Source organism: Bacteroides propionicifaciens DSM 19291 = JCM 14649, assembly GCF_000375405.1.
Classification (GTDB): Bacteria; Bacteroidota; Bacteroidia; order Bacteroidales; family Bacteroidaceae; genus Bacteroides_E; species Bacteroides_E propionicifaciens.
On record NZ_AQWS01000004.1, the window covers coordinates 1 to 57,671 of the forward strand.

General features: G+C 38.1%; 54 protein-coding genes and 1 tRNA gene (1 of these 55 running past the window's edge). 20 read left to right on the forward strand and 35 right to left on the reverse strand.

The features are described from left to right. Positions 1-168: 168 nt before the first annotated feature. From B091_RS0101765 to B091_RS0101800, 8 genes are all read right to left on the reverse strand, one after another. Positions 169-627, reverse strand: coding sequence for an ExbD/TolR family protein (locus tag B091_RS0101765; RefSeq protein WP_018108289.1), 459 nt, complete (start codon positions 625-627; stop codon positions 169-171). Next, on the reverse strand, positions 627-1,220 hold the full coding sequence (locus tag B091_RS0101770; protein WP_018108290.1) for an ExbD/TolR family protein: 594 nt from the start codon (positions 1,218-1,220) through the stop codon (positions 627-629). The genes B091_RS0101765 and B091_RS0101770 overlap by 1 nt, the downstream gene beginning before the upstream one ends. Positions 1,221-1,265: 45 nt before the next feature. Next, positions 1,266-1,733, reverse strand: a complete 468-nt coding sequence (locus B091_RS0101775) for a hypothetical protein (RefSeq protein ID WP_018108291.1) — start codon at positions 1,731-1,733, stop codon at positions 1,266-1,268. A gap of 6 nt (positions 1,734-1,739) precedes the next feature. Further along, entirely contained in the window at positions 1,740-2,531 is a 792-nt protein-coding gene (locus B091_RS0101780; RefSeq protein WP_018108292.1) for a MotA/TolQ/ExbB proton channel family protein, read from the reverse strand. 71 nt (positions 2,532-2,602) lie between these two features. Then, positions 2,603-2,689, reverse strand: a tRNA-Ser gene (locus tag B091_RS0101785). A 144-nt stretch (positions 2,690-2,833) separates the two neighbouring features. After that, complete coding sequence (locus B091_RS0101790; RefSeq protein WP_018108293.1) at positions 2,834-3,610, reverse strand: TatD family hydrolase; 777 nt, start codon at positions 3,608-3,610, stop codon at positions 2,834-2,836. Between the two features lie 5 nt (positions 3,611-3,615). Then, positions 3,616-4,590 carry a polyprenyl synthetase family protein gene (locus B091_RS0101795; protein ID WP_018108294.1) on the reverse strand — a complete coding sequence of 325 codons (975 nt, stop codon included), beginning with the start codon at positions 4,588-4,590 and terminating at the stop codon, positions 3,616-3,618. 61 nt (positions 4,591-4,651) lie between these two features. Further along, positions 4,652-5,344, reverse strand: a complete 693-nt coding sequence (locus B091_RS0101800; RefSeq protein ID WP_018108295.1) for an energy transducer TonB — start codon at positions 5,342-5,344, stop codon at positions 4,652-4,654. 258 nt (positions 5,345-5,602) lie between these two features. On the opposite strand from B091_RS0101800, the gene cmk reads away from it, so the two are divergent. From cmk to pfkA, 3 genes are all read left to right on the forward strand, one after another. Next, positions 5,603-6,301 (forward strand): (d)CMP kinase, encoded by a 699-nt coding sequence (gene cmk / locus B091_RS0101805; RefSeq protein ID WP_018108296.1) that lies wholly within the window; start codon positions 5,603-5,605, stop codon positions 6,299-6,301. Between the two features lie 12 nt (positions 6,302-6,313). Beyond that, positions 6,314-7,180: a 4-hydroxy-3-methylbut-2-enyl diphosphate reductase gene (locus B091_RS0101810; protein WP_018108297.1), complete on the forward strand. Its 867-nt coding sequence runs from the start codon at positions 6,314-6,316 to the stop codon at positions 7,178-7,180. A gap of 104 nt (positions 7,181-7,284) precedes the next feature. Beyond that, the gene (gene pfkA / locus B091_RS0101815; RefSeq protein ID WP_018108298.1) at positions 7,285-8,265 is read left to right on the forward strand and encodes a 6-phosphofructokinase; all 981 of its coding nucleotides are present in this window, start codon (positions 7,285-7,287) and stop codon (positions 8,263-8,265) included. A gap of 88 nt (positions 8,266-8,353) precedes the next feature. Here the strand turns inward: pfkA and B091_RS0101820 are convergent, their stop codons facing one another. The 4 genes from B091_RS0101820 to B091_RS0101835 form a co-directional block, all read right to left on the reverse strand. Beyond that, positions 8,354-9,697, reverse strand: coding sequence for a citrate/2-methylcitrate synthase (locus B091_RS0101820; RefSeq protein WP_018108299.1), 1,344 nt, complete (start codon positions 9,695-9,697; stop codon positions 8,354-8,356). Beyond that, positions 9,694-10,899 (reverse strand): NADP-dependent isocitrate dehydrogenase, encoded by a 1,206-nt coding sequence (gene icd, locus B091_RS0101825; protein ID WP_018108300.1) that lies wholly within the window; start codon positions 10,897-10,899, stop codon positions 9,694-9,696. The genes B091_RS0101820 and icd overlap by 4 nt, the downstream gene beginning before the upstream one ends. Beyond that, positions 10,899-13,145, reverse strand: a complete 2,247-nt coding sequence (locus B091_RS0101830; RefSeq protein ID WP_018108301.1) for an aconitate hydratase — start codon at positions 13,143-13,145, stop codon at positions 10,899-10,901. The genes icd and B091_RS0101830 overlap by 1 nt, the downstream gene beginning before the upstream one ends. Positions 13,146-13,322: 177 nt before the next feature. Then, positions 13,323-14,069 carry an acyl-[acyl-carrier-protein] thioesterase gene (locus tag B091_RS0101835; RefSeq protein ID WP_018108302.1) on the reverse strand — a complete coding sequence of 249 codons (747 nt, stop codon included), beginning with the start codon at positions 14,067-14,069 and terminating at the stop codon, positions 13,323-13,325. Between the two features lie 223 nt (positions 14,070-14,292). Between B091_RS0101835 and B091_RS0101840 the strand changes: the two genes are divergently transcribed. Further along, a complete protein-coding gene (locus tag B091_RS0101840; protein WP_018108303.1) occupies positions 14,293-14,910 on the forward strand; it encodes an FKBP-type peptidyl-prolyl cis-trans isomerase in 618 nt (205 codons plus the stop codon). A gap of 91 nt (positions 14,911-15,001) precedes the next feature. Here B091_RS0101840 and B091_RS0101845 read toward each other — a convergent pair whose 3' ends face one another. Then, on the reverse strand, positions 15,002-16,288 hold the full coding sequence (locus B091_RS0101845; protein ID WP_018108304.1) for an L-cysteine desulfidase family protein: 1,287 nt from the start codon (positions 16,286-16,288) through the stop codon (positions 15,002-15,004). A 217-nt stretch (positions 16,289-16,505) separates the two neighbouring features. On the opposite strand from B091_RS0101845, the gene B091_RS0101850 reads away from it, so the two are divergent. Both B091_RS0101850 and B091_RS0101855 read left to right on the forward strand, forming a co-directional pair. After that, positions 16,506-17,645 carry a PCMD domain-containing protein gene (locus tag B091_RS0101850; protein ID WP_018108305.1) on the forward strand — a complete coding sequence of 380 codons (1,140 nt, stop codon included), beginning with the start codon at positions 16,506-16,508 and terminating at the stop codon, positions 17,643-17,645. Between the two features lie 5 nt (positions 17,646-17,650). After that, entirely contained in the window at positions 17,651-18,433 is a 783-nt protein-coding gene (locus tag B091_RS0101855; RefSeq protein WP_018108306.1) for a porin family protein, read from the forward strand. Positions 18,434-18,600: 167 nt separating this feature from the next. Here the strand turns inward: B091_RS0101855 and B091_RS0101860 are convergent, their stop codons facing one another. The 3 genes from B091_RS0101860 to B091_RS0101870 all read right to left on the reverse strand — a co-directional run bounded on the left by B091_RS0101860 (position 18,601) and on the right by B091_RS0101870 (position 21,165). Further along, positions 18,601-18,888, reverse strand: a complete 288-nt coding sequence (locus tag B091_RS0101860) for a hypothetical protein (RefSeq protein ID WP_018108307.1) — start codon at positions 18,886-18,888, stop codon at positions 18,601-18,603. Positions 18,889-19,034: 146 nt separating this feature from the next. Further along, complete coding sequence (locus B091_RS0101865; RefSeq protein ID WP_018108308.1) at positions 19,035-19,361, reverse strand: calycin-like domain-containing protein; 327 nt, start codon at positions 19,359-19,361, stop codon at positions 19,035-19,037. Positions 19,362-19,632: 271 nt separating this feature from the next. Further along, positions 19,633-21,165, reverse strand: a complete 1,533-nt coding sequence (locus B091_RS0101870; RefSeq protein ID WP_018108309.1) for a PCMD domain-containing protein — start codon at positions 21,163-21,165, stop codon at positions 19,633-19,635. A 213-nt stretch (positions 21,166-21,378) separates the two neighbouring features. On the opposite strand from B091_RS0101870, the gene aroC reads away from it, so the two are divergent. Beyond that, on the forward strand, positions 21,379-22,455 hold the full coding sequence (gene aroC, locus B091_RS0101875) for a chorismate synthase (protein ID WP_018108310.1): 1,077 nt from the start codon (positions 21,379-21,381) through the stop codon (positions 22,453-22,455). Beyond that, on the forward strand, positions 22,452-23,816 hold the full coding sequence (locus B091_RS0101880; protein ID WP_018108311.1) for a dipeptidase: 1,365 nt from the start codon (positions 22,452-22,454) through the stop codon (positions 23,814-23,816). Before aroC ends, B091_RS0101880 begins: the two co-directional genes overlap by 4 nt. 83 nt (positions 23,817-23,899) lie before the next feature. On the opposite strand, the gene B091_RS0101885 is transcribed toward B091_RS0101880, so the two are convergent. From B091_RS0101885 to mtaB, 4 genes are read right to left on the reverse strand one after another with little or no spacing between them, the layout of a single operon-like run. Next, the gene (locus tag B091_RS0101885; RefSeq protein ID WP_018108312.1) at positions 23,900-24,439 is read right to left on the reverse strand and encodes a methylglyoxal synthase; all 540 of its coding nucleotides are present in this window, start codon (positions 24,437-24,439) and stop codon (positions 23,900-23,902) included. Positions 24,440-24,445: 6 nt separating this feature from the next. Beyond that, entirely contained in the window at positions 24,446-25,471 is a 1,026-nt protein-coding gene (locus tag B091_RS0101890; RefSeq protein ID WP_018108313.1) for a glycosyltransferase family 2 protein, read from the reverse strand. Further along, a complete protein-coding gene (locus tag B091_RS0101895) occupies positions 25,464-26,357 on the reverse strand; it encodes a lysophospholipid acyltransferase family protein (RefSeq protein ID WP_018108314.1) in 894 nt (297 codons plus the stop codon). Before B091_RS0101895 ends, B091_RS0101890 begins: the two co-directional genes overlap by 8 nt. A gap of 6 nt (positions 26,358-26,363) precedes the next feature. Next, on the reverse strand, positions 26,364-27,677 hold the full coding sequence (gene mtaB, locus B091_RS0101900) for a tRNA (N(6)-L-threonylcarbamoyladenosine(37)-C(2))-methylthiotransferase MtaB (protein ID WP_018108315.1): 1,314 nt from the start codon (positions 27,675-27,677) through the stop codon (positions 26,364-26,366). 138 nt (positions 27,678-27,815) lie between these two features. Here mtaB and B091_RS0101905 point away from each other — a divergent pair, with 138 nt between their 5' ends. Continuing rightward, positions 27,816-29,480 carry a long-chain fatty acid--CoA ligase gene (locus B091_RS0101905; protein WP_018108316.1) on the forward strand — a complete coding sequence of 555 codons (1,665 nt, stop codon included), beginning with the start codon at positions 27,816-27,818 and terminating at the stop codon, positions 29,478-29,480. A gap of 163 nt (positions 29,481-29,643) precedes the next feature. Here the strand turns inward: B091_RS0101905 and rplI are convergent, their stop codons facing one another. From rplI to rpsF, 3 genes are read right to left on the reverse strand one after another with little or no spacing between them, the layout of a single operon-like run. Next, positions 29,644-30,090: a 50S ribosomal protein L9 gene (gene rplI, locus B091_RS0101910; RefSeq protein WP_018108317.1), complete on the reverse strand. Its 447-nt coding sequence runs from the start codon at positions 30,088-30,090 to the stop codon at positions 29,644-29,646. Between the two features lie 15 nt (positions 30,091-30,105). Next, positions 30,106-30,378, reverse strand: a complete 273-nt coding sequence (rpsR, locus tag B091_RS0101915) for a 30S ribosomal protein S18 (RefSeq protein WP_018108318.1) — start codon at positions 30,376-30,378, stop codon at positions 30,106-30,108. Positions 30,379-30,380: 2 nt separating this feature from the next. After that, positions 30,381-30,728 carry a 30S ribosomal protein S6 gene (rpsF, locus tag B091_RS0101920; RefSeq protein ID WP_018108319.1) on the reverse strand — a complete coding sequence of 116 codons (348 nt, stop codon included), beginning with the start codon at positions 30,726-30,728 and terminating at the stop codon, positions 30,381-30,383. A 166-nt stretch (positions 30,729-30,894) separates the two neighbouring features. Here rpsF and B091_RS0101925 point away from each other — a divergent pair, with 166 nt between their 5' ends. Both B091_RS0101925 and B091_RS12730 read left to right on the forward strand, forming a co-directional pair. Next, complete coding sequence (locus B091_RS0101925; protein ID WP_018108320.1) at positions 30,895-31,353, forward strand: MarR family winged helix-turn-helix transcriptional regulator; 459 nt, start codon at positions 30,895-30,897, stop codon at positions 31,351-31,353. A 143-nt stretch (positions 31,354-31,496) separates the two neighbouring features. Beyond that, positions 31,497-31,673 carry a hypothetical protein gene (locus B091_RS12730; protein WP_018108321.1) on the forward strand — a complete coding sequence of 59 codons (177 nt, stop codon included), beginning with the start codon at positions 31,497-31,499 and terminating at the stop codon, positions 31,671-31,673. A 183-nt stretch (positions 31,674-31,856) separates the two neighbouring features. On the opposite strand, the gene rprY is transcribed toward B091_RS12730, so the two are convergent. The 3 genes from rprY to B091_RS0101945 form a co-directional block, all read right to left on the reverse strand. Further along, positions 31,857-32,558 carry a response regulator transcription factor RprY gene (gene rprY / locus B091_RS0101935; protein WP_018108322.1) on the reverse strand — a complete coding sequence of 234 codons (702 nt, stop codon included), beginning with the start codon at positions 32,556-32,558 and terminating at the stop codon, positions 31,857-31,859. Between the two features lie 5 nt (positions 32,559-32,563). After that, positions 32,564-34,111, reverse strand: a complete 1,548-nt coding sequence (locus tag B091_RS0101940) for a sensor histidine kinase (protein ID WP_018108323.1) — start codon at positions 34,109-34,111, stop codon at positions 32,564-32,566. 265 nt (positions 34,112-34,376) lie between these two features. Next, complete coding sequence (locus B091_RS0101945) at positions 34,377-36,533, reverse strand: elongation factor G (protein ID WP_018108324.1); 2,157 nt, start codon at positions 36,531-36,533, stop codon at positions 34,377-34,379. Between the two features lie 274 nt (positions 36,534-36,807). On the opposite strand from B091_RS0101945, the gene hemW reads away from it, so the two are divergent. The 3 genes from hemW to B091_RS0101960 all read left to right on the forward strand — a co-directional run bounded on the left by hemW (position 36,808) and on the right by B091_RS0101960 (position 38,969). Beyond that, the gene (gene hemW, locus B091_RS0101950) at positions 36,808-37,938 is read left to right on the forward strand and encodes a radical SAM family heme chaperone HemW (protein WP_018108325.1); all 1,131 of its coding nucleotides are present in this window, start codon (positions 36,808-36,810) and stop codon (positions 37,936-37,938) included. A 128-nt stretch (positions 37,939-38,066) separates the two neighbouring features. Further along, complete coding sequence (locus tag B091_RS0101955; RefSeq protein WP_018108326.1) at positions 38,067-38,363, forward strand: LysO family transporter; 297 nt, start codon at positions 38,067-38,069, stop codon at positions 38,361-38,363. 3 nt (positions 38,364-38,366) lie between these two features. Beyond that, positions 38,367-38,969 (forward strand): LysO family transporter, encoded by a 603-nt coding sequence (locus tag B091_RS0101960; RefSeq protein WP_025069390.1) that lies wholly within the window; start codon positions 38,367-38,369, stop codon positions 38,967-38,969. A 104-nt stretch (positions 38,970-39,073) separates the two neighbouring features. On the opposite strand, the gene B091_RS0101965 is transcribed toward B091_RS0101960, so the two are convergent. Then, positions 39,074-40,129: a DUF2027 domain-containing protein gene (locus tag B091_RS0101965; RefSeq protein WP_018108328.1), complete on the reverse strand. Its 1,056-nt coding sequence runs from the start codon at positions 40,127-40,129 to the stop codon at positions 39,074-39,076. Positions 40,130-40,221: 92 nt separating this feature from the next. On the opposite strand from B091_RS0101965, the gene B091_RS0101970 reads away from it, so the two are divergent. After that, complete coding sequence (locus B091_RS0101970; RefSeq protein WP_018108329.1) at positions 40,222-41,442, forward strand: S-adenosylmethionine:tRNA ribosyltransferase-isomerase; 1,221 nt, start codon at positions 40,222-40,224, stop codon at positions 41,440-41,442. 104 nt (positions 41,443-41,546) lie between these two features. Here B091_RS0101970 and glmM read toward each other — a convergent pair whose 3' ends face one another. From glmM to B091_RS0102010, 8 genes are read right to left on the reverse strand one after another with little or no spacing between them, the layout of a single operon-like run. After that, entirely contained in the window at positions 41,547-42,935 is a 1,389-nt protein-coding gene (gene glmM / locus B091_RS0101975; RefSeq protein WP_018108330.1) for a phosphoglucosamine mutase, read from the reverse strand. A 13-nt stretch (positions 42,936-42,948) separates the two neighbouring features. Further along, positions 42,949-43,563: a BamK family beta-barrel-assembly machinery protein gene (gene bamK, locus B091_RS0101980; protein WP_018108331.1), complete on the reverse strand. Its 615-nt coding sequence runs from the start codon at positions 43,561-43,563 to the stop codon at positions 42,949-42,951. A gap of 11 nt (positions 43,564-43,574) precedes the next feature. Next, positions 43,575-44,606, reverse strand: a complete 1,032-nt coding sequence (locus B091_RS0101985) for a DHH family phosphoesterase (RefSeq protein WP_018108332.1) — start codon at positions 44,604-44,606, stop codon at positions 43,575-43,577. A 55-nt stretch (positions 44,607-44,661) separates the two neighbouring features. Then, the gene (locus B091_RS0101990; RefSeq protein ID WP_018108333.1) at positions 44,662-46,734 is read right to left on the reverse strand and encodes a ComEC/Rec2 family competence protein; all 2,073 of its coding nucleotides are present in this window, start codon (positions 46,732-46,734) and stop codon (positions 44,662-44,664) included. 13 nt (positions 46,735-46,747) lie between these two features. After that, a complete protein-coding gene (gene rpe / locus B091_RS0101995; RefSeq protein WP_018108334.1) occupies positions 46,748-47,401 on the reverse strand; it encodes a ribulose-phosphate 3-epimerase in 654 nt (217 codons plus the stop codon). A gap of 52 nt (positions 47,402-47,453) precedes the next feature. Beyond that, positions 47,454-48,428: a methionyl-tRNA formyltransferase gene (fmt, locus tag B091_RS0102000; RefSeq protein WP_018108335.1), complete on the reverse strand. Its 975-nt coding sequence runs from the start codon at positions 48,426-48,428 to the stop codon at positions 47,454-47,456. 3 nt (positions 48,429-48,431) lie between these two features. Further along, on the reverse strand, positions 48,432-50,222 hold the full coding sequence (locus B091_RS0102005; RefSeq protein WP_025069386.1) for a chloride channel protein: 1,791 nt from the start codon (positions 50,220-50,222) through the stop codon (positions 48,432-48,434). 45 nt (positions 50,223-50,267) lie between these two features. Beyond that, positions 50,268-50,831: an L-threonylcarbamoyladenylate synthase gene (locus B091_RS0102010; protein WP_018108337.1), complete on the reverse strand. Its 564-nt coding sequence runs from the start codon at positions 50,829-50,831 to the stop codon at positions 50,268-50,270. Between the two features lie 221 nt (positions 50,832-51,052). Between B091_RS0102010 and B091_RS0102015 the strand changes: the two genes are divergently transcribed. From B091_RS0102015 to B091_RS0102035, 5 genes are all read left to right on the forward strand, one after another. Beyond that, complete coding sequence (locus tag B091_RS0102015; RefSeq protein ID WP_018108338.1) at positions 51,053-51,484, forward strand: acyl-CoA thioesterase; 432 nt, start codon at positions 51,053-51,055, stop codon at positions 51,482-51,484. Between the two features lie 286 nt (positions 51,485-51,770). After that, on the forward strand, positions 51,771-53,492 hold the full coding sequence (gene recJ, locus B091_RS0102020; protein ID WP_018108339.1) for a single-stranded-DNA-specific exonuclease RecJ: 1,722 nt from the start codon (positions 51,771-51,773) through the stop codon (positions 53,490-53,492). A 1-nt stretch (position 53,493) separates the two neighbouring features. Then, positions 53,494-55,419: a RecQ family ATP-dependent DNA helicase gene (locus B091_RS0102025; RefSeq protein WP_018108340.1), complete on the forward strand. Its 1,926-nt coding sequence runs from the start codon at positions 53,494-53,496 to the stop codon at positions 55,417-55,419. A gap of 279 nt (positions 55,420-55,698) precedes the next feature. Next, a complete protein-coding gene (locus B091_RS0102030) occupies positions 55,699-56,538 on the forward strand; it encodes a prephenate dehydratase (protein WP_018108341.1) in 840 nt (279 codons plus the stop codon). Continuing rightward, a protein-coding gene (locus B091_RS0102035) for a pyridoxal phosphate-dependent aminotransferase (RefSeq protein ID WP_018108342.1) crosses the window boundary here: on the forward strand, positions 56,513-57,671 show its 5' portion. 38 nt of this gene lie beyond the right edge of the window; 1,159 of the gene's 1,197 nt are visible here — the first part of the coding sequence; its start codon is at positions 56,513-56,515; its stop codon lies off the right edge, out of view. The genes B091_RS0102030 and B091_RS0102035 overlap by 26 nt, the downstream gene beginning before the upstream one ends.

A 57,671-nucleotide genomic window follows, 5' to 3' on the forward strand; every position in this document is an offset into this window, starting at 1 on the left:
TATCATTAACCATATGTTAAATCCCCAACTTTATGAACTGAGCCCAAATAGGCCGATCAACACTTGTCACAACCCGAACCTATAAAGCAGTAATTAAAATAAAGAATAAGGGTCAGAACTCATCAAAGTTCTGACCCTTATTTATGTATAAACTAAGCTAGCTGTAGTTTAATCTTTCTTACGAGCAGAGTAAGTAATCTTCAAAGCTGAAGCTTGTCTTAACTCTTTCTTAACGTCTGATACAATACCCATCTTAGTATCACCGTCAATCTTTAAAGACACCCTCATCAAAGGTTTATCTTCTTCACTCATTGTTGCACGTTCAGCAGTAACAAATTCACGAATATCTCCTTCGTTTACAGCAAAATCATCATTGATTTGCACACGACTCGCAGTACCCATCTTTAGGTCTGTCGGAGGTCCGATATAAATAAATGTCACTAGTGATTTCTTTTCTAACTTCTCCAACTCTGTACCAGTAGGAACTTGAAATTTAACTTTCAAAGTTACCTCACGCATTGTAGTTACAATCATGAAGAAGAATAATAAAGTAAAAATCAAGTCAGGTAAAGAAGAAGTATTAAGAGTGGGCATGCCTCTCTTACCCGTTTTATTAAATTTCCCCATTATTTTTTCCCTCCATATGTTTTAGGTACAGCTTCGGATATCTTCTGTGGATAAATTTCACGAACTGCTGCTTGCTGATCATCAGTTAAAGCGGCATAGTTCTTTTGCCATTTTTCCTTAGAAATCTCATCACGAAGTTCGTTATAAGCCGCAACTAATTCGTTTTGAACTTCAAAATAAACCTTATAAGATGTATCACCGTCATTCTGAACAGAAATTACGTGGTTTTTAGTAACCAAATAGTCTCCAAAAAATGGAACACGCTCAGATACTTTCTCTGGTTTAGATGCTTCATTGTACGGATTAGCAACAAATTCCTTTGCTCTTTCTCTCAATTTATTAAGTGGAATAACTTCATCATCGTACATGATTTCGTTATTTCTATTAATCATAATCTTAAGAATATTTCTCTCCTTGATCTTAATATCTTCGTCTATCTTTTCATTTTCATCAGGCATAGGAGGCAGCTGTCTAGCAAGCCCCATGTCTGTATCCATAGACGTTGTAACCAAGAAGAAAATCAGCAATAGGAACGCGATATCGGCAGTTGAACTTGAGTTAATCTCAGGTACTTTTCTATTTCCTTTTGCCATAGTTATAATATTTAATTTTTCAGGTTACTTCTTAAGTAGCAATACTTAAGAAAATCTTTTTTTAATGCTACTACCAAAAATTGATGCGATAGTAACAAATAATAAGAAATAAATTGAATAGATAAACATATCTGTTAGTTTCAACCAGAAAGGCACGTTGTCAGTACCTTCATAACCTGGCAATACTAGCGGAGTATCACTACCCAAAACCCAAGAAACAACTAATACAATAACTAGGAAGACTACACCAGCTAAAGACTTAATAGCTTTAACAGGGTTTTCTTTTAGTGAAGCCACAAATTGTGCTAGGAATGCAATCACTGTAGCAGCTACAGTTAAACCTAATAACGCATACATGAGGAATATCAAAGCCTCAGTATTTGCAGGGTTTGAAAGCTCAGGAACAATGGGACTATCCATTTCACCACCAAAGTAGTATAGACCTAAAACAATCAAAATAATAGCAAACAATGCGTATAGGATATAGTATGATATTCTATATGATAATTTCATTGTTGATTAGTTTTTGTATTTCAAGTTATATTTGATGATCATATCAAGTAGAGAGATAGAAGAATCTTCCATTTCACTTGTGATAGACTCAATTTTAGCAAGGATATAGTTGTAAAATAATTGTAGAATAAGAGCTACAACAAGACCGAAAATTGTAGTAATCAAAGCAACTTTCATACCACCAGCAACAACTGTTGGAGAAATATCACCTACTTGTTGAATTTTATCAAACGCCATAACCATACCAAGTACTGTTCCTAAGAAACCAAGTGATGGAGCCATAGCGATAAATAGAGTAATCCAAGAACAACCTTTTTCCAAGAAACCAGCTTGAACACCACCATATGATACTACAGATTTCTCAACTACATCAATTCCTTGGTCAATTCTCATAAGACCTTGGTAGTAAATTGACGCAACTGGACCTCTAGTGTCTCTTGCGATATTTTTAGCTTCTTCAACATCACCTTTTTCAAGAGCTGCTTCGATTGAAGCCATGAATTTTTTTGTGTTGATTTCTGCTAAACTTAGATAAATAATTCTCTCAATACAGAATGCAAGACCAATAACTAAAGCAATAGCTACTAAACTCATAAAGAAGGCATCACCCTCAATAAACTTAGTTTTCATTTCTTTGTGAAGGCTACCGTTTACTTCGTAAGTAGTATCTAGCATCGCTTCAGCTTGTTCTACTGCTGCTTCAGTTGCTTTTACTCCAGCATCTTGTGCATTTACTAGCTGAATTGAGCCAAAAGCCATAGCTCCGATAACAGCAACAATTGCAAATAACTTTTTCATTGTGTGTCTAATTTTTAAGATTAATTAATTTAATATTTACTTTTTGTTGATTTAATTTAGTTTCCTAATCGCGGAGAGAGCGGGATTCGAACCCGCGATACATTTACACGTATACAAGCTTTCCAGGCGTGCCTCATCAACCACTCGAGCACCTCTCCTTTTAATACACTAATAACCAAAACTGACTAAAAGATATTTAGTTACAAATGTATTCTTTTTTTTTATCATCTCCCTATTATTAGATGATTAATGTAACAGTTCACTTATAAATTAATAAACTTTAAAAGCTTATTATAGCAAATTTAAATCCCAAAACACCTTATGGTATTATTTAGCGTAATTTCAGCCATATTTTCTACACTTTTCGCATAGATTACGGCTATTTTGCTTAGAGTATGATACAAAAAAGCACTCTCATTGCGTTTACCCCTGTAAGGAACTGGGGTTAAATATGGGCAATCTGTTTCAATTAACAAGCGTTCAAGAGGGATTTTTTTTATGAATTGAGCCATTCCAGAGTTCTTAAATGTTATAATTCCATTTAACCCTATATACCAATTATCCAACGGCAAAAACAGATCAAGTTCATGCTCACTCCCCGAGAAACTATGAATAACCCCCGTAAGATTTTGATATTCTGGCTTCTTCAGTAATGAAGCTAAATCGGAATAAGCATCTCGACAGTGTAAAACTACGGGAAGATTATAGAATAAGGCCCATCTAAGCTGCTCTTTAAGAGCACTGATTTGTTGAGTCTGAAAAGTTTTATCCCAATAATAATCAAGCCCAACTTCACCAATAGCTACATATAAATCGGGATCAGACTCAAGTAAGTCCTTCATTACATCAAGTTGATCTTGATAATCAGCCTTTACAGAGGTAGGATGTAAGCCCATCATTACAGAGAAAAAATCAGTATCTAACTGATAAGTATCCATCATACGATCGATAGACTCTACATCTATATTAGGCAGCAGTATTTTTGACACACCAACCTCTTTGGCACGACTAATAACGTCTAATCTATCAAGATCAAACTCCTGGGCATAAAGATGGGCATGAGAATCAATAAATTGCATTAAGCTTAAATATTACGGTTCATAAGTTCAGCGGCAATCTTAAATAAGGGTTCTTTTAGTTTCGAATCAACTGAAACATTGGACAATGCTTCAATAGCCACATTATAGTATTCATCCATTTTCTCTTTACAGATCTTATCTATACCCAACTCATTATATATTGCTGTTACAGCTTTAATTTTGTCTTGACGCTCAAAAAACGCTGTATGAATCCACTCATTAAGGAGCCTTTTATTTTCACCAGTAGCTTTCTCACAAGCCTTAATCAGCATATATGTTTTTTTGTTGGTTGCAATATCATCACCCGTATTCTTTCCGAAAACCTTAGGATCTCCATAAACATCAAGATAATCATCTTGCAGCTGAAAAGCTAGACCTACATTAAGCCCAAACTTATAGAGAAGATCAGCATCTTTACTTGATGCTCCAGCTACTACAGCACCAATTCTCATGCTACTAGCCAATAAAACAGCTGTTTTTAAGCGAATCATATCAAGATACTCTTCTGCTTTAACATTATCACGCGTTTCAAACTGAATATCATACTCTTGCCCTTCACAAATTTCGAGCGTTGCCTTGTTAAATTCATTAAGCACTTTAGATAGATGCTCGGCAGGAACTTTAGCGAGTAAATGATAAGATAATATGAGCATCGTATCCCCCGAAAGAATGGCTGTATTCTCATTCCAAACATTGTGCACTGTCGGCTTATTACGACGCAAATCGGACTTATCCATTAAGTCGTCGTGAAGCAACGTAAAGTTATGATATACTTCAATAGCTGCAGCAGCAGGTAAAACCTCACTGTAACTATCTTTATAAAGTTCATAAGTCATCAACATAAGTAAAGGACGAATACGTTTCCCTCCCATAGAGAGAACATAATGTATCGGTTCATACAAGTTTTTAGGCTCTTTTTTACTCTTTAGCGTTGCAATTTGCCCATTTATCAGAGCTTTTAATTCGGGTACAGTCTTCATTTCTACAAAAACTTAATAAAAAAAGGCTGCAAAGGCAGCCTTTTTAATGTATAATCAATGATTATTTTAATCTAAATGTTACAGGAACAGTGTATTTTACACGTACGGTTTTACCACCTTGCTTACCTGGTTTCCACTTCGGCATAGACATAATCACACGAACTGCTTCTTTGTCCAGCGATGGGTCAACTCCACGTACAACCTTAGGATCAACAATCGAACCGTCTCGGTTTACTACGAATTCAACAACTACACGTCCTTGAATACCGTTTTCTTGAGCAATGGTTGGATATTTGATGTTTTTACCTAAGAATTTCATCAATTCAGCAATACCACCCGGAGGTTCTGGCATATCTTCAACAACCATGAAGATTTCGTCCTCTTGAGGACCTTTTTCTATAATTGTAGGAGCTACATACGTTTTAATTTCAACTTTTTGTCCTAAATCCTCATCACTTTGGATTTTAACATCTGCTACTTCCTCATCATCTTCAACCACATTCAAAATTTCAGGAACCTGGGTAGGAACCTCAGCTGGTGGTGGTGGTGGAGGGAGTTCAAGCTGCTCGGTAATCGGCATAATTTCTTCCTCAAACGCAATGTCTCTTACTGCTTGGCTTGTGTCAATTTTAACATCACGACGAGACCACTCAAAGGCCACGAACAAGAATGCTAAAACCATAACAAATCCAAGAAGTTGCCAAGTGAGTTTTCTTGGCTCTAAGTTCGCTTTGGGCGATTTTTTTACTTCCATGATCTATATATGATTAATAAAATGTAATCTGCTTCTACTTAATGGCAAATATAGAACTATTTAAACAAGATTTCTACTATAAAAAGTAGATTCTTGCTCACTACTTATTCTTTTTTACTTTTTTTAAGCTTTTAAAAGCATGCAATTTAGAACGTATACAATATAGCTATGCTGAAATAATGACTTATCTTTGGTCTTTTAAAAGTAAACAACTGAGCTTTAAAACAGATTATCCAAACAAGAAAAAAGAATTTATATATGAATAAGATAATTATTGCAATAGACGGGTTCTCTTCATGTGGAAAGAGTACTATGGCTAAAGACTTAGCCAAAGAGATAGGATATATATATATAGATAGCGGTGCAATGTATCGTGCAGTTACCCTTTTTGCCTTAAATATTAATGCATTCAACCCTGATAATACAATCAATACCCACTTATTAAAAGCCAACTTAGATAAGCTTAACGTCACTTTCAAACTCAATCCAGAAACAAACCTACCCGAAACCTATTTAAATGGAATCAATGTAGAAAAGGAGATTCGCAGCATGGAGGTATCCAAACGTGTCAGCCCAATAGCAACACTTGATTTTATTCGAGATGAAATGGTCGCTCAACAAAAAGCGATGGGCAAAAACAAAGGTATTGTCATGGATGGACGCGATATCTGTACAACAGTATTTCCTGAAGCTGAATTAAAGATTTTTGTCACAGCTTCAGCCGAAGTCAGAGCAAAAAGAAGATATGATGAAATGATAGCTAAAACTGGTAATGCTGATTATCAAGAGATTCTAAAAAACATCGAAGAACGTGATTACATCGACCAGACAAGAAAATTGAGCCCACTTAAACAAGCAGCCGATGCTATTGTTTTAGACAATAGCAATATGACCATTGCTGAACAAAAGAAATGGCTACTAGACAAATATAAGAGAGCTGTTTCATCATCAAATTAAAACTTTAATTTAATGGCTAATATAGAAATAGACAAAGGGTCAGGATTTTGCTTTGGTGTAGTGACTGCTATAAACAAAGCTGAGCAAGTACTGGCCGAAGGAAACAAATTGTATTGTTTGGGAGATATCGTGCATAATAGCAAAGAAGTTGAACGACTAAAGAGAATGGGACTAATCACCATTAATCACGAAGAGTTTGCTCAACTGAGAGATGCGACAGTCCTCCTTAGAGCGCATGGAGAACCACCCACAACCTATGAAATAGCAAAAAAAAATCGAATTACAATTATTGATGCAACCTGCCCCGTTGTTCTTCGACTACAGAAAAAGATAAAGAAGGAGCACGATCTTACCAATACGGAGAAAAAACAGATTGTGATTTATGGTAAAAATGGACATGCAGAAGTCTTAGGTCTTGTAGGGCAAACTGCAGGTAAGGCCATTGTTGTTGAAAATCTTGATGAGGTTAAGCAACTTGACTTTAATCACAGTATTCGTCTCTATTCTCAGACAACAAAATCACTCGATGAATTTCAAAAGATAGTGAGCTATATCGAAGAACATTTAGCTCCTACAGCTACCTTTAAATACTCAGATACAATCTGCCGACAAGTATCCAATAGAATCCCTAATATCAAGATTTTCGCTGCCTCACACGATTTGATATTCTTTGTTAGTGGCAAAAAAAGCTCTAACGGAAAGATCCTTTTTAATGAGTGCAAAACCATGAATCCAAACACTCATTTTATAGATGGAACAGGAGAAATAGATATATCTCTTTTAGATCAAGCCAAATCAATAGGAATTTGTGGAGCAACCTCAACACCTACTTGGCTCATGGAGGAGGTTCTACTTTTTATCAAACAAAAAACAAACTAATCTTTGTCAGGTGCTAATAACATTAGGGATTTCATTCTTAATAAATTAAGAATGAAATCCCTTTTTTGTATCTTTGCACCAACTACTTTAAAAGTATAATTGTAATGAAAACTATTCAGTGTGTAGGAATATTAACTTCGGGTGGTGATGCACCTGGGATGAATGCAGCTATTCGTGCTTTAACTCGTGCGGCTGTATATAAAGGTTTAAAAGTTAAAGGCATTTATAGAGGATATAAAGGGTTGGTAACTGGAGAAATCAAAGAATTTAAAAGTGAAGACGTTAGTAATGTCATCCAACTTGGAGGTACTATCCTAAAGACTGCAAGATGTGCTGAATTCAAGACTGAAGAAGGACGTAAATGTGCCTACGATAACTTACAAAAAGAAGGTATTGATGCCTTAATAGTTATTGGTGGAGATGGTTCACTCAGTGGAGCACGTATCTTCGCTCAAGAATATAACGTACCCTGTATCGGTCTACCTGGTACAATTGACAATGACCTCTTTGGTACTGATACCACAATTGGCTACGACACCGCACTCAATACAATACTTGATGCAGTCGATAAAATTAGAGATACAGCCTCATCGCACGAACGACTATTTTTTGTAGAAGTTATGGGTAGAGATGCAGGTTTCTTAGCTTTAAACGGGGCCATTGCTGCTGGAGCTGAAGCTGCAATTATTCCCGAATTTAGTACAAAAGATGATCAATTAGAATCTCTTATCAGTAGAGGATTTAGAAAGTCTAAAACAAGTAGTATTGTACTTGTTGCAGAAAGCGAACTTACTGGTGGTGCAATGCATCTTGCTGAAAGGGTGAAAAACGAATACCCACAATACGACGTACGTGTGACTATTCTAGGACACTTACAACGTGGTGGAAGCCCTACGGCTAACGACCGTATTCTAGCTAGCCGCCTAGGAGTTGCAGCTATCGATGCCTTGATAGAAGGATACCACAACGTTATGATTGGAATCGAAAACGATGAAATCGTATATGTACCTTTTAGAAAAGCCATTAAGAACGACAAGCCAATTAAAGAAGAATTAGTACAAGTTCTTGCTGAGTTGTCTATCTAAGACAGTTCGACTAAAAGCTATAAAACAAAGCCCCTTTGTCGATATCGACAAAGGGGCTTTGTTTTATAATTAACTTAAAGATACAAGCTTAACGTTTATCCAACGGAACATAACTGACTTCATCAAAAATAGAACGATATGCCGGGCGAATAATTCGTTTGCCTTGGAAGTTCAACTCTTCGTTTCGGTGCGCACACCACCCCACAATACGAGCCATCGCAAATAGCGAAGTATAAATTTCGACAGGCAGTCCAATCATCTCGTAAATAAAGCCCGAATAGAAATCCACATTACTCGATACGGTTTTCCCATTATTTTTCACTCGTTCGAACGTAAGTATTCCACGATCTTCTAAAAGTTCTAAGAATGCAAATTCTTTTTCTTTTCCTTTCTCTCTCGCCAAATCTCTAGCAACATCTTTCAGAATTACGGCACGAGGATCTGAGATAGTATAGACTGCATGACCAATGCCATAGATTAAGCCACTTTTATCGTAAGCTTCCTTCTTTAGCATCTTCTCGAAATAATCGTCTATCTCTTGAGTATCTGTCCAGTCTTTGATGGTTTTCTGAAGGTGATGGAACATATCAACTACCTGAATATTTGATCCACCATGAAGCGGCCCCTTAAGAGATCCTATTCCTGCAGCAATAGAAGAGTAGGTGTCAGTACCCGTCGAAGAGGTTACACGAACCGAGAATGTGGAGTTATTACCTCCTCCGTGCTCTGCATGAACAATCAGTAATAAGTCCAACATTTTGGCATCTAGGCGAGTATAATCGCGTTTTAGCATATACAGAAAGTTCTCTGCAAAGCTTAACTTTTTGCGAGGGTGGCGAATATGTAAAGAACGACCAAAAGTAGCATGCCTAAACATATTAAACGCGTATGCAATTATCGTAGGAATTTTAGCTAATAAATCAATACTCTGACGCATCAAATTATCACGAGAAGTATCATCGGGGTTGGGATCAAACGTATACAATTCCAATACACTACGTGCTAATATATTCATTACATTAGACCCTTCGAGCTCAATGATATTCATTAGTGTGGTGTGCTCCAACGTTGCATTCCGATGAATCAGGCGTTTGAAACTTTGTAATTCCTCCTTGTCGGGCAAATCACCCGAAAGTAGCAAATAAGCAATTTCCTCAAAACCAAAACGATTTTCTTTTATAGCAGCATTAGCCAAGTCTTCGACATTGTAGCCACGGTAGTAGAGTTTACCAGGGACAGGTTTCAACCCGCCACCTTCAACTCTCTGGTAACCCACAACGTTTCCGATATTCGTAAGTCCAACCAGTACTCCCGTGCCGTCTTCGTTACGCAAGCCTCTTTTTACATCAAACTTGCTAAACAAGTCGTTGTCAATTTTGGAGGCTTCTTTCATCTTCTCCGACAGCTTATAAATTAAATATTCCTCTTTCATAATTCATCTCTATTTTCATTTATAATCTGAACAAGTTCTTGTCCAAACTCCAAGGTACCCAAGGATTGTCCATCGGGCATAAATCTAGCCAAATCAGCGGTCGCCCTACCACTGCTAAAGCAGGTTTCTAAGGCTTGAGTGATTAATTCAGCAGCTTCCGTCCAACCCATATACTCAAGTTGCATCACGGCCGATAAAATAATTGAGCTGGGGTTCACAATATTCTGTCCTGCAATATTAGGAGCAGTACCGTGTGTAGCCTCAAATATGGCATGTCCGCTATCGTAATTGATATTTGCTCCAGGAGCAATGCCTATCCCACCAACCATAGCTGCAAGTTGGTCTGAGATGTAATCACCGTTCAGATTTAAGGTGGCTATTACATCGTAATCTTGAGGTCTCAATAAGGTATTTTGCAAGAAAGCATCTGCGATATTATCGTTAATTACAAGCTTACCTGATGCTATTGCGTCAGCAAACTCACACTGGGCAAGCTCATAACCCCATTTTTTAAATCCCCCTTCGGTATATTTCATAATATTACCCTTATGAACTAGAGTTACTCGCTTGAGGTCGTGCTCTAAAGCATACTTACAAGCTGCTCTAACCAATCGTTCGGTCCCTTCACGAGAGACAGGCTTAACGCCAAACGATGAGGTTTCAGGAAACCTTACCTTGGTTACTCCCAGTTCATTGTGAATAAAATCATAGAACTTTTTTGCTTCGGCAGTACCAGCTTCCCACTCAATACCAGCATAAATATCTTCGGTGTTTTCTCTGAATATATGCATATCCACCAAATCAGGACGTTTTAAGGGAGACTCAACCCCCTTAAACCAACGCACGGGTCGAAGACAAACATAAAGATCTAAGGTCTGTCGCAACATTACATTGAGCGAGCGAATCCCCCCACCAACAGGTGTGGTTAGTGGTCCCTTAATCCCTACTAAATACTCATCAAAAGCATGTAGCGTCTCTTCAGGCAACCAAGAGCCTGTGGCGTTATAAGCCTTCTCGCCAGCCATAACCTCTTTCCACTCAATCTTTTTGGCTCCAGCATATGCTTTGTGAATTGCAGCATCCACTACGGCTTGCATAACAGGAGTAACTTCTACCCCTACACCATCTCCCATGATATAGGGTATAGTAACCTGATCGGGAACTAAAAGCTTACCTGGACTATCTATTTTAATCTTACTCATTATTTCTTCGTATTTAAAGCCGAACCTGCACGGAACCACTCAATTTGTTGCTCATTATAAGTGTGACGAACCTCAAATTCATCTTTTGTACCATCAATATGGTGCGCCACAACCTTTAGGTTATGGTTTGGACTAAATGTTTTTAGACCAATTATTGAGATTTTATCTTTTTCTTGAATCTTATCGTAATCTGACGGATTAGCAAAAGTGATGGCTAGCATCCCCTGCTTTTTAAGGTTTGTTTCGTGAATCCGAGCAAAGCTTTTCACAAGTATCGCTTTAACCTCCAAGAAACGAGGCTCCATAGCTGCATGTTCACGACTTGACCCTTCACCATAATTTTCTTCAGCCACCACAATAGATGAGATTTTATGCTCTTTATACTGCTTTGCAGTAGCTGATACACCCTCATAGGATTTTGTCAACTGATTCCATACCGAGTTGGCTTTGTCGTTAAAAGCATTGATTGCACCAATCAACAAGTTATCAGATATATTCTCCAAATGTCCTCGATAACGCAACCATGGACCAGCCATTGAGATATGATCAGTAGTACATTTACCCTTAGCTTTGATAAGTAGGGTTAAATCGTCATAATCTTTACCATCCCATGCAGGAAAAGGCTCAAGAAGCTGCAAACGTGTCGAAGTAGGACTAACAGAAATTTCTTTTTTAATATCCGTAGGTGCCGTAAAACCTGCTGAACCGTCTTCAAACCCTTTTGGCGGAAGCTCAAAACCAGCAGGCTCTTGAAGTTTAAGGCTTTGTCCATCAGCACTTTTTAGCTTATCAGTTAAAGGGTTGAAGGTTAAATCGCCCGCAATAGTCATTGCTGCAACAACCTCAGGAGAAGCTACAAAGGAGTGAGTATTTGGATTGCCATCAGCACGCTTGGCAAAGTTTCGATTAAAAGATGTGATAATAGAATTTTTTCGATTTGGGTCGTCAGAGTGACGTTTCCACTGTCCAATACAAGGACCGCAAGCATTAGCCATCACTGTTGCTCCTACTCCATCGAAAACGTCGAGCAGACCGTCACGCGCAATGGTAGCTCTAATCTTTTCTGAACCAGGATTAATCAAAAGCTCTGATCCTATACTTATATTATGTGCTAATGCCTGCTTAATAACAGAAGCAGCGCGGGTTATATCTTCGTATGATGAGTTTGTACACGAACCAATTAAGCCAACTTCAAGCTTTTGAGGATAGCCATTCTCTTTGACCTTTTTGGCAAATTCAGAAATTGGAGTAGCCAAATCAGGTGTAAAAGGACCATTTATATGCGGTTCAACTCGTGACAAGTCGATTTCAATCACACGGTCATAATAGTGTTCAGGTGCTAACAGCACTTCTGGGTCTGCTTGCAAATCGGCCCTTACAACATCAGCCAGCTTCGCTATTTCTGTTCGCCCTGTAGCTTCGAGGTAAGTTTTCATCCGTTCATCATAAGGGAATAGCGAAGTAGTTGCACCAACTTCTGCACCCATATTGCAAATGGTGCCCTTACCTGTACAAGAAATCGTTTGGGTTCCCTCACCAAAATACTCTATAATAGCATTAGTTCCACCTTTTACGGTCAAAATCCCAGCGAGTTTTAAAATCACATCTTTTGGTGAAGCCCATCCACTGAGCTTACCTGTTAGCTTCACACCAATAAGTTTGGGCATTTTAAGCTCCCACTCCGCACCAGTCATAACATCCACTGCATCAGCTCCACCAACACCAATCGCAACCATACCCAAACCACCAGCATTGGGGGTGTGTGAGTCTGTCCCAATCATCATTCCTCCAGGGAAGGCGTAGTTTTCGAGCACAATTTGATGAATTATCCCTGAACCTGGTGCCCAAAAACCAATACCATATCGAGAAGAGACATCCCTAAGAAAATCATAAACCTCACCATTAGTGGTTTGAGCTGTTGATAAGTCTTCTTTTGCCCCTTGATAAGCTTGAATAAGATGATCGCAATGAACAGTAGAAGGCACTTGCACCTTATCCATACCAGCATTCATAAATTGCAATAAAGCCATTTGTGCTGTAGCGTCTTGCATAGCCACACGGTCGGGTCGGAAATTGACATAGTCTCCTCCCCGCTCAAACGACTTCACATGCTGGCTATCGTAAAGATGTCCATATAATATTTTCTCCGACAAAGTCAACGGACGTTTCAAAAGCAGCTTGATTTCAGCAATCTTTTTTGGATATTCTTTGTAGAAATCTTGTATCATCTCGATATCATGTACCATATGCTCAAGGATTTTAAAGTTATAAATTAATAAGGATGTCTCTCTATGAAAAACACTTATGCGAGGTAGAAAGTTGAAAAGATAATAATTAATGTTGAAATAAAGCAACAAAAAAGCAGATAAGCTTTATTTTGCTTACCTGCTCATATACAAATGGATAACTATTAATTATATATACTAAGAATTGAATACCATCTTAGATCTACAAACTATTTGGTCACCGTTTCTTTTAATTTCTATAGCGTATTCAGATGGAGTTAATTCATCAACATAAAAACTCAATTCATCGTTATAATAACTTTCGGCTACATAGGCCATTTCAAAGCGTCTAATCCCTTTCTTGTATTTCTCTAGAGGAAACAGGTCGAGAATATGCTCAATATAGCGTATACTGTTAACGTGTCCGTTAATGTCAATATCAGTATATTTGGCAAGCATCTTAGCTACTGGCTCTTGAGAAGTCACTTTGATTCTTGAAGGCTTCTCTATTGGACAATCTTTTTCTACAATATATTCACTTATATCACCACCATGGAGTTCGATAAGATTGGCTGGTTTACGGGTTGACAGGTTTATCATAGCCCAAACCGATCGAGCATAACCAATAGGTCGGTTGTCTTTATCTAAAATAGCATAGTTACGATCTGTAAATAAGCGATAAACATTTTCCACCCAAGTTTCAATGGTGAATTCCTCATATTGGTTGGGCAAGTCTTCGAGTTCTATGGCCAAACGCGACAATACCCAAGTATAATTGTCTTCGTTGAGTTTAGCAATACCAAATCCACGATCGGACGAGTGAAAACCTGCACAGTTAAGCAGGTGATTCCCTAGTATTCCTAACGTTAATTTACCCTCAAAGTCTACATGGAAAGGCTCAGCTACATAGGAGTAGCGCCCAATTTGGTTATCTTGATCCGTCATATCTATTCTTTTTTTGCAAAACTAAGGTACTTCAATTTGAATACCTAACACTTCAGATTGATAAATATAATTTATTTAATTTACTTATTCTGGTCAATGTAGTATATATGTAAGTTAAATCTTCTTTCAATAGGACAGCTATCCTGAAAAAATTAATATCTTTGCTCAATTAAATTACACGCAAATTAAAGCGTATAGTATTCATACTAAAGATTTTTATACAATGGCAATTTCTGATAATAAGTATATTACTGTAGCCTATAAATTATATAGCCTAGAAGACGGTGATAAAGAGTTAATTGAAGAAGCAACAGCAGAACGTCCTTTTCAGTTTATTTCTGATTTAGGAACAACTCTTCCAGCCTTCGAAAGAGGTGTAAAAGAGCTTGCTCAAGGTGAGAAATTCAACCTTACTCTAACTAAAGACGAAGCTTATGGTGACTACAACGACGAATACGTGTTGGAACTACCAAAAGAGATGTTTGAAGTAGATGGCCATTTTGATAATGAGCATATTTTTGAAGGTAATGTTGTTCCTCTTATGGATGAAGACGGACGTACTCTAAACGGTACTGTTGTTGAAATCAAAGACGATATGGTTATCATGGACATGAATCACCCACTAGCTGGTAGTGATATCGTGTTTGACGGCTATGTTGTTGAAAACAGACCTGCTACAAATGAAGAAATTCAAGGCATGGTTAACATGATTACTGGCGAAGGTGAAGGATGCGGATGTGGCTCAGGTGGTGGCTGCGGATCGGACGACGAAGGCAGTTGTGGCTGTGGATCAAATGATTCAGGTTGCGACGGTGGTTGTGGTAGCGGTTGCGGTTGCTAATAAACTACACGGTTCATACTTCAGAATGAAGACAAAAAACAGCAGTTATAGACATCTATAACTGCTGTTTTCGTATTTATATAGCAGGACACTACTTTGTTTTGTGTGTCATAATATCAAGTACAACTTTATCCGTTTCGAGCATACCCGAAGATCCAATTCTTGTTAGATTACGGATGGTCTGGTTTACATCGGCATCAATTATCCCCTCTGCGGAAGTTGCCGACTTGCCTTCCATAGCCATCATAGCAGAAAGTATTGCTGTAGATACACCCGTAGCAACTTTCATCGAGCAGCTAGGCTTAGCCCCATCACAAAGCATTCCTGTTATGTTGGCAATCATATTTTGGGTTGCATAGCTGATTTCTTTGTAACCACCACCCATCAAATAGGTAATACCACAACTTGCCCCAGTTGCCGCCACAACACAACCACAAAGTGCAGACAGCCTGCCTAAACTCTGTTTTATATATATAGCGGTCAAATGACTCAAGATAAGAGCTCGAGCAAGTTCTTCTTTACTCTTGTTTTGCTCTTGGGCATAAATAACAATAGGCAGTGTGGCAGATATTCCTTGATTACCACTTCCCGAATTACTCATCACCGTAACCATTGCGCCCGACATTCGAGCATCACAAGCCGCTGAGGTATAGGATAGAGCTTTAGTATAAATACTATCACCCAGTAAATTATGCTGACTACCCATCAAAAGCATCTTGCCGATAGAGTGCCCATAGTTTTGACTGAAAGCTTCTTGAGCAGCTTGTTTGTTGAGTGTTGCTGCCTCCAAGATAAATTCAAGTTCAGCAAAAGGGGCCGTTGTTGCAAACTCATAAATCCTTTCTAGGGTAAGTTCAACCTCTTGCCCAAAATCACCTTGCAAGCAAGTCTTTTCTTGATTAAGAAGTTCAACTCCATTTTTAGCTAAATAGATAAAATGCGTATGTTGTCCTGAAATTATAGCCTCAACCACATCGGTTTCATTTTTTGCATGAACCTCAATATAAAGTTTGTCACAAGCCTCTGCTTTAAGTTGAATGCGAATCTGGGTCTCTACTAAATATTGATGTGCAGCTTCAACGGCAGAGGAAGTAGTTTGTTTTAAAACTTCCAGACCCAAAGAAGATTCACCTATGGTTGCCCCTAAAGCCACAGCCATGGGTAAACCTATCTCTTGTGTTCCAGGTATTCCTACTCCCATAGCATTTTTTAGCATATTGGCACTTAAGTAAACATCAATATGGGTTGGCAAGCTTCCGAGTTCCTCTGTAGCCTTGGCCACGCAAAGAGCCACTGCAATGGGTTCTGTGCAACCAATAGCAGGGACAACTTCTCTTTTAATGAGTTCAACAATCTTAATTCTATCTTCTTGTTTCATAAAGTTTCATTAGGTATGAGCAAATATAACAAATTAAAATGCAATATTACTGTAGTTTAGCAAGTATACAAAAAGCCAAACAACGGTAATAAATAGTCTATAATTAAGAAAATATGCCTCCTTAAGCATTTAAGGATTAGTTTTTTAATCCATTTTTGTGTAATAATAAAAATGAGCGTTACCTTTGAAGCTTAAATATATTAATAAGAGCTTATTTATGAAAATTTTTCGAACACTCTTAAGCCTGTTTTCACTAGTGATATTATCTAGTTGTATACAGAGCGAAGATCCTAATGCAGAAGCAGATATTCTGTCGTGTACTGTAGAGGAACCAGATATTACGAGTACAACTCCATTTATAAATGATAGTGAGCAAGGAAAGTACAGTGTAACGATCTTAGTATACGAAGACACTGATGTCACTCAAATTACACCACTTTTTACACTAACTCCTGGGGCTACAATAGAGCCAGCTAGTGGAGTGACACAAAACTTTACTGAACCAATTATTTATACAGTAACCTCTGAAGACAAAAAATGGAAGAAGAGATATAGTGTAGCTGTTATCGACGCTGAACTTCCACTTAAATATTCTTTTGAGCATCTTCTTAAAGGTGAAAAAGAAAAGTTCGACACATTCATAGAGCTAGACAGAGGATACCAAATCATGCAATGGGCAAGTGGTAACGGTGGCTATTCAATTACTGGAGCGGGTAAAAAGCCCTCTGATTACCCTACAGTGCAAAGCACAGGAGGAGTTACGGGTATGTGCGCAAAACTAGAGACTAGAAGTACTGGATTCTTTGGTGCTAGCGTAGGTATGCCTATCGCTGCAGGAAATCTTTTTATTGGGCAGTTTAATGTTATTGATGCCGTCAACAATGCTTTGGCAGCAACTCGATTTGGATTACCATTCACAAAACATCCTGTAGCAATTAAAGGCTACTATAAGTATGCTCCAGGAAAAACCTATAAAGAGAATGGCAAAACAAAGCCTAACGTTACTGATGAAGCGGATATCTATGCTGTATTCTACGAATCAGATGAAGAAACTCCTACGCTAAATGGAAGTAACTCGTTAACAGATCCTAAGATTATAGCTCTAGCTAGGCCCGAAAAAATTGACCCAGTAAGCGAGTGGACAGAGTTTTACTACGACTTTAAGTTTAAAGAGGGCAAGACTATTGATCCCGATAAACTAGCACGTGGAGTCTACAAAATTGCCTTAGTCTTCAGTTCAAGTAAGAACGGTGCTTGGTTTAATGGAGCAGTTGGTAGTACACTCTATATCGATGAAGTTGAATTAATCGTACAAGAGAACCAAAAAAAAGAAGATAGTATTAACACCCTCAAATAGAAAAAATGAAATTAACAAAGAATATACTTGTGTTAGTAATGCTGATTAGCTCAGTATCGGTTCTAGCACAATCGGACAGAAACAGAGGGATTATTTGGTCATCACTAAGAGGACTAGAATATGAAGTTAAAGCTGGTATCAATATCGGTGGTGCTTCACCAATTCCTTTACCTTCTGAAATTAGAAAAATAGACTCGTACCGTCCCGACTTAGCACTCTCGTTAGGAGCAGAAGTATCTAAATGGTTTGGAGTTAAAGAACAATACGGATTTATCTTCGGTCTAACCATTGAATCAAAGTCAATGCGAACAGATGCTCAGGTTAAAAACTACGGCATGAAGATTATTGGTAACGGTGGTGAAGAAGTTTCAGGACAATGGACTGGTAATGTAGTTACCAAGTTCAGAACCTCAAACCTAACACTTCCCCTACTCTTTGGTTACAAGGTATCAAACCGTGTTAATCTAAAAGTGGGACCTTACTTCTCTTATGTACTAGAGCGAGATTTCTCTGGCCATGTTTACGATGGCTATCTTCGTGAGGGAGATCCTACTGGGCCTAAGGTTGTCTACGAAGGCGAGAATAAAGCGACCTACGACTTTTCTAAAGACCTACGTAAGTTTCAATGGGGTCTAAGATTAGGAACAGAATGGAGAGCATTCAAGCACCTCAATGTGTTTGCTGACTTGAACTGGGGACTGAATGATATCTTTAAGAAAGACTTCGACACAGTAACCTTTAGCATGTATCCCATTTATCTTAATGTAGGGTTTGGCTATGCGTTCTAATTCTCTCTAGAGATACATAGATAGTTAGTCCAAGACTACCTATTCAAATATACAAAAGGAGTAAGTCGTTTATGAGTTCCACCCTACTCGGGTGCTCATAACGACTTACTCCTTTTATTATAGAATATCCCTGGTCTATATACCTAGACCCAAACAAGGCTTAAGGCTTAAACCTTCAACTGTAAATTGATTTCAAATGATTCTAGTTTATCAATCAGGATATTTAACTGATCTAATATACTGTAGATTTCAGGTTCAATAATCAGAGTTTGATCGGGATATTGATTTAAGAGTGCATATATCTCTCTAAACTTAGGTGCCAAAAAATCCAAATCAAACGACAAGCGAAGTTTATCAGCTTCAATCTGATAGTTAACGATTAAGTCTTTAGCAAAGACCTCTGCAAGTACCTCCTGGACATCTTTTCTATCGACCCTAGCCTCTTTAATAAGCACACCAGTGTCAAGATTTAAAGCCAGTTGACTCGAGGATAAGAGAGAGTAGGTTGCGTATTTACGATACCTCTCAAATAGACTATCATCATTATAGAGAACAGTGACAATTCCATCTTTTCGGAAAGCTATTGATTTAAAAATTGTCTTTACAACTTGGCTAAGATACCATCTTTATGTGTAACCACTACATCTGGAACAATGATATCTCCTAGGTTTGCATTGCCAAATGTAAAATTCTTCAACTGAAGCGTAGCTCTATCATTACTTAACTTAATTATTTCAATATGGTCAGGTAACTTAGGCAAAGCGTATTCTCCTTCTATAGTAATTTCAAGTTCGCCCGCATAGAAACCATCAAATTGGGTAGCACCTGGGGTTGGTGGCACTGGATCATTCTTATCATCACTACTACATGCCGAAAATAGACCTACTAGGCCCAAAACAGCAATAAATGCAAATAGATTTTTCTTCATTGTCTTTCTTTTAAATTGTTTTAAATAATTAAAGTCAATAAGTAAATATACTTAACATTAGACCAGTCAAAAAGACTTAAACCATGTATCTTAGATTCTATAATTAATAATAGACTATTATCCATTCATTAAGACATTAGTTTGACAAATAGGCTATTACACTTATAATACGATAGAATAAACGAAGCCTCTACAAAAAAATCCTCGTTAGCAAGAATTCTTGCTAACGAGGATTTTAAATAAAGAAAGAGAAATATTTTTAAGTCATAGACTATTCGAAACCAACTTCTAGTTTAGATACTTTTAGTACGCTACCACCAGCACCACTAAACTTGTCTCCATCTTTACTTGCTGAAAGAACTAGAGCAAGCTTATATTTTTTAGTTGAATCAAATTGCTTGGTATATTTAATCTCAATTTCAAAATCATCTTTAAATCCATCTTCAAAAGTAAGTTTACCAATACCAATTATTTTATCCGAGGTATAAAGATTGGTACCATCCAAGGTTTCATCCGTATCTGCTACTTCATAGACAACAGCAGAGATAAGTCCTGCATCTTTAAAATCTTCCACAAGCTCAGCTGTACCTGGTTTAGAGACATCAGGACATCTATAATACTCTTGACCTGATTTATAGCCAACTAGACCTGAAATCACAATGGGTTTCTTATCAATTGAAACACCAAACTTCGTACTTTTTAAGTTGTTATCCCAATCCATATTAAAAGCACCCAAAAATAGAGAGCCTGATGTAATCACAGGTACTATAGACAACTCTCCGATACGCATCTGAGTTTCAAGGCTAAATACTGGACCACCAAACTCTTCATCATTCTTTATATGCGTAACCCCAAATCTGTCCATCATGCCAAAAGCTATACCTAAGACCACTCCTTCATCACTCGAAGCCCAAATATAAGGAGGGATAGCTATAGGAAGCGCTGCTAGAGCTGCTGGGTGAACCTTCGGATCTAGACCATGATCACTTTCAACAGCTGTACCTAGGTCAAAGCTGAGAACAGATCCAACAGGAATATTAACTTCTGTAGTCACAGTATAAATAGTCTTAGAAACACCATCTTCAGCAGTTACAGTATACTCTACAGGTTCAGTAAAATCTTGTTCCACATCAAGGGCTGGGCTTATTGTTGCTTTATCAGAGATAGTAGCTACAGCCATGGCCTTAGAGATTTTATCAGCATCAGCTTTTTGAACTGTAAGAGTTACTTTATCATCTTCAATAACAGAAGTAGTTTCAAGATCTTTCAAACCAAAAGTTAAAAGTTTAGCCTCTCGGCTTAAAACTTTATCGGTACGTTTACCCTCAAACTTTACAAGAATGTTCATCACTGTAGAAGGCTCATCTTTACCTGCTGGCGTAGTGGCAACCACATCAATTTTAGCATCAAGCTTATCATCAATGACAGTAGCATTTACATCAACTTTACACTCACCTACTTCAAGCTTTATATCAGCTTGCCCACTTAATGTGTATGTACCATCTTTATGTGTAACCACTACATCTGGAACAATGATATCTCCTAGGTTTTTATTGCCAAATGTAAAATTCTTCAACTGAAGCGTAGCTCTATCATTACTCTGTTTAACGATCTCAATATAATCAGGAAATTTACCTAGTAGAATCTCTTCTAGAGTGATGTTAAGATCACCCGCATAAAAACCATCAAATTGAGTAGCACCTGGGGTTGGTGGTGCTGGATCATTCTTATCATCACTACTACAAGCTGAAAACAGCCCAACTAGGCCTAGTACAGCAATAAATGCAAATAGATTCTTTTTCATTATTATTATTTAGTTTACAATTAAAATTTAATTAATCTACAAAGATACTTAAATATAGACCAATATATCAAGATTGAAATGTAACAAAGTATATCCTATTATTAATAATTGACTACAAACAATTAGGAATGATAATTTCAGCTCTGACATTTACTCAGATATTTTGTTATATTTGTAATAGCACACTTATAAATAACATAAATCCCCCGCAATATGTTTAATACTTTTGGCAATATTTTGAGACTGACCTGTTTTGGTGAGTCACATGGTAAAGGAATAGGCGGAGTTATTGATGGTTTTCCTGCAGGAATAACCATTGACGAAGACTTCGTTCAAAAAGAGTTGGATCGCAGAAAACCTGGACAATCGAAACTAACAACTGCTCGTAAAGAGCCAGATAAAGTGGAATTCCTTTCGGGAATCTTCGAAGGAGTGTCAACAGGCTGCCCCATCGGCTTTGTGGTATGGAACACGAACCATCATTCCAACGACTATAATAATCTTAAAGATGTATTCCGCCCCTCGCATGCTGATTTTACCTACCACAACAAGTATGGAATAAGAGAACATCAAGGAGGAGGGAGATCTTCGGCTAGAGAAACTGTAGCCAGAGTAGTTGCAGGTTCACTCGCCAAATTAGCACTCAAAAAATTAAACATAGACATAACAGCCTACACCTCTCAGGTTGGGACCATCAAACTAGAAGAAAATTACAAAGCGTACGACTTTGCTGAAATTGAGAAAAATGATGTTCGTTGCCCTGACCCTATTAAGGCTGCCGAAATGGATGAACTCATCTACAAAATCAAAGGAGAAGGTAATACCATTGGTGGAACAGTATCTTGCGTAATTAAAGGTACCCCCATCGGACTAGGTCAACCCGTTTTTGGTAAACTACATGCAGCACTTGGCAATGCGATGCTCACCATCAATGCCGTTAAAGGTTTTGAATACGGTCAAGGTTTCAATAATTTTCACCAGACAGGTAAGGAGCAAAACGACGTTTTCTATAATAACGACGGAGAGATAGACTTGAGAACAAATAACTCTGGAGGTATCCAAGGAGGAATTAGTAACGGACAAGATATCTACTTCAAAGTTGCATTCAAACCAGTTGCAACAGTACTTATGGAACAACAGACCGTTACTGTTGAAGGAGAAGATACACTCTTTAAAGCTAGAGGTCGACACGACTCTTGTGTTTTACCTCGTGCAGTACCTATTGTAGAAGCTATGGCTGCACTAACCATTTTAGACTTTTACTTAATCAATAAAACCACACATCTATGAGCAATATAAAAAACTATATCAAAGAGAACGAAGAGCGAATGCTCGAAGAATTATTTAGCCTAATTCGTATTCCAAGTATTAGTGCCAAGCCCGAACATCATCAAGACATGATTGCCTGCGCTGAGAAGTGGAAAAAGCTTCTACTTCAAGCAGGAGTTGATAAGGTGGATATTATGCCATCAGCAGGTAACCCAATAGTCTATGCCGAAAAGATGGTCAATCCTAAAGCCAAAACGGTTTTAGTTTACGGGCATTACGACGTTATGCCTGCCGAACCTTTTGAATTATGGAAAAGCGATCCATTCGAACCAGAAATCCGTGACGGACATATTTGGGCTAGAGGTGCTGACGATGATAAAGGTCAATCGTTTATCCAAGCCAAGGCATTTGAGTATTTAGTTAAAAACAACCTCCTAAAGAATAACGTAAAGTTTATACTTGAGGGTGAAGAAGAGATTGGCTCACCAAGCTTAGAAGACTTCTGCAAAGAGCATAAAGAATTACTCAAGTCGGATATCATTTTAGTTTCGGACACTAGCATGCTAAGTGCCGATTTACCCTCACTAACTACTGGCCTTAGAGGTTTAGCATATTGGGACTTGGAAGTAACGGGACCTAACAGAGATCTACACTCGGGACATTTTGGTGGAGCGGTAGCCAACCCTATCAATGTGCTTTGTAGCCTAATCGATCAAATGGTCGACGAAGATGGTCGAATCACCATTCCTAGCTTCTATGATGGTGTGCTAGACATTCCTGCAAAAGAGCGCGAGATGATAGCTCAGATTCCTTTTGACGAAAAAAAATATAAGGCTGCAATTGATGTAGAGGAGTTATTTGGCGAAAAAGGATATAATACGATTGAGCGAAATAGCTGTCGTCCTTCTTTTGACGTTTGCGGTATCTGGGGTGGTTACACAGGTGAAGGATCAAAAACAGTTCTCCCTTCAAAGGCTTATGCTAAGGTGTCAACCAGATTAGTACCAAATCAAGACTATAGAGTAATCTCTCGACTGTTTGAAGAGCATATCCAAAAGATAGCCCCCAAATATGTAAAAGTTAAGGTACATACAACTCATGGTGGGCAAGGTTATGGTTGCCCAATCGACCTACCAGCCTACCTAGCAGCAGAACGTGGATTCGAGAAAGCTTTTGGTAAGAAGCCACTACCAGTAAGACGTGGAGGAAGTATCCCCATCATCTCAACCTTCGAAGAAGTGCTGGGGGTAAAGACAATATTAATGGGCTTTGGCCTTGAAAGTAATGCAATCCACTCTCCAAATGAGAACTTCCCTCTTGAGATGTTCAGAAAAGGAATTGAAGCTGTAGCTGAATTCCACAATGAGTTTGCAAAGCTGTAATGCACTCACTCAAAAACAAACAAAACCCCGCTAAGGATTAATCTTTAGCGGGGTTTTATATATCTATAATTTGATCAGTAGCATTACTTGTAATGCTGATAACCTTCTTTTTCTTTTTTACGAGCTGCTTCAACAGCCTCACTTACTAAATTTTTATCTTCAAAACGCTTAGCATATGAGGTGTAATCAGGGCGTGAAGGGACATACTCTTCATCCTCGAACAATGGACTACTAATGATATGATCGGCAGTAGAACGGTTACAACAGAAAACGATGTTCTCAACACTAGCTAAACGAGTTAATGCTTTAACATCAGTATCGTGAGGTTGCAAAGTCATTGGATCGGTAAAAAAGAATAAGTAGTCAATCTCACCATCTACAATTCTTGATCCTATTTGTTGATCACCACCCAAAGGACCAGATTTTAGAATTGTTATATCCCACTCTTCTTCGGGATGTTTATTATTTAAAGCTTGTTTAATCAATGTACCAGTGGTCCCTGTACAAAAGAACTTATGTCCCATCAAGATCTCAGAGTTCCAAAGTACCCATTCGATAAGATCTTTTTTCATAGCATCGTGGGCAACAAGCCCTATCTTTCTTACAAATTTTCGTTTCTTCATAATTAGTTATTTCAGTTTCAATAAAGAATACTTCTTTATGCCTCTAATATAATAATCAAAAATGAGAGAACGAGGATATATTCCATTAAGATTGGGTGAAGTATGCTTTAGATTATCCAAACGGTCGGCATGAAAGTCTTTTTTAAGGATACTAAATTCTTTACGAGCTCGAAGAACTGCTTTAGCATTCCCCAGTTCACCACGGAGCAGAAAAAATAGAGCAGCAAGATTGTCAAGTAGTAATCTTGCTCGGAGAGTCTTACGTAATGCTTGATCGGGAACATTCTTATACAGCATCAACAGATTATTTCTAAAGTTTAGGAAGGTTTTTCGAGGATTAGCTTTGTTTAAGGTAGCGCCTCCAACATGGTAAACCACACTTTGAGGAATCACAACCAAGTCATAGCCTCTACTACCCAAGCGCCAACAAAGGTCAATTTCCTCCATGTGGGCAAAGAAGCGAGCATCTAATCCCCCAACCAACTGATAAACTTGCTTACGAATAAACAGTGCTGCCCCACTCGCCCAAAATACAGGTGCTACATCATCGTATTGCCCATGATCTTGTTCTAAAGTATTTTGAATTCGTCCACGACAGAAGGGATAACCAAATTTGTCAATAAAGCCGCCACTAGCACCAGCATATTCAAAGTATTCTTTATTCTTCCAATCGCGAATTTTGGGTTGACAAGCACCCACGCTAGGATTAGTATCCATAAATTCGACCATAGGCTCAAGCCAACGGGAAGTAACCTCGACATCAGAATTAAGAAGCACTATATATTCTGCATCGATTAGACTTATTGCTCGGTTATAGCCTTCTGCAAAACCATAGTTCTCACCCAAATCAATCAGCTTAACTGCAGGGAATTCAGTTTGGGTAACGGCAATAGAGTCATCAGAAGAACCATTGTCAGCCAAATAAATAGAGGTAGAGAATTCTGTATTCGAACAAGCAAGAACAGTAGGAAGGAACTCTCGGAGCATTGCCACTCCATTCCAGTTAAGAATAACTATAGCAACCTTATCCATTTGTTTGTTCTCTTTTATGCTTCCAACGCTTATGTGACCAAAACCAAAAGGCAGGATCACGATAGATTGTCTTTTCTATACGACGAGCAAAGCTTTCGGTAATTTCACCCTCAGCAGTATTTTTAGGATCGTCTGTAACTAGCTGAAATGTCATCTTACAATAACCACGCTTGATACGCTCAAGATCACAATAGATTACAGGGAAGTTAAGCATTTTAGCAATACGTTCTCCCCCATCCATAAATACAGTATCCTGATTTAAGAATGTCGTCCAGTGTCGTGCCTCGCTACTATTTGGATTTTGATCAGCGATAAGGCCAATAGCCATTTTTATACCATCTCTGCGAAGCCGAACAATCTCTCGAACTGTTGAGTGCTTGGGTACATTGACTCCACCAAAGCGAGAACGTATATGACGAAACAGCTTATCAAAATATTTATTGCTTAGCGGCTTATATATCTGAATAGGAAGGTCTTCATCCTTCATAATGGCTCCCATGCCAATAATCCATTCAAAGTTTGCATAATGAGGGATTAACAAAATAACACCTCCATATTTCTCAATACTATCAAGAAATACTTTCTGATTGTGGTACTCCATTCTTTTAAGCAATTGTTCGTGCGAGATACGCATGGTTTTAATCTCCTCCAAAAAGTAGTCGGAGATATAGCGATAAAACTTCTTTTCTATCGTAATTATCTCAGAAAGATCCTTCTCAGGAAATGAGTTTACCAAATTTGTACGCACCACCTTTCGACGATAGCCCACAACATAGTAAAGCAATAATGCCAACAAGTCGGATATTAGGTAGAGTACTCTAAAAGGCAAGCTAGCAACCAACCAGAAGAAGCTATATATTAAACCGTATATTATTTTATCTTTCATCTTAATTTAGAATTCACCTAGCAAAGCCGTATTCGACTCGTTGAAATTAGAAAGTTTTACTTCCAAAATTTCATTATCTAGATCAGTGCTAGTAGGAATCTCAACACGAATATAATTGGGTGTATAGCCGTGCATTACTTCACTGTCGTGCGACTTTTCAACCAATATAGGCATTTGTTGGCCGATAAACTTAGCATAGAATGCATTAGTTTTGGCATCAGAAAGCGAGAGTAAACGCTGACTTCGCTCGTGCTTCTGCTGTGGAGACACCTCATGCTCTATTTTTAGAGCCATAGTTCCTGGACGTTCTGAATAACTAAAAACATGGAGCTGAGAAATATCTAGAGAAGCTATAAAGTCAAATGCCCTGTCAAAATAATCGTCTGTTTCACCACGTGTACCAACAATGACGTCTACACCAATGAAGGCGTGAGGAATAAGTTTTTTGATTTGCTCCACCTTATGAGCAAACAATGCTGTGTCGTAACGGCGGTGCATAAGCTTTAACACCTCATCACTTCCTGATTGAAGAGGAATATGAAAATGAGGCATAAACCTCTTAGATTGCGCTACAAAAGCAATAATCTCATCAGTCAGTAGATTAGGTTCGATAGACGAGATACGAAAACGTTCAATTCCTTCGACCTCGTCCAAAGCTTTGACTAAGTCAAAAAAGCTTTCACCCGTAGTACGTCCAAAATCGCCAATATTAACTCCAGTCAACACGATTTCTTTACCCCCCTCTTGAGCGGCTTGCTCGGCTTGCTTAACAATCGACTCAATCGAACCGTTTCGGCTAAATCCACGAGCAAAGGGTATTGTACAATAGGTACACATATAGTCGCAACCGTCTTGGACTTTAAGAAAATAACGCGTACGATCCCCTCGAGAACAAGAGGGCACAAAGGTCTTAATATCTTTAAGCTTGGTAGTAAATGCTTGCGCCTTATCTTTCTTTTCTAAGTTACCTAAAAACTCAACGAAGTCTTTCTTCTGCTCAGAACCTAAGACTAAGTCAACTCCAGGGATTTGGGCAATTTCTTCTGGCTTAAGCTGTGCATAACAGCCTGTAACCACGATAAAAGCTCCAGGATGATCTTTAGACATCCGCTTTATAGCTTGACGACATTTCTTATCGGCTACCTCGGTTACAGAGCAAGTATTAATAAGACAGATATCGGCAATCTCATTTTTACGTGCAGTACGCACCCCTTGTTCTCTTAATATCTTACCAAAAGTCGAGGTTTCAGAAAAGTTAAGCTTGCAGCCTAACGTAAAGTAGGCCGCCTTTTTATTTTGAAAAATTGACTGATCAATCATTTTTTATCTTAAGTGAGTTTGTCACAAAGTTACATATTATTATACTTAAAATATGTTATACCAATTAGTTGTTAATATTAAAAGCTATAAACTAATTATATTATTCCTACTTTTGCACAAAACAACTCATAACGTGCAATGATTAAAGAAAACTTTATAAAGTTATATGAGCATAGTTTTAGAGATAACTGGGATTTACCTTGTTATGCCGACTATGGGACAGACATAAGTTTTACTTATGGTGAAGTGGCAAAGGAAATTGCTAAGCTTCACCTCTTATTTGAACACTGTAAGCTTCGTAGAGGCGACAAGATAGCTTTAATTGGTAAAAACAATACCCATTGGTGTATAGCCTATATGGCAACCATCACTTATGGCGGAATAATAGTTCCTATTTTACAAGACTTTAGCCCTAACGATGTGCACCATATTGTTAGCCACTCGGAGGCAACTTTTCTATTTACAAGCGATTCGATCTGGGAAACATTAGAGGAAGATAAACTGGGCAACCTGCGAGGAGTATTCTCTTTGACAGATTTTAGATGCCTTAGTCAACGTGACGGAGAGACTGTTGATAAGTTCATGGTAAACATGAATGAGACATTCGAACGAACCTACCCCAATGGATTTTCAGCCAATGATATAATATATACCGATCTATCCAATGAGAAAGTTATGTTACTCAACTATACCTCTGGAACCACAGGGTTTAGCAAAGGTGTTATGCTTACGGGAAATAACTTGGCGGGCAACGTTACATTTGGAATCCGTACAGAGCTACTCAAGAAGGGAGATCGCGTACTTTCATTCTTACCCTTAGCACATGCCTATGGCTGTGCATTCGACTTTCTAACAGCTACAGCCGTAGGAACATTTGTAACCCTTCTAGGTAAGGTACCCTCACCCAAAATCATAACAAAGGCTTTTGAGGAGGTCAAACCAAGCATTATCATTACTGTACCATTGGTTATCGAAAAGATATACTCCAATGTAATCCAACCTCTACTTAATAAAAGAGGAATGAAATGGGCATTGAGCATTCCTGTATTAGACAGTCAAATCTATGCACAAATCCGCAAGAAACTTATTGATGCCCTGGGCGGTAGATTTAAAGAGATTATTATTGGTGGTGCTGCGATGAACCCCGAAGTGGAGGCTTTTTTCTATAAGATCAAGTTCCCGTTTACAATTGGTTACGGTATGACCGAATGCGGGCCACTAATTAGTTACTCTGCTTGGGACGAATTCATTCCTGGATCATCAGGAAAGATCTTGGACATCATGGAAGCTCGTATCTATAAGGAGAAACCCACCGACTTACTTGGAGAGATTCAAGTGCGTGGTGAAAACGTAATGACAGGCTATTACAAAAACCCTGAAGCTACAAGCGAAGTCTTCTCGGAAGATGGCTGGCTTAAAACAGGAGACTTAGGTACAATTGATGAGAACAATAATATTTTCATCCGTGGACGAAGTAAAACTATGATTTTAAGCTCAAGTGGTCAAAATATCTTCCCCGAAGAGATCGAAACTCGACTTAATAATATGCCTTTCGTAGTAGAGAGCATTGTAGTGGAAAGAAACAATAAACTTGTAGCACTAGTTTATGCTGATCATGAAGCACTAGAGTCTTTAGGACTCGACAAAGAATCGAGCTTAAAGACTATTATGGATGAGAACCTCAAAAACCTCAATGCCATAGTAGCCAATTACGAACGCGTGAGTCAAATCCAACTCTACCCAACAGAATTTGAGAAAACACCCAAGAGGAGTATCAAAAGATACTTGTACGATAATATCTAAACCCCTCAAGGTTTATAATAATATAAATAAGAGCGATAACCCATTAGGCTATCGCTCTTATTATATAGCAAAAGTTCAGAACTAAGCTGTTATAATTAATTAGGAACAAAAAAAGATCGAACCCCTAAGGATTCGATCTTTTTAATATTTCGATAAGCTTAACTTATGCTTCTTCAGCAACAACAGCGAAAGGAATTTCAACTGAAACTTCTTTGTGTAGTTTAACTGTAGCAATATAGTTACCTATTTCTTTAACGCTGCTTACAACGATAGTTTTTCTATCTACTTTGTGACCTAGTTTTTCTAGTTCTTCAGCGATTTGGATGTTAGTTACAGAACCGAAAATAGTACCTGTAGCACTTACTTTAGTAGCAATTGTTAAAGTAACACCTTCAAGAGCTTTAGCAGCTTCTTCAGCGTCAGCTTTAATTTGAGCTAGTTTGTGAGCACGTTGTCTAAGATCTTCTGCTAACATTTTTTTAGCTGCAGGAGAAGCGATAATAGCTTGACCTGTAGGGATTAAAAAGTTACGTGCGTAACCAGGTTTAACATCAACGATGTCACCTTTATATCCTAAATTGTTTACGTCTTCTTTTAAAATTACTTGCATACTTTCCCTCCTTTATTATTTCATCATGTCAGTTACGTATGGGAGTAACGCTAAGTGACGCGCTCTCTTAACTGCTTGTGCAATTCTACGTTGGAACTTCAAAGAAGTACCAGTAATACGACGAGGAAGAATTTTACCTTGCTCGTTTAAAAATTTCTTTAAGAACTCTGGATCTTTGTAGTCGATGTACTTAATACCGCTTTTTTTGAAACGACAGTATTTTTTCTTTTTTACGTCTACCGAAGGTGGAGTTAGATATCTGATTTCAGATTGATTCTTTTGTGCCATGATTAATTGCCCTCCTTTTTAGATGATTTGATGTTTCTTCTTTTAGCAGCATATTCAGCAGCATGTTTATCCTTCTTGAAAGTCAAGAAACGGATTACGCGCTCATCTCTACGGAAAGCTACTTCCAATTTTGAAATTACAGCTGGATCTGCGTCGAACTCTAGTAACTGGTAAAATCCAGTTGACTTCTTTTGGATAGGGTAAGCCAATTTTTTTAGGCCCCAATTCTCTTCATTGATGATTTCAGCACCTTCAGCCTGAAGTACATCTTTGAATTTCTCTACCGCTTCCTTCATCTGTACATCAGATAAAACGGGAGTTAAAATGAAAACGGTTTCGTATTGATTCATACTTATTTAAAAATTTAGTTTAATAAAAAACCTTTAATTGCGGTGCAAAGATAATTATTATTTTCGGAGCAGCAAAAAGATATTAAATTTTTCTACCATCTTTAAGTGGCTTTTAGCTAGAAGAGAATTATCTTTGTGTAAACTTGTTGTAAAAGATAAATTTAGGATGATCAATAAATTTCAATTCGACATTCGGCTTATTTTTGCCACGCTAAATGGTAAGGTTTCTGCCGCTATATATCAACAGCTGCAAAAGAACTTCACTAAAAATGGAATACCCATCACTCCCGATGGGTGGACAATACTTATTTATCTTTGGGAAAAAGATGGCGTTAAGCAACAGGACTTATGCGATGCTACTTTTAAGGATAAACCCAGTATGACTCGCCTTCTTGACAGCATGGAAGAACAGCACTTGGTAGTTCGAATCTCTCAGAAGAAAGATCGACGAACCAATCTTATCTATCTAACTAAAACAGGAAGAGATTTGGAAGTTCCAATTCGTAAAATAACCGAAGAGACTTTAACCGAAGCATTAAAAGGAGTAAATAGCGACGACCTCATGATTTGCCAAGAGGTAATGAAGCAAATATTCAGAAACACAACAGGCCGTAACGACCTGTGATAATCGCTAGATAAAATACTGAACTTGCCATTCTTGGTTTTTGCCACTGTTTTATAGCTAATAATTTTCTGAATTAGATAATAATGCTTTAATTTGTCTAATCAGAATATACAGAATATAAATCTATTATAAATTACACACAGATGAAAGGCTTATTAAAAAACTTAGGATTACTTATAATTCTTGCAGGAGCTGCCATTTTAATTGGTTGTGCAGTAACAAAGAATCTAGACAATAACACACTATTAGGAACATCAATAGTCTTAATCGTTGGAGGCTTCATTGCATATATTGCAATAAACAAAAGAATCTCTGACTGATTTTAGAGTATAGCAAATAGACATAACAAACCATATTCTATCCTGACTAATCCTCTTGATAGAATATGGTTTTGTTTTTATACTCTATAATGAAACTTAATAAGTCTCTTAACTTATAAGCATAAGAAACGGGGATACACCTTGATGGTGCATCCCCGTTTCTTATTTGTAGTCAACTACAACTTAGTTTTCTTCAGCTGGAGTAATCAACTTATAACCTTTACCGTGGATATTAATAATTTCAACATTTGAGTCTGGTTTTAAGTGCTTACGTAGTTTCGTGATATACACGTCCATACTACGAGCATTAAAATAGTTATCGTCAATCCAAATTGTTTTTAAGGCAAAGTCTCTTTGAAGGATCTCATTTGCATGAGCACAAAGCAAACTTAGTAACTCCGATTCTTTCGTTGTTAGTTTAGTTTGATCGTCACCCATAATCAAAAGTTGCTTTTGAGTATCAAAGGTAAACTTACCGATTTGGTAAATACTTTTCTCCTTGTTTTTCTTACCTCTAACTCTTCTAAGGATAGCTTCAATTCTAAATGTAAGCTCTTCCATACTAAAAGGTTTGGTAATATAATCATCAGCACCCACTTTAAAACCATCTAAAATATCTTCTTTGAGTGTCTTAGCGGTTAGGAATATGATTGGAATTTCGGCATTAATTGCACGAATTTCTTGTGCTAAAGTGAATCCGTCTTTTTTAGGCATCATCACGTCGAAAATACATAAGTCGTATTTGTTTTTCAAGAAAGCTTTATAACCTTCTTCACCATCGGGATAAAGATCAGAAGAATAGCCTTTAGCTTGTAAATACTCTCTTAGCAACATACCAAGATTCTCATCATCTTCACATAATAAAATACGCAGTTTCTCGTCCATATCAATTATTTTTTAATGTAAGGTAATGCAATAATAAATTTAGTTCCCACATTAAGATCACTTTCTGCTTTTATTGTGCCGTGGTGATCTTCAATTATTTTCTTTACATAAGCCAGTCCTAAACCGAAGCCTTTAACATCGTGCAGATTACCTGTATGCACGCGATAGAACTTCTCAAAGACTTTCTTAAGATTTTCACGTTTGATACCTATACCATTATCTTCGATAGATATCATGAGCTTGTCTGAAGCATTCCATGTACGAACCGTCAAGACTAACTCTTCATCGGGCTTTTTATACTTCACAGCATTATCCATCAGATTGAAGATAACGTTAGTGATATGCATTTCATCCACAAAAACTGAAGCATTTTCAGCTTCAAGATAAGACTCAATACGCCCGTTGTTTTGTTGCACCTTAATGGTGAAGGTATGAATCACACCAGCAATCATTTCGTTGGCATCGAGCTCTTTCATTTTTAATATCGCCTTCTGCTTATCAAACATCGACATCTGCAATACCTTTTCTACTTGGAATCGGAGTCGCTTTGTCTCGTCGTTAATCACACCCGATATATGACTAAACATGGTGGGTGATTTGGCAATTGAAGGGTCTTTGAGCATCTGTGCTGCCAATGAAATGGTCGATATAGGAGTCTTAAACTCATGAGTCATATTATTGACAAAATCGTTCTTCATCTCCGTAAGTTTCTTCTGACGAAAGATTATTATAATGGTCAGAATAAAAGTTATCAACAGGACCAACGTAAAGACAGTCGACGGCACTACAAAATCAATCGAATCGTAGATATAATCTCTCTTTGCAGGGAAATGAACTTTAATAAAAGTCATCCGATTCGAAGGATCATTAGGGAACAAGGGTTGAGTGTACGAACTCTCGTTACCTTTTTCTTCATAGTCTGAGCATCGATAAATCTCATTACCACTCCTGTCTAAAACTTGAAAGTGATAAAGAAGTGTTATTCCGTTATTTATCAGCTCAGCCTTAAGATAATTATCTAACTCTCTAAAGTCTTGTCGCTCAGAGATACTCTTTTCGCTTGCCATATACAGCATCTGCCAGATTACCTCGTCAACCAAAGAGCGCTGATAAATATATCTATTCGTTACAATTTCCGAGAGTGAACGTGAGGTTTGAGGTATTGTTTTTACATTCGTTTTCTTGGGAATGCTCAAATTTACCTGGTCACTATCTCGTTGCATCATCGATTGTAGCTCATAGCTCGAATAAGAACCTTTGTTTTTATTCGACATTGGCATGCGCTGTGACTGTTTGGTTATATTGCTGCTTCGAGCTGGAGATTCGGCATAAGCCCTTCTTTCAGACTCAGAGATATCCTTCATCAACCATCTTTCGGTTTCAACAAGTTCGGCATGTTTAGAAACTCGGTACAAACTACGTTTTACCGACTCATCAAACTGCTCGTTACGCATCCTTACCATCTCTTCTATATAGCGTACTTGCATATAGATCAAGCTTAGAAAAGACAGCCCCATAATGAAACCTAAAATCAAGATTGTTGATTTCTTCATAAATCTCTAAATTAACATAGCCTAATTAACAGTTCTGATTATCATTACTCCTTATTTTGAATTCCTTAAAATCAAATAACGATAAACGATCATTTCATTTATTCTATTGACTATAACAATATAAAATAATATTTAGTTTACAAAACTAGCAAAAAATTAACTTAAATCTACTAGTACTATATTCTTATTATGGGTACAATATAATAAAATAGCTCGAATTGAGCATTAACAATTCGAGCTATTTTAACTATTTAATGGAATATACTTACTCTTTTGACTGCTTAGATTCGAATTCAGCAATCAATTTATCTTGAATATCTGTGGGTAAAAGCTCGTATTTATCGAGTTTCATGATGAATGAAGCCCTTCCTCCCGTTAGTGAACTGAGTGCTGTGGAGTAAGACGATAACTCTTTTAACGGAATTCGAGCTTGAATTTTTTCATAACCCTTTTCACTACTAAGCCCCATAATTACTCCTCGGCGACCTTGCAGATCACCCATCACATCGCCCATATAATCAGCAGGAACAAAAACCTCAACATTGTAAATAGGTTCTAATATTTTTGGAGCTGATGCTTTAAAAGCTTCGCTAAAAGCATTTCGTCCAGCCAACATAAATGACACCTCATTGGAGTCAACAGCATGCATCTTTCCGTCATAGACGATTACTCTCACATCCCGTGCATAAGAACCAGTAAGAGGTCCTCTGACCATACGTTCCATAATTCCTTTTTGGATAGCTGGAATAAAGCGCGTATCAATAGCACCACCAACAATGCTATTAACAATTACTAATTTACCACCCCAATCTAAATTAACCTCTTCGACACCACGAACGGTTATTTTTATCTCTTGGCCATCAATTTTGTAAAGCTCAGGAATTTTATCATCCCCCGTATAGGGCTCTACAATCAAGGAAACCTCCCCAAACTGACCTGCCCCACCCGATTGTTTTTTATGGCGATAGGTGGCTTTTGCCATTTTTGTTATAGTCTCACGGTATGGTATGCGAGGCACTAAAAACTCAACCTCAATTTTATCGTTGTTTTCAAGACGCCATTTAAGGGTACGTAAATGAAATTCACCCTGACCTTGCACTATAATTTGTCCCAATTCTACCGACTGGGTAATTTGCCAAGTAGGATCCTCTTCCTCCATACGATATAAAGACTCCATCATTTTTTCGGTGTCGCCCTCATTAACCGCCTTTATTGCACGAGAATATCGTGGACTTGGATATTTTATGAAATCAAACTTATAATCGCAATTCTTGTTATTGAGGGTGTCGCCCAGTTGAACCCCTTTTAGCTTCACTGTAGCACCAATATCTCCAGCCTCAAGATAGTCGACTTTGGTACGTTCGCTACCATTTACAACATAAAGCTGAGCCATTCGTTCTTTTGAGGCATTTCGACTGTTAGTCAACTCATCACCTTCGTGAACAGTTCCACTCATCACCTTAAAGAATGAAACCTCTCCGATATGAGGCTCTACACTGGTCTTAAAAAAATAGAGAGACAAAGGTCCTTTAGGATCATGCTCAACCTCTTTACCATCTGTGGTTATAACATCGGGCATTTCGGCAACAAAGGGGACAACATTGGTTAAGAACTCCATCAGACGTCTTACTCCCATATCTTTCTGAGCACACACACAAAACACAGGAAAGATTCCACGCTCCACTAAACCACGACGGATACCTTCGCGCATCTCATCCTCTGTCAATACTCCTTTATCAAAGTATTGATCCATCAAGTCTTCATCATTCTCGGCAGCAGCCTCAATTAGAGTCTTATTCATCTCTTGAGCTTTTGGTAGTTGATCTGCTGGGATTTCCTCAATCGTAGGAGTTCCTCCATCAGGACCCCAAGAATACTTCTTCATTAGAAGCACATCAATGAGAGAGTTAAAATTAGGACCCGTCTCCAAAGGATATTGAATAGGCACAACATTACTTCCATAAGATTCTCGAAGCTGTTCTAAAACCTGATCGTAATCACATTTTTCATTATCAAGCTGATTAATCAAGAATATTGTTGGCTTACGAAGTTTTTCGGTATATCGGAAGTGGTTTTGAGTACCTACTTCTACTCCATATTGCCCGTTAATCAACAGAATAGCTGTATCAGTAACATTTAAGGCAGTAACAACGCCTCCTATAAAATCATCGGCACCAGGACAATCAATAACATTAAGTTTTTTGTTGTTCCACTCGATCCCAAAGACAGAGGTAAAAACGGAATAACCATAATCTTTTTCGACTGGGAAATAATCACTACTGGTGTTTTGTTCATCTATGCTACCACGCCGTTTAATTAGCCCACTCTCATAGAGCATCGCTTCAATTAGCGTAGTTTTACCAGACCTAGAGCTGCCCATAAGGGCGATGTTCTTAATTTCATCTGTTCGATAAGTTTTCATAGCGGTTAAAGTTTAGATTTAAACTGAGATATTGTTTTTCAATTATCCCGAGGGTTATTGCAACTTAAAAATATTATAAATAGTAAACAATTTTCAAATTCTGTTATGCAACATGTATTAAGTCTGATTATACTTATCTTTGAAATTCAAACCCTAAGGTACTAGTTTATCTATCCACAGAAGCCAATTGTTTCGCCCAAGCGAGTAAGTCGTTTAGGTGTTGCCAGTAGGTCAGATGGTGGCAACGACTAGCTCCTTTTAATTAGTTTATAATATGGCTGGAATTTATATTCATATTCCCTTTTGCAAAACTAGATGTAGTTATTGCGATTTCTACTCCACCACAGAATCAAGTCTGTCAACACCTTATATAGATGCCGTTTGCCAAGAGTTAATCCTACGGAAAGACTATTTGGATAGTGAACCCATTCGTACTATATATCTGGGAGGAGGAACCCCCTCACAGCTGACCTATAATGAACTGAAACAACTTTTCGACACGATAGCGCAGCACTACGATATTGCTGGTGCGACCGAAATAACAATGGAGGCCAACCCCGACGATCTCAGCCTAGACTATCTAGAGGCGCTAAAAAGCCTACCTATTAATCGACTTAGTATAGGAATTCAAACGTTCCAACCCTCAATGTTAAAAAAACTAAACAGAAGACATACTTCCGAACAGGCAATTAGAGCTGTTTTAGATGCAAAAAGGTGTGGTTTTGACAACATAAGTATAGACTTAATGTATGGTCTTCCCGATGAAACGATGGAAAACTGGAGAAGAGATATACAACAAGCTATAGATTTGGACATTCAGCACATCTCAGCCTACCATTTAATATACGAAAAGGGGACCGTTATGCATAAAAAACTAACTCAAGGTTTCATCCAAGAAGTGGACGAAGATTTCAGCTTACAATCTTTTACTAATTTAATAAATATTCTTACAGAAAACGGCTTTATACATTACGAGATCTCAAACTTCGCTAAACCTGGTAAAATAGCACAACATAACACCTCGTATTGGACAGGAGATAAGTATCTTGGCTGCGGCCCATCGGCTCACTCTTATAATGGCTTAAATCGCTGCTATAACGAGAGTTCACTCAGAAAATACATCAACTCCATCAATAAAAACAAGTATTCCAACGAGGTTGAATATCTTGACATATCAACCCAATACAACGACTATATCATAACCTCACTTCGTACAATGCGGGGGCTTAGTCTTGACATGTTACAAAAAAGATACGGAATGACCTATTACGATTATGCACTAAACATGGCTAAAAAACATCTAAAAGATGGGAATTTAGAGCTCGTAGATAACAATTTAAAACTTACTAAAAGCGGTATATTCATATCCGACGGCATCATGAGCGATCTGCTCTACATCGAATAGCTAACTACCTATGTATTAACATATATAAATGCACCATTGGGCAAGTATAGTTAAATATAAAAACTAACCTTTTGAACTTTTTTTGGAGCCAATAAAATAGCTATCTTTGCACAAAATTTAAAATAGCTATGTCTAAGGGAGAAATAATGATCATTTTGGCCATTCTTGGTTCGCTCGTTTTTGGCTTAGTAGTAGGTACCCTAGTCAGGGGGAGAAATCTAAATAAAATTGGAAAAATAATTACAGTTTTAATCTGGATTCTACTATTTTGCTTGGGCGTAAAAGTTGGTACAGATGAAGCTGTGGTAGCTAAATTACCAACAATTGGTTTGGAAGCTCTTCTCATTACGATTGGAGCAGTTGTAGGGAGTATCTTTTTTTCATGGATGCTATGGCATCTTCTAAGTAAAAGAAATCAGAATTAAGAGATGAAAGGGAGTTTAATTATTATCGTGTTCTTCATATTGGGGACCTTTTTAGCAATGAAAGGCTTAACACCCGATTTCATTCTTGATCATAATATAAGTTTATACGCACTATGCGCCCTGATGTTCTTCATAGGGATTACAATCAGTAGTGACCCAAAGATATTACGTAGCCTGAGAAGTTTAAATCCAAGACTTTTATTACTACCTCTAATGACCATCATGGGGACCCTTGTGGGTACAGCAGTTGTAGGACTTCTAGTAAGTGACCATTCAGTTTCAGAGTGTATGGCTGTGGGTTCAGGCTTCGGCTATTACTCGCTATCAAGTGTTTTGATTGGTGAGAAAAAGGGTGCAGATCTTGCAACCATTGCCTTACTATCGAATATTATTCGTGAGATTGTAGCTCTTGTTGGAGCACCGCTGTTCTATAAATATTTTGGTACGTTTGCACCTATTTCGGTAGGTGGTGCAACAACACTAGATACAACCTTGCCAAGTATAACCAACACCATCGGTAAAGAATATACCGTACTGTGTATCTTTCACGGTTTATTTCTAGATATGAGCATTGTGTTCTTGGTAACTTTCCTCTGCTCAATCTGATAAACATCCAATTAATTAGTAATATAAAAAGAAGCGATTCAAAATCTTTATTGAATCGCTTCTTTTGTTCTTTAATACAAATGGTATATTGCTACTTATATCGTTTAGTGAATCGTAATCATCGTCGCACCAAAACCATACTCCTGAAAAGAAGCATCTTGATAAGTACATGATTTATAACTTTGTTTAAGTTCATGAAGCAGAGCTTTACGCAAAACGCCCTCACCCTTTCCGTGAATGAAAACAATTTTTTGGTTCTTGTGCGATAGATTTTCGTTCATAATTCTGCGAAACTCCTCTAGCTGATGCATCAGTATATCTTTATTGTCTAAACCAAGGGTAGAGTCTAGCAACTCATCAATATGCAGGTCAACCTCAATTACAGCATTTTTATCCTGACGAGTTTTTTTACGAATAGGTTCGGACTTGACACGCTGAAATTCGGGCTTGGTAAACAAGCTTTCCTCCAAAACCTTAGGATCAACAAGCACAGCTTTCGCTGCATGGTCACGAACCACAATTTCTTGCAGAAGTGCATAATCCTCAAAGTAAGGAGTATCCTTAAAGCTGTGAAGCTTATAGAACTTAACCATATCAATTTTCAACTCAACATCAATCGGTGCTTTGGGCTGATAATCACGATCGTACTTAAAAGCAATAAGCTGTACACGAATTTTCTCAAGCTCATTGAGCACCGACTTGGTAAAGGTCTCAACATAGAGTTTTGTATTGGGCGCAACCAAATCGTGTGAACGAACAGAAAGTTGCCCGTTAGAAGTTACATTAGCATAAGAGTAGTATAAAAAGTAGTTACTATCGTTAACTAAGTAAGTATCAAATGACGTGGTAGAAATATTCTTGATATCTTGTGGTATAAATGCCAAATAAACATTCAGAGTTTCTCCCTCTTTTGTCTCTTGAATTGCCGACTTTATAGCCTCTTCTCTATTGCTACCCGTTGTAGCCTGTTCTTTTTGTACCTCTTGCGGTGTAAGTACAGTGTTATAACTGTCAGTAGATACGATCACACATTCCGATCGCAATACAGGGATATCAAAGCCATCTTCATCTTGAACTAACACGGTATCTCTTCCTTGAAATCCCGAAATCACTCCACCTCCTACATCATTTAGAAAGCGAACTTTATCTCCTATATTCATCTTTATTATATTTAAAATGATTAATCCAATAATACTAATTATTCATTAGTTCAACAAATATCGCTACTTTTGAGCATTTAGATAGTAAGATAATGAAAGAAAGTCCAAAGCACATCAAAATAAAAGATTTCAACTACCCTCTTCCTCAGGAAAGGATAGCGAAATATCCATTAAAGAGTAGAGATCAATCCAAATTACTGGTTTACAACAAAGGTATTATAGAAGAAGATCAGTTTGAGAATATCGGGTCTTATCTCTCTGCTGGTGATTTGGTAATATTCAATAACACACGTGTTATTCAGGCTAGATTACACTTCAAGAAAGATACTGGTGCAGTTATCGAAGTGTTTTGCTTAGAACCCTATATGCCGAGTGATTATAACCTAAGTTTCCAACAAACCTCGCGCTGTGCTTGGCTTTGCATGCTGGGCAACTCGAAGAGATGGAAATCAGGTCCCCTTACTCGCACCATTACAATAGGTGATAAAGCCATTGAGCTTACCGCTCTAAGAGGAGAAGTCGTAGGCACAAGTCATGTGGTTGAGTTTAGCTGGAACGATAGTTCTGTAACATTTGCTGATATTTTGGATTACTTTGGAGAGCTCCCAATTCCTCCCTATCTCAATAGAGATACAGAAGAGGGAGATAAGAGCACCTACCAAACGGTATATTCTAAAATTAAAGGATCAGTGGCTGCCCCAACAGCCGGATTACACTTTACCCCAGCTGTTTTAGACCAACTAAGAGCAAAACAAGTGGCACTTGATGAAGTTACCCTCCACGTAGGGGCGGGAACCTTCAGGCCTGTCAAAAGCGACGAGATTATTGATCACGACATGCACACGGAGCATATCTCTGTCAACCGTGCTACAATCGAAAACATAATAAATCATGGAAGCAAAGTAATTGCTGTTGGTACCACTTCAGTGAGAACGCTAGAAAGCCTATACCAAATGGGCGTCGCTCTGGTGGGTAATCCAAATCTTACCGAAGAAGAACTTCATGTCTCGCAATGGCAACCCTATGAATCAGAGGTGGAAATCAGCTCTGTAGATGCTCTAAAAGCAATACTAAAGTTTATGGATCAGCATCAACTAGATATCCTCCACGGAAGCACACAAATAATTATAGCACCTGGCTACAAATATCAAGTAGTAAAGGCGATGATTACTAATTTCCATCAACCACAAAGCACCCTGTTACTTTTGGTATCGGCTTTTGTTGATGGCAATTGGGAGACCATTTATGATTATGCGCTAGCACACGACTTCAGATTCCTGAGCTATGGTGATTCTTCACTACTTATTCCATAGAAAGCTTTAAAACTTACTCAATATATTTGTCAGTAGATACAAAAAAGGGCTAGATAAATCAATGATCATCTAGCCCTTTCTTATGTTGTTATTTAATAGTAAGCTTACTTAGAAAGATCTTTAATGACCTTAATAATCTCGTTACCTAAAGCTTCAGCCTCATCCATTGATTGAGCCTCACTGTAAATACGAATGATTGCTTCAGTATTGCTTTTTCTCAAGTGCACCCATTTGGTAGGGAAGTCAATCTTAACACCATCAATATCGTTGATATCTTCATCTTTGTAGATTGCTTTAACTTTCTCAAGGATAGCGTCAACGTCAATTTCAGGAGTTAGATCCACCTTATTTTTAGCAATAAAGTAAGATGGGTAAGAAGCTCTAACTTCACTAACCTTTTTACCCTCATGGGCTAAATGAGTTAAAAATAGAGCGATACCGACAAGGGCATCACGACCGTAATGGCTTTCTGGATAGATGATACCACCATTACCTTCACCACCAATCACAGCATTGACCTCTTTCATTTTTGTTACTACGTTGACCTCACCAACAGCTGATGCAAAATGCTTCATACCGTGTTTCTGGGTTACGTCACGAAGTGCCCGTGTTGAACTTAAGTTCGACACCGTATTTCCTGGAGTATGCTTTAGAATATAGTCAGCAACAGTAACTAAAGTGTATTCTTCACCATACATTGAACCATCTTCACAAATAATTGCTAAACGATCAACATCAGGATCAACAACAAAAGCGACATCTGCCTTGCCTTCTTTCATCAAATCCATAATATCACCTAAGTTCTTCTCTAAAGGCTCAGGATTATGAGCAAAATGACCTGTTGGTTCACAATAAAGTTTCTCAATATGCTTTACACCCAACTGATCAAGCAGCTCCGGTAAGATTATACCACCAACCGAGTTTACACAATCAATCGCTACTCTAAAGTTGGCTTTGCGGATTGCTTCAACATCGACCAAATCGAGAGCCAGAACACTTGCAATATGTTTTTGATCATAAGTGCTATCGCGATGATAAACACCCAACTGATCCACATCTACATAATTAAAATCTTCGGATTCAGCTAAAGCTAGAATTTCTTCTCCCTCCTTTGCATTTAGGAATTCACCCTTCTCATTGAGAAGTTTTAATGCATTCCACTGCTTGGGGTTATGTGAAGCAGTAATAATAATACCACCGCATGCGTTTTCCATTGTAACAGCCAATTCGGTAGTTGGTGTAGTTGCTAAACCAAGATCAACAACATTCCATCCCATTCCCATCAGTGTACCAGCTATAATATCACGAACCATATCGCCTGAGATACGCGCATCACGTCCAATTACAATTTTATTCGTATCAACCGTTGTTGTTTTGCGAATAAAGATGGCATAAGCCGTTGTAAATTTAACGATATCTAGGGGATTCAATCCTTCCCCTACTCTACCGCCTATTGTTCCGCGGATACCTGAAATGGATTTAATTAACGTCATAGTATTTATTTAATTAGTGCTTTGATATTGCTAGCTTACGTAGATCATATGCATATGGAGTTACCTCACGGTTAGCTACAGTATGCCCTAGTTTTGAAGAAACAATAACTCGAATATGACCGTTGTGTCGAATATATTTTAGCGGAATTAACCAACCCGAGGGCACAGTCTTACTGCCATAGATTTCGACCATATTACCACGATCTACAAATTCACCTCTCAGACGATCTTTATCTACAGTATAGATGAAAGCATCTACGAAGTTAGCCTGATTTATATTACTAGCATTTGTAAAGTAACCTTGAGGAATATCGTATTCTGTAAAACGAACAGTGATTTCAGATCTAGTCTTAAACGTATCAGCAAGATTCTCAGACCCTTTAGTCTGAATCTGCATATACAGACCCGTTTGAAGCTCTACATACTCATTCTTATCGACATCAGTTTCCTTATTATTTGAAATAAACTCATCCATAGAGATTACCTTAATATCCTGTTTTTTGATGTATCTTTCAATCGCCTTTTTCTCATCGGCTAACCTCTCAGCGTAGGTTCTACTCTTACTACAAGATTGGAATGCTATAAGTACAGCCAATACAGATAGTATGGTGAATACTGTTTTTTTCATGTTGCTTTATATTATGCAGATAATAATGGTTTAAATTTTAAGATAGCTTCTTCTAGCCTTTTTATAGCCTCATCTAGAGTTCCGTAAAACTCACCACCAGAAGCATTACGATGTCCACCGCCATTAAAAAACTCAGCAGCCATTTCATTGCAAGGGAAAGTACCCACAGATCGCAAAGAAACTTTAATTAAGCCAAGATCTTTATCTTCCTTTAGAAAACAAGAACACACTATATTCTTCATTGATAAGGGGATATTAACGAAACCTTCGCTATCACCTTTAATGAAATCGAATTTATTTTGCTCCTCATCTGTAAGGGTTAGCAAAGCTATGTTTTCTGGGTATACCTTCATGGTTGTCAATACATGACCCATCAAGCGTAATCTAGCCTCTGAATAGGTATGATTAACTTGGCGATAAATTAAATCTTTATCAATGCCATGATCAAGTAATAGGCTGATTATGGTATAAAGTTCTTTACGATTAGAGTTGTATGTGAATGATCCAGTATCGGTCATCAGTCCTGTATAGATACACTCAGCTGAAGACTTAGTCATTTTGTCTAACATCCCCATTTGGTAAATAAGGCGAAACACAAGTTCTGCAGTTGCTGGAACCTGAGTATAAGATATTGTGATATCACAGTGATCTCCTGGGAACAAATGGTGATCAATCATAACCTTTTTAGCTTTTGATTGCTCTAAAACACTTGCCATATCTCCACCTACTCTGCTCAATGTATTAAAATCAAGCATACACAATACATCGGCTTTAATTATGCAATCAGTAGCTTCTTTAGTATTTTTATTAAAAAAGATAATATCTTGACTCCCAGCAAGCCAACCCAAGAATTCAGGAAACTCGTTGGGCATAATCACTTGAACCTTTTTGCCCAAGGTTTTGAGCAAATCAGCTAAGCCTAAAGAAGAACCTACTGCATCACCATCAGGACCAATATGTCCTACAATAACATAGGATTCGTATTGAGTTAACCAACCTTGAAACTGTTCTACTTTAGATTGTTCTATTAATTTTGTTAGCATTATCTTATTTTAAATTACGATCGTATTGTATGCAAATTTAAGAAAATCTTTCTTCTTATGGTAAGAACTCTACATAAGCTTTTCTATCTAAGAAGATATAATCCATATTATTTGCTTGACAAATCGACATTAATAACTTTTTTTGATCTACTGATGGATTAAAGACTGCTAAAATAGTGGAAAACTTATAATTATCTAGAAGAACTGCTAGCTTATTATAGCTATTTTTATCTAAAATAAGATAATCAACCTCAAAGCGATTAGGACTGACTTTCAATTCTTTCTGTTTTACAGATTCTGACCCCAGCATAACTGAAGCCTTATCAAAAAGTAAGATTCCATCCTGATACACCAAAGCTCCTTCTACTGTAACCCTGTCAATAACCTGAGGAGCATGGTAATGACTTCGTAGCCACCTGCGATGATTATTTATAACAAGTTGCTTAGCGTGCGTGCTGGCTTGAGGGACTATCAAACTAAGCTTTCCGCCTTTCTCTACACATTCAACGAAGTAGTTTTGCCCATCTCGAATCAGTTTAAGTGATTTTTCGGGGAAATGATGATAATATTCAACACTATGAACACCAACGAGAATAAGAATAGAGGTCAAAAATAAAAACAGATAGCGAGCTCCACTGAATTTGAGTAGGCAGTAGAAAGCCAGAATCAGCAAAAATAGTAATCCTAACTCAACAGGATACAGGCAAATATCGGTAAGCTTAGCATAGGGCAAGTTACCCACAAACATCACAATATCATTAATTAAACTTGTTAGCCAGCGTGTCAGACTAGTCAAAAATTCCGCAAGATAGGGAATCCAAAGCATTGCTACATAAACCACCAAGAAGTATAAGAGTATTGTAATCATAGGGATTACCAAGATATTGGCGAGCAAAAAATAGATCGGAAAGCTTTCAAAGTAATAGATAATCCAAGGCAGTGTACCGAGTTGTGCAGCCAATGAAACTACAATTAGCCCCCATAAATAGCGTGTTAGTATATACCTGGGCTTTAATAAGGAATAGACTAAAGGATAAAACATTAAAATCGCTAAAACAGCTGAGAACGACAAGATAAACCCAATATCAAACAACCAAAAGGGATTAAAGAGCAACATTACAAATGCGACAAAAGCAAGAGAGTTCAAACCCACCCGTCGCCTTAAAGAGAGGGTTGACAAGCCCAAGAGGGTATAAAGTAGAACCGATCGAACCACCGAAGGATTTCCACCGACAAAAAGGGCAAAGAGCCACAAGAGTATAACTGTTAAGACTAACGCCAGCGAATCTCTAAACCCAAACCAACGAGCCACCAGCTTAAAGAATAGCGATAAAATCAAAAACAATAGACCAATATGCAAACCCGAGAGGGCAAGTACATGACTAACTCCTGCCGAAGCATATGCACCCTTCAAATCACCACTTAAATCTTCTTTTAATCCTAGTGTCAGGGCTGAGACTAAGGCTAGTTGACCCCCTTTTAATCCCAAAGAGATATAACGCTCATAGATGTTTTGTCGTTGTTGGTAAAGCCACCCCGCAAACGAAGTTCCACCTGCCATTAGTTTTTTAACTGATCCAGTCTCTGCAAAACAAGTCCCAGCAATTGATTTATGTCTAAGATAGCGTGAATAATCGAAATCAAAGCTAAACAGCGGTGAATCGGGACTCGTTAGTTTTCCTGTAAAAGCAATAATATCATTTCGATCAAACACAGGTGTGTCAAGAGATTCAGCAGGAAGATAAAGTATAATTTTATCCTTTAAGCCATCGCCAAGTTGAACTAGAAGGTGGTATCGACCATTTTTGAATTCCACACTACTTACCACTGTAGCTAGATGTGGAGTTGAAGATTCGCAAGTAAACTTTGTAGGTTGCTCAACTTGCGTACGCATTAGCCCCATAAAAAATAAGAACATTGCCAAAACCACTCCAAAAAGCCAACGCATCCGAAAGCTTTTATTCTTCAGGTGTAAAACAAGTAGAATTAGAAGCAAAACCAGCTCAACTGCAATAAATAGACCAATAGAGATTGGAGAACTATCGTAGGTATCAGCAAAAATAATACCCCCTAATAAGGGGATTAATATCCTTACTAGAGGGTATTTATGGATAAAATTAAGATCCACAACGAAGATCTAATTATAAGTTCTTCATCTCTTTTGTCATTTTGATTGGGTCGGGAGCATTAAAAATTGCACTACCCGCTACAAGAACATCGGCACCAGCCTCAACAAGACGTTTACCAGTTTCAAGATTTACACCACCATCAATTTCGATTAGGGCATGAGATCCCGAAACTTCAATAAGCTCACGGAGTTCTTTAACCTTATCTATTGTGTTCTCGATAAATTTTTGACCTCCAAAACCTGGGTTAACACTCATTAGCAAAACCATATATACATCTTTAATGATGTCTTTCAAGAAAGAAACAGGAGTTGCAGGGTTGATAGTTACTGCAGGTTTCATACCTGCTTCTTTGATTTGTTGAATCACACGGTGTAGGTGTGGGCAAGCTTCAAAATGTACATTCATAATCTCTGCTCCTAAAGCCTTAACTTCAGGAATAAACTTTTCGGGCTGAACAATCATCAAGTGTACATCAAGAGGTTTTGTGGTTAGCTCGGCTACATACTTAAGCACAGGAAACCCAAAGGATATATTAGGTACAAAAACCCCATCCATGATATCAATATGAACCCAATCGGCATCCGACTCATTGACCATCTTCATGTCATCTGCCAAATGAGCAAAGTTTGCAGATAGAATTGAGGGAGATATTATAGGTCTTTTCATGATCGATTATATTTAATAATATAGTTTGTAATATACTTATTTCATTCTAAATTTACAGCATACGAAAGCTTGAATCAATAGCAAACCCACGAAGTAAATCAGCTATAGGGAGACGTTTCTTTCCTGGTAGTTGCATAACCTCAATGGCTATAAACCCACCTTGAACGGCTACCAATAGCTCGTCTTTCTCTTCTTGAAGGATTGAGCCTATCGCTAAGTCATGCATACGCTCGACCATTCTACTTTGGAAGATTTTAACGACACGTTTTTCACCTTGCTGATCAACAAGTGTACTCCAAGCTGCAGGATAAGGTGAAAGACCACGAATAAAGTTATGAACAGCCTGAACTGACTGATCCCAGTTAATCTGACAAGTCTCCTTAAATATTTTGGGGGCAGCTTTCAAAATCATTTTTTCAGCCTCTATCAACTGATTTTGGGGTATAGGGTTCTCCTGCCCATCTAAAATGATATTAACTGTATCTATAACTGTATCGGCTCCTAAACACATAAGTCGATCGTGTACATCACCAACATTATCATCGGCCCCGATTTCAATCGTACGTTGCAAAAGAACATGTCCCGTATCAATCTCGTGTTGTAGGAAGAAGGTCGTAACACCAGTCTGAACATCTCCATTAATTATAGACCAATTGATAGGTGCAGCACCTCTATACTGAGGCAATAACGAAGCATGTAGGTTGAAAGTTCCCATTTCAGGCATATCCCAGACTACCTCAGGCAACATCCTAAAAGCCACTACAATTTGCAGATCGGCTTTGAAGCTCGCTAATTCGAGAATAAACTCTTCATCTTTAAGATTAGTAGGCTGAAGGATAGGTAAATTCTGAGATAGAGCATACTCTTTAACCGCAGAGTATTGAATTTTATGTCCACGCCCAGCTGGTTTATCAGGCATGGTCACTACAGCCACAACATTGTAATTGTTTTCTACTAATTTTTTTAAGGGCTCCACAGCAAACTCGGGAGTCCCCATATATATAATTCTAAGAGATTCTTTGTTCATAACTTATTCTTCTGAAAAATGAATTAATACCTCACGGTAGGAGTTAAATATCTTCGATTTTGAGACAAAGCCCAAATAAACACCATCCTCATCAATCACGGGCAGATTCCAAGCATTGGTATCGTCGAAAGTACGCATGACGTTTTCCATATGCTCCGTATTCAATATTTTGGCTGGAGGGAAGGTCATAAACTTCTCTACCTTGAAGCGATGGTAAAGCTCTTGACGGAACATAATATTACGGATATCGTCGAGTAAAACTATTCCCAAAAGCACCCCTTTATGATCTGTAACAGGGAATACATTACGCTTCGAAGAAGCTATGGCTTTGACCATCTCACCCAAATCCATATCGGGATAAACCACTACGAAATTATTCTCAATAACATTCGACATCTTCATTAGTGTGAGTACGGCTCGATCTTTGTGGTGCGTAATTAGTTGACCTTGCTTGGCCAAACGCATAGAGTAAATACTATGTGGTTCAAAGGCTAAAATCGTAAGATAAGAGCTAACTGAAACAATAATTAAAGGCAAAAATAGGTCATACCCCCCCGTAAGCTCTGCAATCAAGAAAACACCAGTCAGTGGAGCATGCATTACTGCAGCCATCACAGCTGCCATTCCCATAAGCGCAAAATTCTTTTCGGGCAACTGCCCAATGATATCTAAACCATTAATACCGTGTGAGAACACAAAACCAGCGATACAACCCAAGAAGAGTGAAGGCGCAAATAATCCACCACAACCTCCACCACCATTGGTAGCACTAGTCGCAAAAACCTTGAATAAGACAACAAAGGCTAGATAAACCAAAAGTAAGTTTCCGTAACCATAGAATAGAGAATTATCCAAGACTCGATCCCATTCTAGCTCGGTGTTACCATTGATCAACACGTTAATGGTTTCGTAACCCTCACCATAAAGTGCCGGAAAAAGGAAAATCAAGGTACTAAGCATAACACCACCAAGCGCTAGCTTTTGATAAGGACTCCTGTATTTAGAAAAGATTCCCTCGAGCTTGTTCATCGTACGTGTAAAGTACAAAGAAACCAAACCACAAGTAAAACCCAGTAATATAACATAAGGTATACGCTCAAGCTCAAATGGATTATCCATATGGAACTTGAAGATGGCCTCCTGACCTGTTATCACGTACGAAACCGTAGCTGCAGTAACCGATGAAATAAGTAGAGGTAAAAGAGAACTCATCGTCAAATCGAGCAGCAATACTTCAATAACAAAAACCAGCCCCGTGATAGGAGCTTTAAATATCCCAGCAATAGCTCCTGCTGCACCACAACCCACAAGTAACATCAACGTACGTTGCTCAGCTTTAAATAGACTACCAAGATTTGATCCGATAGCTGAGCCCGTAAGTACAATCGGTGACTCTCCTCCAACCGATCCACCAAACCCAATGGTTATAGAACTGGCGATAATAGAGCTCCAAGTGTTGTGGCGTTTGATACGCCCTTTACGCTTAGATATAGCATAAAGAATTTTTGTTACCCCATGGCTAATATCATCTTTTACGATATATCGGACAAAAAGCCCAGTCAGAAAAATACCAACAACAGGATAAATTAGGTAGAGGTAATTCGCTCCCGTACTACTAAAGTTATTGGTAAGAAAAGTCTGAATAAAGTGAATCATTACTTTGAGTAGCAATGCGGCCAAAGCCGTCAGTATCCCCACTACAAAGCTCAAAATTAAAATAAAATGCTTTTCACTTATTTTATTCTCTCTCCAATCAAGAATACGCTGATACAAACTTAGATTCTCCAATTTAATTTTATTGTTTTATTTTAAATACTGACTCCTATTAACCCAGACTCTTTATTGTCTGATTACTTTTACTTGTCCACCCTTACCTAGTTTTATAATACTAGAAGGTTTAGGACGGCTCATATCATTTTGTCGATATTCCACAATATAATCTACTTGAGCCTTTATCTCCTCACTAATTTCAGAAAAATTAGCCGGTGTAGGCTGGCCACTGATGTTAGCAGAAGTCGATATGATCGCTTTTCGGAAGCGTTGGCATAATTGTTGGCTAAACTTTTCGGTAGTAACACGAATTCCGATACTGCCATCTTCAGGCAATAGGTTTGGAGCAAGATTACGCGCACCATCATAAATTAGAGTTAATGGCTTATCGGTAAGCTCGATCAAATCCCAAGCTACTGGAGGCACTACGTCAACATAGAAATCGACCTTAACAGTAGAGTCAACCATCACAAGTAAAGCCTTGCTATCGGTTCTTTGCTTGATCTCATAGACACGCTGCACAGCCTCAGGGTTTGTTGCATCGCAACCAATTCCCCACACAGTATCGGTAGGGTAGAGAATAATTCCCCCATCGTACAAGACTTGGCAGGCTTTTTTTAAATCTTCTATCATAATTTTATTGGGATGTTTTATATTGCTTTAGAATTACAAAAATAGCTTTTAAAACTCAATAATTGAAAAGTATAAAATAGTATTTCTTTTAGTAAGCTCGAATTCAAAGTTTATACACCAACTCTTACCTTTTTAAGCGTTTTTATTTTCTTTCTCATGATTTTAATTGAGTCGTTGGGCGTAAAAGCGTAATTTTGTTGGAATCTAAGTATAACAGACAAATGGAAAAAAGTAATTTCAAACATATCCTACCCATCCAACTTCGCTTTAACGACATCGACCAGTTTGGTCATGTTAATAACTCCGTATACTTCTCATTCTACGATTTGGGTAAAACCAATTACTTTGGTTCTGTATGCCCCAATGTCGACTGGAACAAAGATGCCATAATGGTTGTACATCTTGAAATTGACTTTATAGAGCAAATTTATTCCACTAACCGCATTGCTGTACAAACTGCAGTGACCCAAATTGGCAATAAGAGCTTTCAACTCTATCAAGAGGTGATTGATCAAAATACCCAACAAGTAAAATGCTCTTGTAAATCGGTAATGGTGACTTATGACTTAGAAAACCACTGTTCCAAACCCTTATCTGAAGATTGGAAAGAGGCCATTTGCGACTTCGAGGGTAAAGATGTAAGACGAAAATAAGAGGAGCTTATCTTCAATCAATAAGAGCCTAGTACTTTGCTACCTCCGACTTACTCGCAGCCCTCTAACGACCTAGTCATTTGCAGTAGAGTAGCTGGTTATCACCATCAAACCAAGCTAAAACTTAAGCCGATAACCCTTTAAGTGGAAATCAAAGACTCTAATTAAAATAAGTCTAAACAAAAGGAAATCATAGGCTTTTTTAGTACTTTTACAAATCTAGAGTTGGAGCAATTTGAAGCTTTTACTCTTGAGTATCGAAAGAAAACAAGAAAACAATATATAGATGAATCACTTATGGAATTACCATGCTTTTTCGCCGCAAGAGCTAGAAAAAAGCCATAAATTGGCCAGAGAGTTGGGCATAAGTCCGATCTTAGGACAACTCCTGATTCAACGCGACATACAAACTCCAGAAGATGCTAAATCCTTCTTCTATCCTGACTTGAAGGATCTACATGATCCTTTTTTGATGCAAGATATGGACTTAGCTGTGGAGCGACTCAACCAGGCTATTTTAAATAAAGAACGGATTTTGATCTACGGCGATTACGACGTAGATGGTACAACATCAGTAGCCTTAGTTTACCGATTTTTGAAACTATATTATTCAAATATAGACTACTATATCCCCAATCGTTACGATGAAGGATATGGTGTATCAAGACAAGGTATAAATTATGCTAGTCAGTCGGGAGTCAAATTAATCATTATACTCGACTGTGGTATAAAAGCCGTTGAGGAGATTACCTATGCTCAAAGCCAAGGAATTGATTTTATCATCTGCGACCACCATGTGCCAGACGAAACTCTTCCACCAGCTGTAGCTATTCTAAATGCCAAAAGACTAGACAATACCTACCCCTACACTGATCTGTCGGGATGTGGCGTAGGTTTTAAGTTTATGCAGGGCTTTGCACAAAGCAATGACATAAGCTTTAGTCAGCTTACACCTTTGCTCGACTTGGTTGCGGTAAGTATTGCTTCAGATATTGTACCTATCATGGGTGAAAATAGAATTTTAGCCTATCACGGGTTAAAACGATTAAATTCACACCCCAGCGTTGGATTACAATCTATCATCAACATTTGTGGTTTGACGGGCAAAGAACTTACAATAAGCGATATTGTCTTCAAAATTGGACCACGAATCAATGCATCTGGAAGAATCGAGAGTGGCAAAGAAGCTGTTGATTTGATGGTTGAAACCGATGTCCAACGCGCTGTCGAAAAAAGTATTCAAATAAACGAATATAACGAGACACGCAAAGACTTAGATAAAGCCATAACTCAAGAAGCCAACACTATTGTCGATAACCTGAGTGACCTATCGGATAGACGCTCAATGGTGTTGTACGATGAAAACTGGCACCAAGGTGTCATCGGAATTGTGGCTTCAAGACTAACCGAAATTCATTACAAACCGACAGTAGTTCTCTGTAAATCAGGAGGACTTGCTACAGGTTCAGCACGTTCGGTACCAGGTTTCGATGTCTATAAGGCTGTTGAACATTGCCGAGATCTACTCGAAAGTTTTGGGGGGCATACCTATGCCGCAGGTTTATCGCTAAAAGAAGAGCACATTGAAACTTTTACTAAACGATTTGAAGCATACGTAACAGAACATATCCGCCCAGACCAATTGGAGTCGAGCATTGAGATTGATTCAGACCTCAAGTTTATTGATATTACGCAAAAGTTCTGTCGTGACTTGCAGCTCTTTAACCCCCACGGACCACTTAATCATAAACCGATCTTTTGTACAGAGCAAGTTTACGACTATGGCACAAGCAAGGTTGTAGGAAGAAACCAAGAACACATCAAGTTAGAACTTATAGACAGTCAGTCGAATAAGATTTTTAATGGGATTGCTTTTGGCCAAAGCAACCATGTTCGGTATATAAAAAGCCGTCGTTCATTCGATATCTGTTATACCATTGAAGCCAATACACACCGAAAGGGAGAAATTCAGTTGCATATCGAAGACATAAAGCCAAGGGAGTTATAAGATGAACTCTAAGTATCTAGAGGTATTAAAACAATATTGGGGTTACGACTCCTTCCGTGGAATTCAACAAGAGATCATTGAGAGTATCGATCAAGGATACGACACACTCGGATTGATGCCTACGGGAGGAGGAAAGTCCATTACTTTTCAAGTGCCTACACTTGCTAAAGAGGGAATTTGTATCGTTATTACGCCACTTATTGCGCTCATGAAAGATCAGGTAGCCAATCTGAAAGACCGAGGTATAAAAGCTGCCGCCATATACTCGGGAATGAACTCCACCGAAATCAATGTCACCCTAGATAATTGCATCTTTGGAGGATACAAATTTCTTTACGTATCACCCGAACGTTTGGCCACTGATCTGTTCAAGGATAAGCTCAAGAAAATGCCCGTCTGTCTCTTTGCAGTCGACGAGAGTCATTGCATCTCCCAATGGGGATACGATTTTAGACCTGCCTACCTGCAAGTTGCCGATATTCGAGTACTTAAACCTGAGGTCCCCATACTTGCCCTTACCGCTACAGCTACCCCAGAAGTAGTTATAGATATTCAAGAGAAACTTCATTTCAGAGAAAAAAGAGTCTTTAAAATGAGTTTTGAACGAAAGAACTTAGCTTATATTGTGCACCATACCGACGATAAATCTGGGGTAATTCTTAAATTACTTGCCAAGCTAAAGGGAAGTACGATCATTTACGCGCGAAGTAGAAAGCGAACTAAAGAGATGTCTGATTTCTTAACACGAAATGGTATTTCATCTACCTTCTACCATGCTGGTCTCAACCACGAGCTTAAAGATCAACGCCAAAAGAAATGGCAGTCAGGTGAGTATCGTGTTATGGTAGCGACCAATGCCTTTGGGATGGGTATCGATAAAGCTGACGTACGCCTTGTACTTCACATCGACCTACCCGACTCGATTGAAGCCTATTTTCAAGAAGCAGGAAGAGCAGGACGTGACGGCAAAAATGCCCGCTCAATCATTCTGTACTCCAATGCAGACCAAGCTAAGCTTCAGAAGAGAATCAAAGACAATTACCCCGAAAAAGAGTATATCCTAAACATCTACGAGCACCTGCAATACTATTTTCAGATGGCTATGGGTGATGGACTGGGTTGCATCTACGACTTCAACCTAGAAGAGTTTTGCCTGCGCTTCAAACATTTCCCCGTACAAGCACATAATGCACTGTCCATACTTACTCAGACAGGTTTTATCGAATATACCGAAGAACAAGATAACCCTTCACGGCTTATCTTTACAGTACGCCGAGATGAACTCTACAAGCTTAGAGAGATGGATGGTGATGCTGAGAAAGTGCTTAATGTATTATTGCGAACCTATACAGGACTATTTACCGATTATGCCCACATCAATGAATCGGCAATAGCCACCAAAACGGGGTTAACGCGAGAACGTGTGTACGAAGTCTTACTTAATTTCACAAAAAGAAGACTCATTAACTACATACCACGCAAAAAGACCCCCTTTCTTATCTATACGCGAGAACGAGTCGACTTAGGCCGACTTATTATCCCAAAAGCAGTGTACGAAGATCGAAAAGAAAACTACATCAAACGTGTCACCGCCATTCTAGATTACGTAAAAGATCAGAACCATTGTCGAAGCCGACAACTACTGCGCTACTTTGGTGAGCAAAATCAAGACAATTGTGGCACTTGCGATGTTTGCATAACGAGTCATAAAAAAAGAATCTCAACAAACCAATTTGATGAGTTATCCTCAAAAGTGATAGCACTAGTTAAGGACAATAACTACTCCATCCAAGAGTTAGCAAACAAAGTTGACACCACCGAAAACCTTCTTCTTCAAACCCTCGAATTTCTGATTGATGAGGGATTAATCAAAGAGGAAGATGGGTTTATCAGTAATTCAGAGATAAGACAAAATAGTGAACAATAACTATATAAGTAATGTATTGATAGTAATTAGCACTAATTACGAGATAATTGATTAAAATATTTGGTTTATTTAATTAATTCGCTACATTTGTAACCATAGCATATAAAGAAACAGCAATGAGAACATTCAGCTTTACATACTTCTTCTTTTTTTATTTTTACTTTGGACTACAGAGTAGAGCGGGAAGTTGTATGCCTTAATTGAATGTAAAATAAATCATTTATAAGATATTTAGGAAACCCGCTCAAACAGAGCGGGTTTTTTTATTGTAAAAAAAGAATGAAAAAGATCGCAATTCAAGGAGTCCATGGATCATACCATGATATAGCTGCCCACCAATATTTTGAAGGGGAGCAAGTCGAGTTAATTTGTTGTTCAACATTCGAGCAAATTTTCAATACAATTGTTGAAAACCCCGAAGTATTGGGAATGCTTGCCATTGAGAACACTATAGCTGGCAGTCTATTACACAATAACGAACTACTCAAAATAAGCAACACCAATATAATGGGTGAGCATAAATTGAGGATTTCGCATAGCTTTGCCTGCTTACCCGACGAGTCATGGGAGGATATTACAGAGGTTAACTCACACCCTATTGCCTTAGCACAATGTAGAGCTTTTTTACAAGCACATCCTACCTTTAAGGTTGTAGAACATGAAGATACGGCATTAAGTGCAGAAGAGATCCACAAACAACAATTGCGTGGTCATGCTTCGATTTGTTCAAAGAAAGCAGCAGAGATTAATAATCTCAAAGTTTTAGAACAAGGGATAGAAACCAATAAACACAATTTTACACGCTTTCTTATTGTTCAATCGACTTTGGCAAATGAGCAACTCACTCCTAAAGAGATCAACAAGGCAAGCTTAGTGTTTACGCTTCCACATAAACGTGGTAGTCTGGCTCCTATCCTATCAATTCTTTCTTTTTATACAATGAACCTAACCAAAATTCAGTCTCTACCCATACTTGGACGAGAATGGGAATATCAGTTTTATATAGATGTCACTTTTGACGAATACGAAGCATACAAACAAGCCTTAGAGGCGATTAAACCACTAACTAGCGATTTAAAAGTATTAGGAGAATATGAAGAAGGACAATACAATTTTTAAGGTACATCCTGCCGAAAGATTGCAGGACATCAAGGAGTACTACTTCTCGAGTAAGCTCAAAGAAGTTGCTCAGATGAATGCCGAAGGCATGAATGTTATCAGTTTGGGTATTGGAAGTCCTGATTTACCTCCAACCAAACATGTTATTAATACACTGTGTGAACAGGCACATAATACACATAATCACGGCTACCAACCTTATGTTGGGATTCCTGAACTAAGAGAAGAGTTCTCCAAATGGTACAAACAATGGTACAATGTGAGCCTTGACTCTAAAACAGAGATTCAACCCCTGATCGGCTCAAAAGAAGGAATCCTACACATCACACTGGCCTTTGTAAACCCTGGTGAACAGGTACTGGTGCCAAATCCAGGATACCCTACCTATACATCACTCAGCAAAATGCTCGGCGCAGAGGTCGTACACTACGATTTAGATGAGGCTAATAATTGGATGCCCGATTTTGATGCATTGCAGAAGATGGACCTAAGCAAGGTTAAAATCATGTGGACTAATTATCCCAATATGCCAACAGGTGCCAATGCAACTCCAGCCCTATTTAAACGCTTAGTTGAATTTGCCCATCAAAATGATATTATATTGGTCAACGATAACCCTTATAGCTTCATTTTAAACGAGCAACCGTTAAGCATACTTAGTATCCCTGGAGCTAGAGAGTGTTGTATAGAACTCAACTCGATGAGTAAGAGTCACAACATGCCTGGCTGGAGAATTGGGATGGTAGCTGCCAATGAGAAGTTTATCTCATGGATATTAAAGGTCAAAAGCAATGTGGATAGTGGCATGTTTAGACCCATGCAACTTGCTGCTGCTGAAGCACTAAAAGTAGATAACGGCTGGTATCAATACAATAACGATAATTACAAACGTAGAAGAGCACTAGCGACTCAAATTTTAGATGAACTGGGTTGTAGATACGACAAAAATCAAGTGGGACTTTTCCTTTGGGCTAAGATACCAGTACGATACAAGCAGGTAGAAGAACTTACTGAATATATTCTTCATGCAGCACATGTATTTATAACACCAGGCTTTATCTTTGGAAGCAATGGTGAGCGTTACATAAGGCTATCACTATGTTGCAACGAAGAGCAATTAGAAGAAGCCTTGC

Bases quoted from the DNA above. Each gene is read 5' to 3' on its own strand.
- B091_RS0101945 (WP_018108324.1), bottom strand. From the start codon at position 36,533: ATGAAAACTTATCGAACAGATGAAATTAAGAACATCGCCCTTATGGGC.
- B091_RS0101985 (WP_018108332.1), bottom strand. From the start codon at position 44,606: ATGCTAACAAAATTAATAGAACAATCTAAAGTAGAACAGTTTCAAGGT.
- pfkA (WP_018108298.1), top strand. From the start codon at position 7,285: ATGAAAACTATTCAGTGTGTAGGAATATTAACTTCGGGTGGTGATGCA.
- mtaB (WP_018108315.1), bottom strand. From the start codon at position 27,677: ATGATTGATCAGTCAATTTTTCAAAATAAAAAGGCGGCCTACTTTACG.
- B091_RS0101960 (WP_025069390.1), top strand. From the start codon at position 38,367: ATGAAAGGGAGTTTAATTATTATCGTGTTCTTCATATTGGGGACCTTT.
- B091_RS0101830 (WP_018108301.1), bottom strand. From the start codon at position 13,145: ATGGTACATGATATCGAGATGATACAAGATTTCTACAAAGAATATCCA.
- B091_RS0101895 (WP_018108314.1), bottom strand. From the start codon at position 26,357: ATGAAAGATAAAATAATATACGGTTTAATATATAGCTTCTTCTGGTTG.
- B091_RS0102030 (WP_018108341.1), top strand. From the start codon at position 55,699: ATGAAAAAGATCGCAATTCAAGGAGTCCATGGATCATACCATGATATA.
- B091_RS0101880 (WP_018108311.1), top strand. From the start codon at position 22,452: ATGAGCAATATAAAAAACTATATCAAAGAGAACGAAGAGCGAATGCTC.
- B091_RS0101820 (WP_018108299.1), bottom strand. From the start codon at position 9,697: ATGAAAGAGGAATATTTAATTTATAAGCTGTCGGAGAAGATGAAAGAA.
- B091_RS12730 (WP_018108321.1), top strand. From the start codon at position 31,497: ATGAAAGGCTTATTAAAAAACTTAGGATTACTTATAATTCTTGCAGGA.
- B091_RS0101925 (WP_018108320.1), top strand. From the start codon at position 30,895: ATGATCAATAAATTTCAATTCGACATTCGGCTTATTTTTGCCACGCTA.
- B091_RS0101775 (WP_018108291.1), bottom strand. From the start codon at position 1,733: ATGAAATTATCATATAGAATATCATACTATATCCTATACGCATTGTTT.
- B091_RS0102025 (WP_018108340.1), top strand. From the start codon at position 53,494: ATGAACTCTAAGTATCTAGAGGTATTAAAACAATATTGGGGTTACGAC.
- glmM (WP_018108330.1), bottom strand. From the start codon at position 42,935: ATGACGTTAATTAAATCCATTTCAGGTATCCGCGGAACAATAGGCGGT.
- B091_RS0101850 (WP_018108305.1), top strand. From the start codon at position 16,506: ATGAAAATTTTTCGAACACTCTTAAGCCTGTTTTCACTAGTGATATTA.
- B091_RS0101770 (WP_018108290.1), bottom strand. From the start codon at position 1,220: ATGGCAAAAGGAAATAGAAAAGTACCTGAGATTAACTCAAGTTCAACT.
- aroC (WP_018108310.1), top strand. From the start codon at position 21,379: ATGTTTAATACTTTTGGCAATATTTTGAGACTGACCTGTTTTGGTGAG.
- B091_RS0101890 (WP_018108313.1), bottom strand. From the start codon at position 25,471: ATGGATAAGGTTGCTATAGTTATTCTTAACTGGAATGGAGTGGCAATG.
- cmk (WP_018108296.1), top strand. From the start codon at position 5,603: ATGAATAAGATAATTATTGCAATAGACGGGTTCTCTTCATGTGGAAAG.
- hemW (WP_018108325.1), top strand. From the start codon at position 36,808: ATGGCTGGAATTTATATTCATATTCCCTTTTGCAAAACTAGATGTAGT.
- B091_RS0101765 (WP_018108289.1), bottom strand. From the start codon at position 627: ATGGGGAAATTTAATAAAACGGGTAAGAGAGGCATGCCCACTCTTAAT.
- B091_RS0101845 (WP_018108304.1), bottom strand. From the start codon at position 16,288: ATGAAACAAGAAGATAGAATTAAGATTGTTGAACTCATTAAAAGAGAA.
- B091_RS0101795 (WP_018108294.1), bottom strand. From the start codon at position 4,590: ATGAAGACTGTACCCGAATTAAAAGCTCTGATAAATGGGCAAATTGCA.
- icd (WP_018108300.1), bottom strand. From the start codon at position 10,899: ATGAGTAAGATTAAAATAGATAGTCCAGGTAAGCTTTTAGTTCCCGAT.
- B091_RS0101885 (WP_018108312.1), bottom strand. From the start codon at position 24,439: ATGAAGAAACGAAAATTTGTAAGAAAGATAGGGCTTGTTGCCCACGAT.
- B091_RS0101855 (WP_018108306.1), top strand. From the start codon at position 17,651: ATGAAATTAACAAAGAATATACTTGTGTTAGTAATGCTGATTAGCTCA.
- B091_RS0101790 (WP_018108293.1), bottom strand. From the start codon at position 3,610: ATGCAATTTATTGATTCTCATGCCCATCTTTATGCCCAGGAGTTTGAT.
- B091_RS0101810 (WP_018108297.1), top strand. From the start codon at position 6,314: ATGGCTAATATAGAAATAGACAAAGGGTCAGGATTTTGCTTTGGTGTA.
- B091_RS0101840 (WP_018108303.1), top strand. From the start codon at position 14,293: ATGGCAATTTCTGATAATAAGTATATTACTGTAGCCTATAAATTATAT.
- B091_RS0101835 (WP_018108302.1), bottom strand. From the start codon at position 14,069: ATGACGGATCAAGATAACCAAATTGGGCGCTACTCCTATGTAGCTGAG.
- B091_RS0101940 (WP_018108323.1), bottom strand. From the start codon at position 34,111: ATGAAGAAATCAACAATCTTGATTTTAGGTTTCATTATGGGGCTGTCT.
- rpe (WP_018108334.1), bottom strand. From the start codon at position 47,401: ATGAAAAGACCTATAATATCTCCCTCAATTCTATCTGCAAACTTTGCT.
- B091_RS0101970 (WP_018108329.1), top strand. From the start codon at position 40,222: ATGAAAGAAAGTCCAAAGCACATCAAAATAAAAGATTTCAACTACCCT.
- rpsR (WP_018108318.1), bottom strand. From the start codon at position 30,378: ATGGCACAAAAGAATCAATCTGAAATCAGATATCTAACTCCACCTTCG.
- B091_RS0101780 (WP_018108292.1), bottom strand. From the start codon at position 2,531: ATGAAAAAGTTATTTGCAATTGTTGCTGTTATCGGAGCTATGGCTTTT.
- B091_RS0101865 (WP_018108308.1), bottom strand. From the start codon at position 19,361: ATGAAGAAAAATCTATTTGCATTTATTGCTGTTTTGGGCCTAGTAGGT.
- B091_RS0101905 (WP_018108316.1), top strand. From the start codon at position 27,816: ATGATTAAAGAAAACTTTATAAAGTTATATGAGCATAGTTTTAGAGAT.
- B091_RS0102015 (WP_018108338.1), top strand. From the start codon at position 51,053: ATGGAAAAAAGTAATTTCAAACATATCCTACCCATCCAACTTCGCTTT.
- rprY (WP_018108322.1), bottom strand. From the start codon at position 32,558: ATGGACGAGAAACTGCGTATTTTATTATGTGAAGATGATGAGAATCTT.
- bamK (WP_018108331.1), bottom strand. From the start codon at position 43,563: ATGAAAAAAACAGTATTCACCATACTATCTGTATTGGCTGTACTTATA.
- rplI (WP_018108317.1), bottom strand. From the start codon at position 30,090: ATGCAAGTAATTTTAAAAGAAGACGTAAACAATTTAGGATATAAAGGT.
- fmt (WP_018108335.1), bottom strand. From the start codon at position 48,428: ATGAACAAAGAATCTCTTAGAATTATATATATGGGGACTCCCGAGTTT.
- B091_RS0101800 (WP_018108295.1), bottom strand. From the start codon at position 5,344: ATGGAAGTAAAAAAATCGCCCAAAGCGAACTTAGAGCCAAGAAAACTC.
- B091_RS0101955 (WP_018108326.1), top strand. From the start codon at position 38,067: ATGTCTAAGGGAGAAATAATGATCATTTTGGCCATTCTTGGTTCGCTC.
- B091_RS0102010 (WP_018108337.1), bottom strand. From the start codon at position 50,831: ATGATAGAAGATTTAAAAAAAGCCTGCCAAGTCTTGTACGATGGGGGA.
- recJ (WP_018108339.1), top strand. From the start codon at position 51,771: ATGAATCACTTATGGAATTACCATGCTTTTTCGCCGCAAGAGCTAGAA.
- B091_RS0101965 (WP_018108328.1), bottom strand. From the start codon at position 40,129: ATGAATATAGGAGATAAAGTTCGCTTTCTAAATGATGTAGGAGGTGGA.
- B091_RS0101870 (WP_018108309.1), bottom strand. From the start codon at position 21,165: ATGAAAAAGAATCTATTTGCATTTATTGCTGTACTAGGCCTAGTTGGG.
- rpsF (WP_018108319.1), bottom strand. From the start codon at position 30,728: ATGAATCAATACGAAACCGTTTTCATTTTAACTCCCGTTTTATCTGAT.